Below are 56470 nucleotides of genomic sequence, written 5' to 3'. Positions count from 1 at the left end.
CCGCCGCCACCGTCGCCGGGGCGAGGGCGGTGGAAAATATAAAACTGCGCGCTTTATTAACCAGATAATCAATTAGCTCGCGCCGGCCGGCCACATAGCCGCCTTCGGCCGCCAGCGCCTTGCTCAGCGTGCCCATTTCAATATGCACCCGCCCCTTGAGCCCGAAGTGGGCGGCCGTCCCGCGGCCGCCCGGGCCGATGACACCGGTGGCATGGGCATCGTCCACCATGACGAGGGCGTCATATCGCTCGGCCAGTGGCACGATTTGGTCCAGGGGCGCAATATCGCCGTCCATACTGAACACGCCGTCGGTAACAATCAGGCGACGGCCGGTGCACGGCGTTGTCGCCAGGCATTCGGCCAGGTGGCCGGCATCGGCGTGGCGGTAAATCACCACCTTGGCCCGGGCCAGCCGGCAGCCGTCGATGATGCTGGCGTGATTGAGCTCATCGCTGAAAATAACGTCGCCCGGCCCGGCCAAAGCGCTGATGACGCCCACATTGGCCATATAGCCGGTATTGAACACCAGCGCCGCCTCCGTCCCTTTGAACGCCGCCAACTCCCGCTCCAGTTCGGCAAACAGGGGGTGGCTGCCGGTCGTCAGCCGGGCGCCGCCGGAACCGGCGCCATACCGCAAGGCGGCCGCGGCCGCCGCCTCGCGGACAGCAGGGTCATGGGTCAGTCCCAGGTAATTATTGGACGCCAGCATTAAATACCGCCGGCCGCCTTCCATCACATGGGTGGCATCGACCGGGTCGTAATCAGGAATCTGCCGGTACAAGCCATGCCGTTTTATTGCGGCCAGCGCCTCGGTCAGAAACTGCATTCGCTCGCCTCCTCCGGCACCGTCACCAACACGGGCTGACGCTCCAAATATTCAATCAGCGCCGTCAGATCACTGCCGGGCGTGACAAAAAAGACCCGCCCGCCCACCGGCGACCCATACGGTTTCAAGTAGGGAAAACGATAGTAGCCGTCTTTGCTCGCCACATAGCCGGCCGTGTACTCCGGGTCGTCGGACCAGCACAGTTCGGCGACCACGCCGGGAGCGGCAGCCACCTTGGCCGCCAGCACCAGCGCTTCCCGCACATGGGCGTTGTCCAGCCCCCGGCGGCTAAGAACAGCCGTCAGTCCGGCCGGGTCGACGGCATCCATGCGCGACACGCGGACACCGCGCATCGCCGTATTGTCCAGTCGGCGGCCAGACTCCGCGCAAACCAGCATGGCGCCACGCATACTGTCGGCCAGGCCCAGCAGGGCCGCCAGGCCCTGCCGGGCCGCCGCGGGAGCAACACCGGCTTTGATCAGCTGAGCAACCGCCGCCTCACGCCCGGCATGAACGTCGGGAACGGCTACCGTCGTGACCGGCAGCAGCGGCACGCGGCAGACATTTTCTTCATTTATTGCTTCGACGGTAATATTAATAAAGTCGGCCCGTCCCCGGCTGTGCGACAGCGCCCGCGTCACCATCGCCGCTGCCAGGGCGGCCAGGTCGCCGGCGCCGGCTATCCGTTCGGCCCCGGAAATATGGCGTCCGCCCGCCTCATGGGCGCCGCCCTGGGCGGCGCGCATCCTAACGCTGTACAGCATGGGCCAGCATCCTTTCGGTTTGGTTTTTTGCCCGTTTTAACAGCATGGTCAGCGGCCAGGCCGTCACGGCCGTATAAATCATACCTGGCACTGCCGCCGCCAGTATCGGGATAACCGCCTTGCCCAAGAAAATGCCAAGTGCCAGCCGGGCTACCGCCGAGCCGACCGGCCCGGCCAACGTGACCACCGGCCAGGCAGTGCCGAAGGTCGTCAGCATTAGCCCAACCGTCAGGCGGAAGACCATGGCGATAAAGACATTAAGCAGCGTCTGCGTGCCAAGGACCAAACCGGCGGCACTGGCCAGAATCCCGGCTATTATGTAGCGTTTAAAGCCGAAAACACTGCAGATGGCCACGGCTAGCGGCGCCGACAGCTGAAACTCGGTGCCGGGAACCAGGCCGGGAAGCTTGATCGCGCCGGTGACGGCGATGAACGCCGCCAAGAGGCCGGTTTGGGCAAGCGTCCGCGCGCCGCCCATGGTTAGACCTCCCGCGCCGACAGCGGCTGCCGGCCGAGGTCGCGGATCATCTGCAGGTCGTCGGCTGAGGCCCGCCCGCCGGTGGTAAGATAACCGCCGATCAGCATGCCGCTAATGCCGCTCATTAAACCAAGGGACTGCAAATCGCGCAGGTTTACCTCGCGGCCGCCGGCCGTGCGGATGCCGCATGTGGGCAAAATAAAGCGGAACAGGGCAAAAGTTTTGAGGATTTCCCGCGGCGGCAGGGGCGGCTGGTGCGCCAGGGCGGTGCCCGGAATGGGATTGAGGATGTTGATGGGGACGGCGTCAACGCCGTAGCCGCGCAGTTCAAAGGCCATCTCCAGCCGCTGCTCCATCGTTTCGCCTAGACCAATGATACCGCCGGAGCACACCTCCATCCCCGCTGCCTTGGCGACGGCAATGGTAGCCACCCGGTCGTCATAGCTGTGGGTGCTGCAGATCTGCGGGTAAAAACTCCGGCTGGTCTCGACATTATGATGGTAGCGGCTAACGCCGGCCGCTGCCAAAGCCTCAGCGTTTTCCCGCGACAGCGTGCCCAGCGAACAACACACCTTCAGCCGTGTTTCCCGTTTGATGCGGGCCAGAGCGCGGACAATTTTCGGAAATTCGTCGTCATCCTCCATCCCCCGCCCGCTGGTTACGATGGCGAACCGCAGCGCGCCATTCGCCTCGGCCTGTTTGGCCGCGGCCACCAGTTCGTCCTCGGGCAGTAGGGAGTATACTTGCACCTGCGCCCGGTGATGGGCCGATTGGGCGCAGAAAGCACAGTTTTCGGGACACATGCCGGAGCGGCCGTTAACAATGGCGCACAGGTCCACGCCGTCGCCCACATAATGCTGGCGGATTTTATCGGCCATCGCCAGCAGCACCGGCAGGTCGCTGTCCGGCGTCCGCGCCAGCGCCAGCGCCTCCGCCATGGTAAGCTGGCCGCCGTCTAGTACCTTGTGGGCTAAGTCCAAAATCAAGTCCATGGTCATGCCTCCTCACAGACGCTTAATGTTAACTGTTTTAAATTAACCAGTTAACCATCTAGTCAAAATATTTGTTAACGCTAAAACCATACAAGCGTTAACAATATTACTATACACCGCCTGGGAGAGTTTGTAAAGAAAAAAAGAGGGCGTTTACCCTCTTTTACCATTATCTTGCGCTCAACGTCAGGCCTACTTTTACCAGTCGACACAGGCGGGCGGCCGCCTGCTCGATAAGCTCCGCGCCATGGGCCATGCATTCGTCCAGCGCCATCGGCTGCGGCACCACGCTCATCAGCGCGTCCACACCCTGGGCCAGGACATCCTCGGCGCCGTCACCCAGGCCGCCGGACAGACAGACAACCGGCACGCCGTACTGCTTCGCCACTTTGGCCACACCGACCGGCGCCTTGCCGTAAGCGGTCTGGAAATCGGTGCGCCCTTCTCCGGTGATCACCAGGTCGGCGGTGGCAACAAGGGAAGCAAAGCCGGTCGTCTCCAGAACAATCTCCACCCCGGGGCGCAGCTGGGCGTTGGTGAAGAAGAGCAACCCGGCCCCCAGGCCGCCGGCCGCCCCCGCCCCCGGATAGTCGGCCACATCTTTACCGGTCGCGGCAGTAGCCACGGCGGCAAAATTTTTTAGCGCCGCGTCCAGCTCTTGAATCATTTCGGGTGTGGCACCTTTTTGCGGCCCGTAGACGGCCGAGGCGCCGCGCGGTCCGCACAGCGGGTTGTCGACATCGCAGGCCACGAGGATGGTCGTGGTGCGCAGCCGTTCGTCCAGGCCGCTCAGGTCGATTTTGGCCAATTTGGCCAGGGCGGCCCCACCGGGCGGCAGTTCCTGGCCACTCGCGTCCAAAAACCGTGCCCCCAGGGCTTTGGCCATACCCGTTCCGCCGTCATTGGTGGCGCTGCCGCCGATGCCGATAATAATTTTGCGGATGCCCCGGTCGAGAACGGTCTTAATAAGCTGGCCGGTGCCATAGGTGGTAGCAATGCGGGGATCGCGCTTTTCTTTCGGCACCAGGGTCAGGCCGGACGCCGCCGCCATTTCAATAACCGCCGTATCGCCATCGCCCAAAACGCCCCAATGGGCCATCACCGGCTCGCCGAGCGGCCCAACGACTTCGCGGGTCACGATTTGCCCGCCGGTCGCCGTCACCAGTGCTTCTACCGTACCTTCGCCACCGTCGGCAATTGGTACCTTGATGATTTCGGCATCGGGAAAAACGGCCCGCACCCCGTTCGCCACGGCGTTGGCCACGCCCAGCGCCGACACGCTGCCTTTAAACGAATCGGGAGCAATCACTACACGCATAAATTCACACCTTTCGCAAAATATCCTGGATTATGAATATTGGCCGTCCTCCAGAATATTCCTGCAAAACTGTATAAAACCGCAAGAGCTATGCCCCTCATACCTCATACCTCATACCTCATACCTCATACCTCATACCTCATACCAATTTCTATTTCCATGGCAACACCGGTATTTAAGCCGGCAACCGCTGCATATAAATTACCCATATCATACGCAGGAGGTCAGGCTATGAACTGGCATTATCTTGTCGACGAATATCTGCCCACGCTGATTGCCATCAGGCGCCAGCTCCACCGCTACCCGGAGCTGGCTTTTCAGGAAGTTCGCACGGCCGAGGTAATTGCTTCCACCCTGGTCTCGGCCGGCCTGGAAGTCAAAACCGGCGTTGCCCTGACCGGCGTCACCGGCCTGATCCGCGGCGTCGGCCCGCGGACGGTAGCCGTGCGAGCCGATATGGACGCTCTGCCCATCCAGGAGCAGAGCCAAGCCCCCTATGCCTCGACGGTACCTAATGTCATGCATGCCTGCGGCCATGACGGCCATATGGCCATCGCGCTGGGTGCGGCCTTGGTGCTGCAGCGCCTGCGCCACCACCTGCCCGGCTCGGTAAAGTTTATTTTCCAGCCGGCCGAAGAAGGCCCTGGCGGCGCCCAACCCATGATTGCCGCGGGCGTACTGACCGCGCCGGAAGTGGAAGCCGTCTTCGGCTTTCATCTGTATAACTCCCTGCCCGCCGGACAAATTGGCCTGAGTTACGGCCAGACGTGCGCCGCTACCGATGAAATTAAAATCACCATTGTCGGCCAAGGCGGCCATGGCGCTCACCCCCACCAGACGGTTGATGCCGTTGTCGTTGCCGCGCAGGTCGTTACCGCCCTCCAGACCGTTGTCAGCCGGCAAATCAGCCCCCTGGACGCCGCCGTGGTCACCATCGGCAGCATCCGCGGCGGTTACGCCAATAATGTCATCGCCGACCGGGTCGAACTCTGGGGTACGGTCAGGACGCTGTCTGAACAGCTACGGGCGGTGCTGCCGACCAAAATTGAACAGATTGTCAGCGGCGTTACCGCGGCGCACGGCGCCGCTTACGAGTTCGTTTGCAATCCGGGCTACCCGCCCCTTATCACCGATCACGCCCTGACCGCCCTAATCGAAGCAAGCGCGGCCCGCGTTGTCGGTCCCGGCAATGTCGTCCGCCTTGGCCCCAGCATGGGCGGCGAAGACTTCGCCTACTTCGCCCAGGCGGCGCCGGCCGCCTTTTTCCGCATCGGCTCCGGCGGCGAAGCCTTTCCCTATCCCGGCCACCATCCCCGCTTCGATTTTGACGAAACCGCCATCGGCATCGGTGTGCGAGTGCTGGTCCAGACTGTGCTGGATTATTTCCAGTCAACCGCCGCTAGCTAGCATTGGCGTACAAGAACAGCCTTTTTAATCAAGCCGTAAAGATATTTACGCCAATAAATTGGCACCACAAATAATGAAAATAAATAAATGGTTTAAACCTTTTATTGTCATAGCGACAAGTGCGGTGAACGCGCTGAAAATAAGTCAATTTTTAAAATAAGTCAAGCCTGACCCCAGTATTTTCTCGATTGCTTCGGCCACGCCGTCTTCGTCGTTGCCGCGGGTAACCGCCTGGGCCACGGCCTTGACGCGTTCGGAAGCGTTGCCCATGGCCACGCCGAAGCCGGCATATTCGAGCATGTCGAGGTCGTTGTGCGAGTCGCCGATGGCCATGACCTCGTCGCGGCTAATGCCCAGCATTTCCGCCAGAAACGCCAGCGCCGCCCCCTTGTTTACTGCCGGGTGAACCATTTCCAGATAATTGGGCTTGGACACCACCGCATACAGCCGGTCGCCAAACCGGGCTTGCACTTCTTCCTGGATGCGCAGGATATCCGCCGGTTCGGCCATCACCAGCAGCTTGGTCGGCGCACCCGGCAGGTCGTACAGCCTGTCCCCGACCGGCACGGCTTTAACCCCGGCTATTGTTTCATAATAAAGCGCCCGTTCGTTCAGTTCGGTCACATACAAGACGTCATCCAGATAGACCTGGATGTACCAGCCCCGCTGGCGGGAAAACGCCAACACCTCGTGGGCCACGTCTTCCGCCAGCGGGCGGTGCAGCAGCACTTCGCCCGACAAGGCGGCCTTGATGAGCGCCCCGTTGTAGGTGATAAGCGGCACATCGAGGCCAAGCTGGCGGGCATACGGCAAGGCCGAGCGATACATGCGCCCGGTCGCCACCGTCACGGTGATGCCCTGCGCCACCGCCTGGGCGATCGCTTCCCGCGCCCGCGCCGATACGGCCAGTGAATTGTCCAGCAATGTGTCATCCAAGTCAACGGCGATTAGTTTAATCGACATATCCTAAACTCCTCTGCCAAAAAATTAACCTTCTATCCTAAATAACAAAACCACAAAGGCCGCGAAGAACGCGAAGGGTCACGTCCGCGACAGTTGTCGCGGCGGACTCATATCGAATTGAAGACATGATATCTCTGTTGTTAAACATTCACATAGTAAACAACTTTGCGTAACTTTGTGTACTACCCTGAAAAACGTAAAACCGCAAAGGCCGCGAAGAACGCAAAGGGCTACGCGCGCGACAGTTGTCGCGCGAGATTAGTTCATAAACTTACTTTTCATGCCTTTGTGGTGCCAATTTATTGGCATGATTATCTTTGTGGTTCAATGTAACGAAATAGCAAAAAAGCACCCCGACTCGAGGTGCCTTGATGGTTTTTAGCGGTCGCGAATCATCTTCGTCACCGTGTAACTACACACCGTCATAAGCAAAATCCCGGTGAGGGACGCCACCATGCTGGAGATTTGCACGCCAGGCAGCGTTTTCGCCACCATCAGCGGCGTGAATAAATTGGTGATAAACGTCAAACTTCCCAGCGTGAGAGTATTAAACGGCAACGATGCCAACGACGCCAGCGGACGAATTGCCGCATTGGCAATCCCGACAATGGCCGCCCCCAGTAAGGTGCTGCCCAAGGTATCGACAAAAATACCCGGCAACTGGATGGTCACGAAAAAGAGCACCACCGCGTTGATGATAATGCGCAGCAAAAAGCCTGACACCGCGCACGCCTCCTTAGCCTTTTCCAAGTCCATCTACTATTATATTCCGCCCCAATACTCTTGACAACATTTTTTGTGGGGTCAGGCTTGACTTATTCAAAAATTGACTTATTTAACGCAAGCGTACCCGTAATACAAGTATCGCCCTGACCCGCTTGCTCAAGCAGCAGCAGCGCCTTTTTCAGCTCCAGGCCGCCGCCGAAGCCGGTCAGGTTGCCGTCGGCGCCGATGACGCGATGACAGGGAATAACGATTGGCGTGCGGTTGCGGTGCAGGGCGCCGCCTACCGCCCGCGCCGCCTTGGGGGCGCCAACGGCTTTGGCTACCTCACCGTAAGTCCGCACCTCGCCGAAGGCAATACCGGCCGTGTAACGTAGCACTGCCGCCTGAAAGGGCGTGTAGCCGCGCCAGTCAACAGGGACGGTGAACACCGCCGGATAGCCGCGGAAATAAACTTTAAGCTGACCGGCCAGTTCGGCCAGCAGCGGATGTGCCTCTCCTTCCGTGAGATCGGGTGTGGTCAAATCGGCCAGGGCGGCCGCCGCATCCGGCCGGGGAAAACTGAGCTCCCACAGGCCGCTGTCGCTCCAAACGGCTGCCATGTGGCCCCATTCAGTCGTAAAGAGGTTATAAACCTTCGTCATAATTCCCCGCCCCTTACAGGTTGCTGTTGGCCGTCTTCCAGCTCTCTTCCCGGATGAGTTCGAGCACCTGGCGCTTAATCTCCAGGAACACCGGACTGAGTTTAACGTCAAACTTGCGCGGCCGCGGCAGCGGCACTTCGATGCGTTCCTTGATTTTACCCGGGCGGGCCGTCATAACATAAATAGTATCACCCAAAAAGACCGCCTCGTCCACGTCGTGGGTAACGAACAGGATGGTCTTGTGCGACTCTTCCCACACGTCAACCAGCAGTTCCTGCATGACGGTGCGCGTTTGGGCGTCCAGCGCGCCAAACGGTTCATCCATTAGCAAGACCTCGGGATCATTGGCCAATGCCCGGGCGATGGCCACCCGCTGCTTCATGCCGCCGGACAGATTTTGCGGGTATGCGTTTTCAAAGCCTTTTAGGCCGATTTTCTCCAGGTAGTGGTAGGCAATGTCGCGCCGCTCGGCCTTGGGCCGACCGGCCACTTCCAAGCCGAATTCAATGTTTTGCCTGACCGTCAGCCAGGGAAAGAGCGTGTACGACTGGAACACCATGCCCCGGTCGGCGCCCGGCCCTTTGATTTCCCGGCCGTCTAAGAGCACCCGGCCGCTGGACGGTTCTTCCAATCCGGCGATAATTTTGAGGATGGTTGACTTGCCGCAGCCGGACGGGCCAAGGATGGTAATAAATTCATTGGGGCGAACGGCAAAACTGGTATTGGCCAGGGCGGTTACTTCGTTTTTGCCATCGCTGAACACTTTGGAAACATCGTCGATCAAGAGTTTCGCCGACATTAGGCGACACCTCCTTTGCGCAGCCAGGGGAACAGCCGGTAGTACAGCCACTTAAAGGCCAGGTCGATAATAATCCCGATGACACCGATAATGATAATGCCGACAATAATATGGGAAGTTTTCAAAAAGCGCTGGGACTGCATGATCATATGCCCCAGGCCCGAGCTGGCGGCGACGATTTCCGCCACGACCAGGTACGTCCAGGCCCACCCGAAAGTAATCCGCAGGGTGTCGACAATGCCCGGCATGCTGGCCGGCAAGATAACCCGCCAGAACACGCCCCGTTTGGATACGCCCAGGGTGTACGCCGTGTCGATCAGCGCCTGCGACACGTTTTTCGTCACGTCCATGACCATGAGGGTGAGCTGGAAAAAGGTACCGAAGAAAATGACCGCCACCTTCTCGCTTTCGCCGATGCCCAGCCACAGGATAAAGAGCGGGATAAAGGCCGAGGCCGGCATATAGCGCAGAAAACCGAGCAACGGTTCAACAAACGCCTCGAACACCTTGAGGCTGCCCATGAGGATGCCAAGGGGCACGCCAATAACGGCGGCCAGCAAAAAGCCGCCGGTTACCCGTGCCACACTGGCCAGGATGTCCTTAGTCAAATCAAATTCGGTGAACAGCACTACCGCGCTGGCGATAATCTGGCCGGGAGTCGGCAAAAACAGGGGCGGGACGAAACCGCCGTAGGTCAGGACCGACCAAGCGCCCAACAGCAGGACGAACGAAAGAACCGTGAGCGAAACATAGACCGATGCCGGAATATCCGCTTTAGGGACAAAGAGTTTCAGTTTCTGCAACAATACCACCACCCAAAATGTGACTTTCGCTGCCGAAAACGCCAGCAGCCCGCCGCGCGGGCTGCTGGCATACCTACCCTATTTTAACTTGCTCAGAAAACTTGCGTCAATCATATCCGCCGGGTTCGGCACCTTGCTTATTTTCTTTTTGTCAAAATAGAACTGACCGGCTTTCTTGGTTACGTCATAAATCGGACCGGGTTTATCCGGCGTGCCGAAGAAAGCGATGTTCTCATTCAGGCCGTAGAACTTGAGAGTCTCCATGTCGGCGCTGATTTCCTCCGGCTTCATCTTGAAACCGTTGGCGATAATCTTATAGGCCTCGTCCTTATTAGTCATCATGAAATCGGTCGCTTCCTTGAGGGCCGCTACGAACGCCTGAACTTGGTCCGGATGGGCCTTCACGAAGTCTTCCCGCAGAAAGACGACGTCAACGATGATGCCGGGCAGGTCTTTCGTGCTTGCCAGCACCTTGCCGTCCGCCTTGGCGCCTTTGGTCAGCCAGGGCTCCCAGGTTACCGCGGCGTCGACTTTGCCGGCCACAAAGGCGGCGCCGGCTTCGCCGGCCGTCATGTTGACGATTTTCACGTCTTTGTCGGACATGCCGGCTTTATCCAGAACATTGAGGAGGAAGAAGTGGCTGGTAGCCGCTTCCGGCAGGGCAATCTCCTTGCCCTTCAGGTCGGCGACGCTGCTAATACCTTTATTGTTTTTCACCAAAATACCGTCGGCGCCGTTGGAAGTGTCAAAAGCCCACAAGATTTTGATCGGCACGCCGTCGCCCGCCATGGTAACCGAAACGTCAAGAGCGGTGGCCATCCCGTGAATCTTATTGGCCATCAGCGCCTGTTTGCGTTCGCCCAGACCGTCGATGATCTGGATCTCCACATCCAGTCCCTTGTTTTTGAAGAAACCCTTTTCTTTGGCTACCAGCAGCGGACCGTAGCCGGTAAAGGTCGGCAGGGCGATTTTAATCGGCTCTTTGGCCGCCGGTTGTTGGGCGGCCGGTTTATTGGTCGAGCCGCAGCCGGCAACCAAAACCGCGACCATCACCGCCGCGAGCAAAAGCGCTACAACTTTTTTACGCATTTATCCTGTCCCTCCCTAAGATTCTTACTGCATTAATATTCTTGACCACTGCATAATATCCTGCAAAACAGAGGCTATTTAATAAATTATTTTTGGCTGCCGCTTTCTGTTACTGTCCGCATAATTGGCGGAGCGCCGCCAAAAGTTTATCGTTTTGCTCAGGACTGCCCACCGTGATGCGGACAAAACTCGGCCGCTGCCAGCCATGTCCCGGCCGTATAATTATTCCTTGTCGGGCCAGCGCCAGGCAAAGGGCCGCACTGTCCTGTCCGGTATCGGCGAACAGGAAATTGGTCTGGGAAGGACAAACCTGCCAGCCCATTGCCGTGAACGCGTCGGTCAGCCGCCGGCGCTGCTCGGCGTTGCGGGCGGCCACCAGGCGGTGAAAGTCGTCATCGGCCAGGGCCGCCAACGCCGCCATATGGGCCAGGAAGTTGACGTTAAAGGGATTGCGCACCCTGTTTACCGTGGCCACCAGCTCGGGCCGGGCGATACCATACCCGAGGCGAAGCGCCGCCATCCCGTAAATCTTGGAGAAAGTGCGGACAGCGACGACGTTGGCGTGGTCGGGCAAAAGGGAAATGCCGGACAAGTAGGCCGGATCGGTGACAAACTCGGCATAGGCCTCGTCAATAAGGACGACGACGTGCTCTGGCAGGCCGGCGACAAAGCGCCGCAGCTCGTCGCCGCCCGTCATCATGCCGGTAGGATTATTGGGATTGCACAGGTAGACCAGTTTGGTCCGCGGCGTCACCGCTTGGGCCATGGCCGCCAGATCAATCGCCAGGTCTTGCCGCACCGGGACAAACACGGGCGTGGCTCCGACCAGGCGAGTGGAAAAGGCGCAGGCGCCAAAGGTGGGCGCCGGGATTACCGCCTCGTCGCCGGGGGAAAGGTAGGCCTGGGCAATAAGGGTAATCGCCTCGTCGGCGCCGTTAGCAAGAAAGATCTGCTCGCTGCCGACGCCGTAGCGGGCGGCCAGTTTTTCCCTGAGTTCCTTGCCTTCCGGGTCGTGGTACCAGTGGACATACCGGGCGGCCTGCTGCAGGGCTTCGGCCACGCGCGGCGAAGGCCCGTACGGACTTTCATTAAACGACAGCTTGATAACTTCGTCCAACCCGAGCAGCCGGCGCAGTTCCCCCACCGTCCGGTCAGGCAGGTCCGGCGTAAAGGCCCTTAGCTGATGAACCGCCGGCCGCGGCTCGATATGAATAGCGGTCATGGCGTAACCTCCGTTATTACCAGATAATATCTTCCTTCACGGCCGCGACGTCCGCCGTTCCGGTGAGGACCATCGCGGCCCGCAGTTCGCCGGCCAGTTTATTGAGAACAGTGGCGACACCGTCCGCGCCGCCGCCTACGGCGCCAATGGCCAGCGGCCGGCCAATCAGCACGGCATCCGCCCCCAAAGCCAGCATCTTGAGAATATCGGCGCCGCTGCGGATGCCGCCGTCCACCAGGATGGTGATTTTCCCTTTCACCATTTCGGCAATATAGGGCAGCACCTGGGCCGTGCCGGGCGTATGGTCCAGGGCCCGGCCGCCGTGGTTGGACACGACGATGGCATCGACGCCGGCGGCGCAGCAGGCCTCGGCCTCGTCAGGGGTCATGATGCCCTTGACAATAAACGGAATAGTTGTATGCCGCTTAATATACGCCAGCTCGTCCTGCGTTTTCGGCCCCACTTTTTGGCCGGCGTTGGTCATATTAATCAAGGCGGCGGCGTCAATGTCGATGCCGAACGCCGGCGCCCCGGCCGCGGCCGCCCGGTTGGCCATTTCCACGATTTTGGCCGCGTCGCGGGGTTTAATAATGGGAATCGCCGGTCCATGCCCGGCGGCCATGGCCTTGATCCCGGCTTCAAACACCTCAGGCTTCGGCCCGTCACCGGTCATGCCGACGGTCCCGGCTTGGCGGCAGCCGGCCACAATGGCGGCGGCATAATCTTCTTCCGTCATGGCGCCGTTCATATTGAAGCCGATGCCCCCGATCGCCGCGGCAATGACGGGCATGGCCAGATCAATCCCCAGGATGCGGCAGGACAGCTTGGGCGAATGAACATTGTGGATGGTGCGCAAATTAAGGCGGAACCCAGCCAACGCCTCCACATTATTGCGAAAAGCGGCGCCGGTGCCCAGTCCGCCCATCCCCGGCACTTCACCGGCGCAGGCTATTCCGTTGCAGGTTGGGCAGACGCGGCAGGCGCCGCGGAATTTTTCCCGTGCTTGTGCTTTTAGTGTTTGCCAATCCATCGCGAAACCTCCAATCCCAAAATAACCTGTAGCAAGGACTTTAGAAATTTCGCGGTCTGCCTGTCAAAGTCCTGCCAGGTGTATGAAATTGGCCCAAACTGCTCATTCTAATGATGGAATAACTGCAGCAAGCATTGTAATAAACCAGGGAGGCAAGGGTTATGACAATCATGGACAAGATAAACTCCGTTACCCGCGCCGCCGCTCAGGTCATGTTGGACAAAGAGGCTGTCAACTACCTGGAAGCAGGCAGCATGTACGGCATCATCGCGCAAGGCCGATACAATATGGCCGTCCTTAGTGTACTGTATAACCACGCTCAGGATTCGGAACTGAAAGAGCTCATTAAAGAGGCGATCGAAGACCTGACCAAACTGACTATCGAGCGCTGCGAAGCGCTGATGAAGGCAGGCGATGCCGAGATTCCCGTTTTTGACTGGACGGAGCGCAAGCTGCACGACCATTTGGACATCCCGGCCGACGCCCGCTTAACCGACGCGGAGATCGCCGCCACGATCGGCACGCTGGCCAAAGGGGCTCAGATGGCCTGCTTGTCGGCCCTGCATCAATCCTATCAGCTGGAAATCGGCACCATGTTCCGCGAACGCCTTGACGCCGGTCTGGACTGGAACTACCGTCTGCTGCAGCTCATGCTGAAGCGCGGCTGGCTCCCTCATCTCGCCAAAGTCACACACTAACGCAAACCACCCCACCACTCCTCTCACTACCACCGGGACTCGTCTCCCGGTCTTTTTTTACAGCGCCGTGCGCCTGTTGCGGTTAAAAACTTATACTTTCTGATATATATAAAAAAGCGCCACGCCGGCGCTTTTTGACGCTAAAAAACTATTTTTTCTCGAACATATCCTTGCCGATACCGCAGGTGGGGCACACCCAGTCGTCGGGGATGTCCTCGAACTTTGTGCCGGGGGCAATGCCGTGGTCGAGGTCGCCGGCCGCCTCATCGTATACATAGCCGCACACTGTGCATTCCCATTTGTCCATGCCACTCACTCCTCACTAGGATATTATAGGTATATTTTACCTTTATTGGCCATTTTATGCAATAAAAAATTCAAAAATAATTATTAAAAAATAGCCATTATCTCAATTAACCTTTTTATTACCGCGGCTCATCCCGATAAGGCAGCACAGGCGAATATTCGGCCAAAAAAATCGCGGCGCCGACGGGTATAAAACGGGAAAATGGTAAAAAACTAACTTCACGGAGGTGAGCTGAATGAGCTTCAAAGATTTGTCCTCGGCTGAGAAAAAGAATAAAGAAAAACAGTGTTCAACTGAATTCTCCAAAGAATTGTCGCCGAAACAATGCGACACGAGCTCCTGTTCTTCCAAGGAATGACAAAAACACCCTGGACCCTTTTTATGGGTCCAGGGTGTTTTTTTTGCTGTTACCAACGCCGGCTGGATCCGCCGCCTCCGCCGGATCCGCCGCCGAAGCCGCCGCCTCCGTAGCCGCCACCGCCGCCTCCGCCGCGGCGGAAGAGCAGGGCCAGAATGAGGTAGGTGATTTGGCCGCCGAAAAATAGCCAGTCAATAATAAATAAAAGCAGCACCCCGGCAGCAAACAGGACTTTTACCCACCAGGGCAGCGTGTCCCACCAGGAGCTGTCGCCGGCGCGCTGCTTAGGTACCGGCTTGGCCTCGGTCTTCAGTTCCAGGTTGTATTCTTTCGCCACCTCGCTGACCAAGGCCAGGTAGCCGTTTAAAATACCTTTGTCATAGTCGCCCCGCTGAAAATAGGGGATCATGTATTCGTCCTGGATACGCCCGGTCTTCGCGTCAGGCAGCGCCCCCTCCAGGCCGTAGCCCACTTCGATGCGCGACTGCCGGTCGCCGACCGCCACCAGCATGACGACGCCGTTATTCAGCGTTTTATCGCCCACGCCCCACCGCCGCAAAATTTCCAGGGCATAGTCCTCAATCGACGCGCCCTGCAATGACTTGACGGTGACGACGACGACCTGGGCCTTCGTCTTGGCCGCCAGCTGGCTGCCCAGACTGTTAATGCGCGCTTTGGTATCACCAGACACGACGCCGGCATAATCCTGGATATAGATGCTGGCTGTCGGGGCGGGCGGGATTTGCGGCTGGGCCCAGGCTACGGCAGCAATCAGAAGGTAAATGCCCAGTACCAGCCAGGCCAGCCTTTTGGTCATTGTTCTATCCCTCGCTTTTTCCTACCGCTTCCCGTATGGCCTTAAAACTGCACTTTCGGAACTTGTTTGGCACCCTCTTCGGCCTTGAAATATTCCTTAGGCCCGAAGCCCAGCATGCCGGCAAAGATGCTGGTGGGGAAAGAGCGGATCTTGGTATTGTACGCCTGCACGGCGTCGTTGTAGTCTTTTCTGGCCACGGCGATGCGGTTTTCCGTGCCGGACAGCTCATCCATCAGCGCCCGGAAATTTTTGTCGGCCTTTAGGTTGGGGTAGTTTTCCACGACGACCAATAGCCGGCTCAAGGCGCTGTTTAATTCGGCGTTGGCCTGGGCTTTGGCCGCCGGTCCCTGGGCACCGGCCAGTTTCGCCCGCGCGTCGGCAACCGCCGCAATGGCCTGCTGCTCATGGGCCGCGTAACCCTTGACCGTGTTAACCAGGTTAGGAATCAGATCGGCCCGGCGCTGCAGCTGGTTTTCAATCTGGCTCCATTTGCCGTTAACGCTTTCGTTTAAACTGACCAGTCCGTTGTAACTGGATATACCCATAATCACCATTATTGCCACCAGGGCAATGACAATCAACGCGGTTTTTTTCATGTACGTTACCTCCTCCTTTAACGGTGCAGTATTGTTTTATTGTATCCACTATTATTTTACTACTAACCTGAACCTTTTGCCAACACAACCAAAAGGACGGTCGCCCGACCGTCCTCCTTGCCAAAAATGGGCAAGAGCCCGTAATGATCTACGCTACAGCCAATGCCGATCATTACATACCTATACGCAATCTTTCGACTACGCACAAGCATTACACAACCGACACTGACCTTTGCTCGACTACCAGGGATACCTGCCGAACCTACTGCAATCTCCCGACTGCAATAGACCCATCGTAGCGATCTTCCGGATAGACCCTCCGGAACCCCTGGCAGTCTTAGCTCGACCGCCACACATCCCTTTTGACCATACGACAACAGTTGGGCTGCCGCACAGCCTTACAAGACATATGGCGATCTGCCCGCCGACTGATGCCGAGCCTTGCGACCCGACACCAATCTTTGGCCGACCAATGCCGAACCCCGTATCGAGATCCGACACCGGTCTTGGCTCGACCATTACGAACCCTTGCAGTCATATTATGACCCGGATTACAACCGTCATTCATGGTAATTTATACCATTAATTGGTCCTAGAAAATGGCAATCGGAAAGCAGAAACCGCGGAGATAATCATGCCAATAAATTGGCACCACAAAGCATGAAAACCGTTATTCAACCGCGGAGAACGCAGAGGCGCGATATTCATCGTGCTAAAGTTAAAAAATATCCCCTCCGTGTCCTCTGTGGTTCCATTATATAAATTCAAGCGCGACAACTGTCGCGCACGTTGCCCTTTGCGTTCTTTGTGTCCTTAGCGGTTTTATTGCCTTAATTTTGCGAGGTCTTCCGGGGTATTGATGTTGTCAAGCGTTTTCAGCTCCGGGTCAAACCGGCGCAGTTCGGCGGCGCCAATCCGGCGCAGCGCAACGAGCGGGTAAAAGTCGAGCACCCGGTAATTGCCGGCCTGCAGCATCAGCTCGATATGCTTTAGGCAATTTTGGTGGTAGATGGCATGGAGCGGATGATAATAGCCGTCGATAAACGGCACGGCCGCGTCAAACCCTTGCGCCGCTCCGGCCATATACGCCACGGCCTGGCTTGAGAGAAAGGGCATGTCGCAGGCGACAAGAAAGTTATAAGCGGTGACCGACGCCTTCAGGCCGGCGTGCATCCCGGCCAGCGGCCCGCACTGCGGGTACTTGTCCGGCACGACGGTCACGTCCGGCATACGGATTTCCCGCGGCACATTGCTGACCACCAGCAAATAGTCGCACACCGGCGCCAGCCGGGCCAGCACGGTATGCAAAAGGTCACTGCCGCTAAACGGCAGGGTGGCCTTGTCCCGGCCCATACGGGTACTGAGGCCGCCGGCCAACACAATACCGGTCAGTTTCATTGGCATTACTCCCCGGGTTTTCTGCGAAAGAAATGATAGACGGCCTCGGCGGCCGGACGGGTCATGCCCGGTACGGCGGCCAGCTCATCCACTGCGGCGGCCTTGATCTTGGCCAGGCTGCCGAAGTGGTCCCAAAGGGCTTTGCGCCGCTTGGCGCCAATGCCGGGAATATGGTCCAGCACCGACACCATATTGCGTTTCGCCCTTAGTTTCCGGTGATAGGTAATGGCGAAGCGGTGCGCCTCGTCGCGGATGCGCTGCACCAAATATAAAGCCTGGGAATGGCGCGGCAGGATGACCGGGTCGCTCTCGCCCTCGCGGAAAATATGCTCGAATTCCTTGGCCAGACCCACGACCGGGATGTCATGCAGCCCCAGGCTGCGGATGACCTCCAGGGCGGCGTTGAGCTGACCCTTGCCGCCGTCGATAATGATCAGGTCAGGCAACGGCCCCTGGTCGGCGTCGCGGTACCGCCGCCCCACCACTTCCTGCATGGACTTAAAATCATCGGGCTTGCCTTCCACTGTCCGCAATTTGTAGCGGCGATATTCGTCCTTTTTCGGGCGGCCCCCCTCGAACACCACCATGGAAGCGACCGTTTCCGCCCCCTGGATGTGGGAAATGTCGAAACATTCGATGCGCTCCGGCGGCGACTCCAGGTCGAGGTGCTCGCCCAATTCCAGCACGGCGCCGGCGGTGGCGTCGGCGTCGGCCTGGATTTTGGCCGCCTGCTCCTCCAGCACGGCGGCGGCATTGCCGGCGGCCATCGTCACCAAGTCTTTCTTGGTACCCCGCTGCGGGGTCACCACGTCCACGCGGCTCCCTTTTATACTAGTTAACCAGTCAGCCAGCAAATCCTGCTCGTCCAGCGCCAGCGGCAGCAAAATTTCCCGGGGAATAAAGGTGGCCTGGCTATAATACTGCTTCATAAACGCCGTTAGCACCGCGGCGTCGTCTTCCTCTTCGCTGCCAGTGAGCAGGAAGTGGTCGCGGCCGACCATCTTGCCGCTGCGGATGAAAAAGACCTGCACGCAGGCGCCCGCCGCCGACCGGGCCAGGCCGATGACGTCCTGGTCGCCGCTACCGGTAACGATGTTCTGTTTTTCCCGCACCTTTTCCACCGCCGCCAGCTGGTCGCGCAGCTGGGCCGCCTGTTCAAATTCCAGGTTTTCCGCCGCTTCCTCCATCCGGCGCTTGAGCTCCTTGACCACATCATCGCTGCGCCCTTCGAGAAACAGGCACACGGCTTTAATCATCGCCTGGTACTGGTCTTCATCCACCCGGCCGCTGCAGGGCGCCAGGCAGCGCTTGATATGAAACTGCAGGCAGGGCCGGCGGGCATCCAGGCGGCGGCAGGTGCGCAGCGGAAACAGTTTGCGCAGCAGAGCCAGCGTCTCGTGAACCGCGCCCGCACTGGTATAGGGACCAAAATAGCTAGCCCCGTCCTTCTGCACCTTGCGGGTGGCGTACACCCGCGGATAGGCTTCGTTGACGGTCACTTTGATATAGGGATAGCTCTTGTCGTCTTTCAGGCTGATGTTGTACTTGGGACGGTGTTTTTTGATCAGGTTGCACTCGAGAATAAGGGCCTCGATCTCCGAAGCGGTTATGATATATTCAAGGTCGGCGATGCGGGCCACCATCGCCCGCACCTTCGGCGAGTGGTTGCGGCTGGCCTGAAAGTACGAGCGAACCCGGTTTTTCAGGTTGACCGCCTTGCCGACGTAAATAATGCGGCCACTCGCGTCCTTCATGAGGTAAACGCCCGGCTTGTCAGGCAGGTGGGCCAGTTTCTGCTCCAGCTCGGATGCTCCGTCACATGGCTGATGAGATTCCGTCATATCAATCATTCCCTCTAAACTCTGATCCCCTTGGCCAGCACCGGCCGCAAAAACTGCCCCGTATAAGACGCCGGCACTTCGGCCACTTCCTCCGGGGTGCCCTGGGCGACAATGGCGCCGCCGCGGACGCCGCCTTCGGGGCCGAGGTCGATAATATAGTCGGCCGTTTTAATGACATCGAGGTTATGTTCAATCACGACAACGGTGTCACCGGCGTCCACCAGCCGCTGCAGCACGTCGAGCAGGCGGTGAATGTCGGCGGTGTGCAGGCCGGTCGTCGGCTCATCCAGGATATACAACGTCTTACCGTTGCTGCGGCGGGCCAGCTCGGTCGCCAGTTTGACCCGCTGGGCCTCGCCGCCGGACAGGGTGGTCGCCGGCTGGCCCAGTTTAATGTACCCAAGACCGACGTCCTGCAAAATCTGCAGCTTGCGGTGAATTTTGGGGATGTTCTGGAAAAATTCCACCGCCTCGTCCACCACCATGTCGAGGACCTGGGCGATATTTTTCCCTTTATACTTCACTTCCAGCGTCTCCCGGTTATAGCGCGCCCCCTTGCACACCTCGCAGGGCACATACACGTCAGGCAAAAAGTGCATCTCGATCTTGATAATGCCGTCGCCGCGGCAGGCCTCACAGCGGCCGCCCTTGACGTTGAAACTGAACCGCCCTGGCTTGTAGCCGCGCATCTTGGCTTCCGGCGTCTGGCTGAACACCTCGCGGATGGCGTCAAACAGGCTGGTATAGGTCGCCGGGTTGGACCGGGGCGTGCGGCCGATCGGCGACTGGTCGATATCGATAATTTTATCGATAAATTCAAGGCCGCGGATGTCGTCGTGCTCACCCGGCCGCAGGCGGCTGCCGTTTAGCCGGCTGGCCAGCCCCTTGTACAAAATTTCGTTGACCAGCGTGCTCTTGCCGGAACCGGAAACGCCGGTCACGACCGTGAACAAGCCTAAAGGAAAGCGGACCGTGAGGTTTTTCAGGTTGTTTTCCCGCGCGCCCACGACCTCGATCCATTTGCCGTTGGGCTGGCGCCGCCGGGCCGGCACGGGAATGAACTTGCGGCCGCTTAAGTACGCGCCGGTAATTGATTCTTCGCAAGCCTTAATAACCTCCACCGGTCCCTGGGCCACGACCTTGCCGCCGCCGGCGCCCGCCCCCGGGCCGATGTCGATGATGTGGTCGGCGGCGTACATGGTATCCTCGTCATGCTCAACCACCAAGAGCGTATTGCCCATGTCGCGCAGCCGCTTGAGCGTGGCCAGCAGGCGGTTGTTGTCGCGCTGGTGCAGGCCGATACTGGGTTCGTCGAGAATATACAGCACCCCGACCAGGCCGGAGCCGATCTGGGTCGCCAGCCGGATGCGCTGGGCCTCGCCACCGGAAAGCGTCCCCGCCGCCCGGTCAAGGGTCAGATAGTCCAGCCCGACATTAAGGAGAAAACCCAGCCGGGCATTGATTTCCTTCAGGATTTGGCGGGCGATGGTGCGCTCACGCTCGGTCAGGTCGAGGGACTGGAGAAATTCCTGACATTCGGCCACCGTCAGCCGCGTCACTTCATAGATATTTTTGCCGCCCACCTTGACGGCCAGCGCCTCGGGCTTGAGGCGCGCCCCCTTGCACGCCGGGCAGGGCTTGGCGCTCATAAATTCCTCGATCTCCTCCCGCACGCTGTCCGACGTGGCCTCGCGGTACCGGCGGTTCAGCAGCGGAATGACGCCCTCGAACACAGCGTGATAGGTCTTTTCCTCGCCGTACATATTTTCATAGGTAAAGGTATAGCGCGTCTCGCCGCCGCCCCACAGAATGAGGCGTTTCATTTCCTCCGGCAGGCTGTCCCAGGTATCATAGAGAGAATAGCCATGGTGCTCCAGGACCGCCTCCAGCTGGCACATGAAATAGGAGTTGACGTTTTTGCTGAGGGCGGCGATCGCCCCGTCAATAAGGGCCTTGCTGCCGTCGGGGACGACCAGGGCCGGGTCGATTTCCATGTTGTTGCCCAGGCCGGTGCAGTCGGGGCAGGCGCCGTAAGGGCTGTTGAACGAGAACATGCGCGGCGCGATCTCCGGTAGGCTGATGCCGCAGTCCGGACAGGCGAAGTTTTGGCTGAAAACCAGCTCCTTAGCGCCGACCACGTCGACGGTCACCAGGCCGCCGCCCAAGTTCAGCGCCACCTCCAGCGAGTCGGCCAGGCGCTGGCTAATGCCGTCGCGGATAACGATGCGGTCGACAACGGCTTCGATAGTATGCTTTTTATTTTTTTCCAGCCGGATGTCGTCGGTCACGTCCATAACCTGGCCGTCGACGCGGACGCGGACAAAGCCATTTTTGCGGATATCCTCAAACACCTTTTGGTGTTCGCCTTTTTTGCCCCGCACCAAGGGGGACAGGATGATCAGCCTGGTGCCTTCGCCCAAAGCCAGCAGCTGGTCAACCATCTGTTCCACCGTCTGCTGGCTGATGGGCCTCCCGCATTTCGGGCAAAACGCCCGTCCCGCCCGGGCAAAGAGCAGGCGCAGGTAGTCGTAGATTTCCGTCACCGTGCCCACCGTCGAGCGGGGGTTGCGGCTGGTCGTCTTTTGGTCGATGGAAATGGCCGGCGACAAGCCCTCGATATAGTCCACGTCCGGCTTGTCCATCTGGCCGAGAAACTGCCGGGCGTAGGCCGACAGCGACTCGACATAGCGCCGCTGGCCCTCGGCGTAAATAGTGTCAAACGCCAGCGACGACTTGCCCGACCCGCTTAGACCGGTAATCACCACCAGCTTGTCGCGCGGAATTTCCAGGTCAATATTTTTCAGGTTGTGCTGTCTTGCTCCCTTGACAATAATACAGTCTTTCATTTCTCCTCCAGCAAAAGTTAAACCGCAAAGATAATCATGCCAATAAATCGGCATAACAAATCATAACAAATAATGAAAAGATTTTATAACCACGGAGATAATCATGCCAATAATTGGCACCACAAGCGATGAAAAGTAAGTTTTTGAACTAATCTCGCGCGACAACTGTCGCGCGCGTAGCCCTTTGCGTTCTTTGCGCCCTTGCGGTTTTACGCTTTTCAGGGTAGATTAAACCGCTTTCGCGGTTATTTCCTCCGCGTCCTCCGCGGCTGTCCCATTTTCCCTTTTCCTTTCTCCTCTTTCCCCTTTTTACTTTCTCCCTCAGCCAGGCGCTGCCTGAGTTCCATGAGCATGTCGCGCAACTCGGCCGCCCGCTCGAACTCGAGGTTTTTCGCCGCCTGCCGCATCTCCTTCTCCAGGTTGGCGGCGAGGTCCAGCATCTCGGTCCGGGTCATGCCGGCCAGGCGGTCGGCTTTATATTCTACCGGTGTTTCGGCTACTTTCGTCGTTTCAATAAGTTCCTTGACCCGTTTGCGCACCGTCTGGGGCGTGATGCCGTGCGCCTCGTTATAGGCCTGTTGGATGGCGCGGCGGCGGTTGGTCTCGTCAATGGCCCGCCGCATCGAATCGGTAATGGTATCGGCATACATGATGACCTTGCCGTGGACGTTGCGCGCCGCCCGGCCGATAGTCTGGATCAGCGAGGTCTCGGAGCGCAGAAAGCCCTCCTTGTCCGCATCGAGGATGGCGACCAGCGACACCTCGGGCAAGTCGAGCCCTTCCCGCAGCAAATTGATGCCGACCAGCACGTCAAACGCGCCGGCCCGCAGGTCGCGAATAATCTCGGCCCGCTCAATGGTGGCGATTTCCGAATGGAGGTAGCGCACCCGCACCCCCATCTCGCGCAAAAACTCAGTCAAGTCCTCGGCCATCTTCTTGGTCAGCGTCGTCACCAGCACCCGTTCGTTGGCGGCGGCGCGGGCCTTGATTTCGCCCAACAGGTCATCCATCTGCCCCTTGATCGGACGTACCTCCACTTCCGGGTCGACCAGGCCGGTCGGCCGGATAATCTGCTGCACCACCCGCGTACTTGTCTTTAGTTCGTAAGGGCCGGGCGTGGCCGACACATAAATAACCTGATTGATGCGCTGCACGAACTCGTCAAACGTCAGCGGCCGGTTGTCATAGGCCGACGGCAGGCGGAAACCGTGCTCGACCAGCATGTCCTTGCGCGACTTGTCGCCGTTGTACATGGCCCGCACCTGCGGCAGCGTCACATGCGATTCGTCAATCACCAGCAGGAAATCGTCGGGGAAATAGTCGAGCAGCGTATAGGGCGCCTCGCCCGGTTTACGGCCGGTAATATGGCGCGAATAGTTCTCGATGCCCGAGCAGTACCCCATCTCCAGCATCATTTCCATATCGTAGCGGGTACGCTGCTCCAGCCGCTGGGCTTCGAGCAGCTTGCCGGCGGCGCGCAGCTCGGCCAGCCGTTCCTCCAGTTCCCGCTCAATGTCGGCGATGGCCCGCAGCATGTTCTCCCGGGTGGTGACATAGTGGGACGCCGGATAGATGGCGATATGCTTGCGCTCGGCCAAAATCTCGCCCGTCAGGGTATCAATTTCCAGAATGCGCTCCACTTCGTCGCCGAACAGTTCGACCCGCACGGCCTGCTCGCCGTAGGCGGCCGGAAAAATCTCGATGACATCGCCGCGGACGCGGAATTTGCCACGGGTAAAGTTGACGTCGTTGCGCTCGTACTGAATCTCGACCAATTTGCGCAGGATTTCGTCGCGGGCGCGGACCTGGCCCTGCCGCAGCGACAGCACCAGGCCGCGGTATTCGTCCGGCGAGCCTAAGCCGTAAATGCACGACACGCTGGCGACAATGATGACGTCGCGCCGTTCAAACAGGGCGCTGGTCGCCGAGTGGCGCAGTTTATCGATCTCGTCGTTGATCGACGCGTCTTTTTCAATGTATGTGTCAGTCTGGGGAATGTAGGCCTCCGGCTGGTAGTAGTCGTAGTAGCTGACAAAATATTCGACGGCGTTATGGGGAAAAAACTCTTTGAACTCGCTGGCCAGCTGGGCGGCCAGCGTCTTGTTGTGGGCGATGACCAGCGTCGGTTTCTGCACTTTTTCGATGGTTTTGGCAATCGTGAACGTCTTGCCGGTACCGGTCGCGCCCAGCAGGACCTGGGCCCGTTCGCCCCGGCGGATGCCCTCGGCCAGCGCTTCGATGGCCTGGGGCTGGTCGCCGGTCGGCGCGAACGGCGCCACGACCTGAAAGGGGATGCCCCCTTCCTGATAAATTGTCCGCAGTTTCGGCACAGTTGCCATGCTATCACATCCACAATTGATAATAATTATCCGCTAGAAACTATTATAGCATAGCCGCGAAAAAATTTACAGGCATCCGCCGGTGCCGACATATCACCGGCCCAGCTTGCGTTTCAGCCATTCCCACAGGCCGTAGCGGCCGCCAGTCATAACCACATACTGTTGTTCATAGCCTTCGGGAACGAGGATGACGCCCAGGCGACGCTCGCCGGGGACAAAGCGGGTCAGGCGGCGCACCGTCCGGCCGTCGCGGTAAAACTCCAGCTCAAATTCAGCGGGCGCAGCATTAATTGCATAGGCCAGCTCATAGCCGCTGTTCACCGGCAGCCCGGCCAGGGACAGGAGAATATCGCCGGGGCGCAGACCGATTTTGCGGGCCGGCGTGTCCGGGACGGTATCAAGCACCATTACGCCGTACTGGGGCGGCACATAGCGCGGCCGGCCGCTCAGTTCGCGGCGGTTGTCAAGCTGAATTAGCAGCTCGTGGCCGGCCGGCGAGGCAATGGCGGCAACCGGTTGCAGCCAGGCGAACTTGGCCGATAGAATGGCCAGCGCCAGCAAGCTGACGCTGTAGAGCGCAAGGTGGAAAGCCGACTGGCGGCGCCGCTTGGCCGGCGGATTGGCTACGGCCACGTCGGCGTAGCCGAGGGCCGCCACCACCGGCATCATGGCATAAACCCAGCGGTGCCCCTCCGGCGCCTCCACGCCAAGGGGAAGGAGCGGCCACCAGTCCGGCATCTTAATAACTCCCCCCGGCAGGTCGCCGCCGGGTATGGCGACCGCGGCCAGCAGCACCAGCGGCAGCGGCCAGAAATTCTGCAGGTTGAACGCCCCCACCAGCTGCCCGTCGTCACGGCGGATGATGAGGGGAACGGCACTGTAGCGGCTGCTGATAAAAATAAGGACGCTTTCGGTAATATGCAAAACGGCCACCAAGGCCAGCACCTGCGGCACATTCACCTGGGGCCAGCCGAAGACAACGTTGGCCAGCGCCACCAGGCCGCCGGCATAGGCGAAGCACAAAAACCGCATGTTAATCATCGCCAGGGCAATGGCCAGCGGCCAAATATAACTCAGCCCCAACCGGTTGAGCGTCACCCCGACCAGGGTAAGCAAAAAACTGCCCAGCACTCCGCCGACGGCGCCGTACACGGCCGCCAGCACAATCTGCTGCCGCAGCGGGTAGCCGTAGACGCCGAACAGCCGCAGTTGGGTGCGCTGCAGCTGCCAGTATTGGAAGCCTACCATCGCTAAAACCAGCCAAAACATGGGTTCAAACAAAACGCTGATCGTCCCGCGCACAATCAAAAGTACAATGTCCTGCCACGGAAACACGGCCAAGCCCCCTCTCAGGTTACACTACCATTATTATAAAACACCAGCCCCGGGAATGATACTGACCGGCAGCAACAATAGCAAAAAGCGGCGGAACCAATACCCGCCGCTGCCTGTTTACAGCTTGCTCTTCAAAATCTCAATCGCTTTTTCCAGTTGAATGTCCTTTTGGCCCGGCTGCCGCGGCTCCGGCAATTCCACCTTCACGTCCGGTTCAATGCCCACGCCGTTGATCGACCGCCCACTTGGCGTCAGATATTTGGCGATGGTCAGCTTGATGGCGGTGCCGTTATCCAGCCGCATAATGGTCTGGACCGAGCCTTTGCCATAGGTTTTCGTGCCGACCAGGGTACCGGCCCCGGTGTCCTGAATGGCGCCGGCCACGATTTCGGACGCGCTGGCGCTGCCGCCGTTAACCAGAACGACGACCGGATACTTCACGGCCTCAAGGGTGGACGAGTGGGTTTCCTGCCGCCCGTCGCGCGTCACCACCGAAACTACCGGACCCTTGGGCACAAACTTGTTGGCCACCTTGACGCTTTCTTCCAATAATCCTCCCGGGTTGTCGCGCAGGTCCAAAATAACGGCTTTCATGCCTTCCTTTTCTAGTTCCTGGTACTTACGGTTTAAATCGGCGCCCGTATTTTCGTTAAACATCGAAATCCGGATGTAACCAATCTTGTCTGGCAGCATCTTGCCCGCCACGGTGCGGATCTGGATGTTCGAGCGGGTCAGGGTGTAGTCTTTCACTTCTTGGGTAGCCGGCCGCCGGATGGTCAGGGTCACTTGGCTGCCTTCCGGGCCGCGGATTTTGTTGACCGCTTCGTCGAGTGCCAGATCCTTGGTTTCCTGGCCATCAATTTTGAGGATTTGGTCGCCACTCTTGATCCCGGCCTTGTCGCCCGGCGTGCCCTCGATCGGCGACACCACCGTCAGCACCTTGTCCTTCACCCCGATCACAATGCCGACGCCGCCGAAAGACCCTTCGGTTTCAATCATAAACTCCTTGTACATCTTGGCGTCCAGGTAAACGGAGTGCGGGTCGCCCAGCGAATTAACCATGCCCTTGATGGCCCCGGACATGAGGGTGTCCATCGGCACTTCTTCAATATAGCGCGACCTGACGATTTGCAAGGCCCGGAAGAATTTCAGCGTACTGACCACGTCGGCTGAGCCTGCGTTGAGCAGGTAGAGAAAGCCGCCCGCGGTTAAAACAAAGGTGGCCACCACGAGCAGGATGGCCCCAACAAGTAACTTGCGCCGATTCGGCAAAACACACACCACCTATTTGATTGCTCGCAAGCCCAATTACCTTTAACTATATGCAGTCACAAGGCAAGATATGCAATAGTGAGTATTGGAACCACAAAGGCCGCAAAGAACGCGAAGGGCTACGCGCGCGACAGTTGTCGCGCAAAATTAATTCAAAAACTTACTCCTCATGCTTTGTCATGCCTGTTTTTTATTCGCATGATTATCTCCGTGGTTATACTTCAATGCTTTCATGGCAAATAGCCCAGCGGATTGACCGGTGAACCGTTTTGGCGCACTTCGAAATGCAAATGCGGCCCGGTGGAGTAACCGGTCGAGCCCACGCGGGCTATAGTCTGCCCTTTGCGTACCCGCTGGCCCTCGCCGACCAAGAGTTCCGAGTTGTGACCATAAAGGGTGGAAATACCGCCGCCATGATCGATAATGACCGTTTTGCCATACCCGCCCATCCAGTCGGCATATACGACGACGCCGCCGTCAGCCGCCGCTACCGGGTCGCCGTAATCGGCGCCGATGTCGATGCCGCTGTGGAACCGCGCGGTGCCGAAAATCGGATGGGTGCGCCAGCCGAACGGCGAAGTGATCGGCCCGGCCGCCGGCCAGAGCATCGCGCCCGTGCTCTCGGCGGCGCGGCCGCCGGTCTGGTTGCGGCGCAGCATTTCTTCGATGCGTTTCGACGTTTCTAGCAGTTCCTGGTAAGCACGTTCCGCCGTGTCGCGCTCATAGACGGCGGCGTTCAGCACATTCTCCCGTTCGGCCTTACGGGCTTCGATCGCTTGCTTTTTGGCGGCCGCCGCTTTTTTCAGTTCCAAAATCGCCGCCCGGTCGCGTTCCAGTTCGGCTTTTTTCTGCAGCACCAGTTCCCGCTCGGCCTTGACTTGGGCAATGAGGGCCACGTCCTGGCTGAGCACCCGTTTGAGGAGGTCCATGCGGGTGGTAAAGTCCGCAAAATCGTTGGCGCCGAGCAGGACGTCCAGATAGCTGATCTGGCCGTTTTTATAGATGTCACGGATGCGTTTGTTAAGGATTTGGCTGCGCTCGGCCAACCTTTTTTCCGCCTTGGCCAAAATCGCCTGGTTGAGTTCGATCTGCTTCTCGGTCGCGTCCAGTTGGGCCTGAATGGCGTTATACTCGCTCAGGGCCGTGTCCAGTTCGCTCTGGATCAGCCGGAGCTGCTCGGATACGCTGTCCACCTGACGCTGGGCCCGGGCGGCTTTGTTCTGCTGCACCTGCATCTGACGCTGCAGGTCCTGCAGCTCGAGCTCCATTTCATTGGCCAGCGCCGGCCCGACCGCGGTCAGCAGCATGACGACCGCCACGACGACGGCCAGGCCGCGTCTGATTTTGTCCATTGTTCTCCCTCCCATAACCACGCTTACACCTTCATAAACCGCTTGAGCGAGATGGTGCTGCCCAAAGCCCCGATCGTCGTCCCTAGCACCAGCAGAACGATGCTGAGGTTGGTCAGGAACGGCCGTTTGGGAATAAGGGGCAGGAAGGCCAGCGACTCATAGACCTGCTCAGTGAGCACGGCATAGGTCTCATTAAGCAGCACCACGGCGATGAGCGCCCCGCCGAAGCCCAAGATCATGCCTTCGATAAGAAAGGGCCAGCGGATAAACCAGTCGGTGGCGCCCACATATTTCATGATCCCGATTTCCTTGCGGCGGGCAAAGACGGTGATGCGAATGGTGTTGGCGATGATAAACAGTGCGGCCAGCGCCAGGAAAATAATAATTACCACCCCGAAAATCCGCACCATGCGGGTCAGGTGAAAGAGACGGTCCACCACTTCCTGGCCAAAGCGGGCATTTTCCACGCCTTTAATCTTTTCTGCCGCCTGGGCCACCGGTTTGACGTTTTCGGGCTTGTCCACCTTGATTTCATACGAGTTGGGCAGCGGGTTGGTATCACCCAGGGCGGTCAGCAGCCCTTGCTGCTCGCCCAGCCGCTGCTTAAAGCGGGCCAGGGCTTCGTCCTTGCTGACAAAGGTAACCTGGATCACGCCCGGCAGCTTGGTAATCTGCTCGCCGATCGCCCGCATTTCCTGTGCGGTGAGGTTGTCCTGCAGGTACACCGAAATCTGCACCTGCGATTCCAAGGCCGACGCCATATGATTAAGGTTAAGCACCATCACTAAAAACAGGCCGAGGATAAGTAGCGACAACGCCACGGTGCTGACCGAGGCCACGCTCATAAGGCTGTTATGGCGGAGGGAGGAAAAGGCCTCGCGGATAAAATACTCCAACGTCCTAATCTTCATAGCCGTAAACCCCCCTTGCCTGGTCCCGGACGATGCGGCCTTTTTCGATCGCGATAACCCGCTTGCGCATGGCGTCCACCATGGGCTGGTCATGGGTGACCATGACGATGGTCGTGCCGTCCTTGTTGATGCGGTCGAAAATCTTCATGATTTCCCACGACGTGTCCGGGTCGAGGTTGCCGGTCGGCTCGTCGGCGATGACCACCAACGGGTTGTTGACAATGGCGCGGGCGATGGCCACGCGCTGCTGCTCGCCGCCGCTGAGATGGGCGGGATAGGCCCTGGCTTTGGCCCGCAGGCCTACCAGGTCGAGCACGGCATATACCCGTTTTTGAATTTCCCGGCGCGGCGCCTCGATGACCTCCATGGCGAACGCGACGTTCTCATAGACCGTCTTGTTGGGCAGCAGGCGAAAATCCTGAAAAACGATGCCCAGGCTGCGCCGCAGGTACGGTACCTCGGACGGCCGCATTTGGCCCACGTTCCAGCCGTTGACCACCAGGTGGCCGCTGGTCGGCAATTCTTCGCGAAACAACAGTTTTATAAAGGTAGATTTGCCGGCGCCGCTCGGCCCGACGATAAACACGAATTCGCCTTTGTCAATATGCACGGAAATGTTGGAGAGGGCGACAGAACCGTTGCTGTAGATTTTGGTAACGTCGGTCATCTGGATCAAGCGTAACCACTCCCCTCTTATCAGCTAAAGGCAATCTCATACCTCATACCTCATACCTCATACCTCATACCTCATACCTCATACCTCATACCTCATACCTCATACTCCACTTTCCCCGACAAAACGCTAAAATTTGCCGCAGTAGAATTCAATTCGACGTTTTGTCAAAAAAACCTTCTTATTTTGTCTTTTGCAAACATTGGCAGCGCGTTTAATGCAGCGCTTCGACAAGCTGCCAGGTCATGAGCCCCAGGACGGTAAGCAGGCCGAAATACCACCACGCCACCGTCAGCCGTTGCCGCACCGTGAGGGCATAATACTCGGGACTTACGTCCCCTTTGTCGTCCAGCCACAACCGGACCAGGGAAAACAGAAAGACGACAAAGATAAAAAAATTACCGGTTAAGACCGCCAGCACCCCGAGGGCGGCGCTCCCCGCCCACCACATATACGGCGAGATGGCGGCGGCGATGCGCCCGCCATCCAGCGGCGCGCAGGGGATGAGGTTAAACAGGTTGAGCAGACTGGCCGTGTAGGCCAGGACCAGCATGAAGGTACTGTCGGTCCACAGATAAAAGATCAGGCACACCAGGGCGCTCAGCGTTCCCAGCGCCGGGCCGCCGATGGCGATATTGGCCTCCATCTTGGCGCTCTGCGGCGGCTTGTTGAGGCTTATCACCGCGCCGACGAACGGCACGAACATGGGGCCGCCTGTCCGTAGGCCCACGACCCGCGAGGCGATGATATGGCCTAATTCATGGACAAGCAGCAGAACGACAAACCCCACCGCAAATTTCAGGCCGAAAGCGTAGGCGTACACGGCCAGCGACACCAGGATGGAAACGGCAATGGCCGCCGCCGGCCCCAGGCTCGTCACGGCCGCCAGGCCGGCCGCGCAAACAAATATTCGCCGGATGACTTTTTTCCCGAGCGCAATGACGTGCCATAATTTTATGTCAATCCCCTCCTTCCAACTAAAGCGCTGGCGCGCCTTTTTAACAGAACCGCAAAGGCCGCTAAGACCACAAAGGGTATACCGGGCGCGACGCATGTCGCGCCAAAAAAGAAAAATCCTTTGCGCACCTTCGCGCTCTTTGCGAACTACCCTGAAAAGCGTAAAACCGCAAAGGCCGCGAAGAACGCAAAGGGCTACGCGCGCGACAGTTGTCGCGCGAGATTAGTTCATAAACTTACTTTTCATGCTTTGTGGTGCCAATTTATTGGCATGTTCATCTTTGCGCTTAAAATCACGTTTAAATTTTTTATTAATGGGAAAGAATATAGGTGAATGGACTTTTTCCGGAGGAACCAGCATGAACACCATTGACATCATTGGGCAAATTGCCGACCTGAAAACCGTCGATTACCGCAATACCCTGGCCATCTCGGTCCTTATCGAGCTTTTGGTGGAAAAAGGCCTGTTTACCCGCCAGGAGTTCGCGGCCAAAGCCGCCGAACTGGAACAGACCTCGCTGGCCGAAATTATCCTCAAGCGGCGGCTGCGCTAAGGCAAAAATCCCGGTGAGCAAGAGCTCACCGGGATTTTTACGTGTTAAAACTCAGGCTCAATCAAGCCATAGTTGCCGTCTTTGCGGCGGTAGATGACATTGACTTGTTCCGTTTCGGCGTTCATAAACACATAGAAGTCGTGGTTGATAAGGTTCATCTGCATGATGGCCTCTTCCACATCCATGGGCTTGACCGGGAACCGCTTGGTTTTGACGATCCGGAAATCTTCGCTTTCCCCGCCATTACCGGCGACCAGGTCGGTCTTGAAGGTGCCGGCCCGCAGTTTGCGGGCAATCTTGGTCTTATATTTTTCAATCTGTTTTTCCAGTTTTTCGATTACCAGGTCGATTGAGGCGTACATATCGGCAGTGGCTTCCTCACCCCGCAGCAGCATGCCGTTGACCGGCACCGTCACCTCCACAATATGACGGCCTTTTTCCACGGTGAGGATTACAGTAATTTCGCCGAGAGCTTCAAAATACTTCGTGATTTTGCCAACCCGTTTCGTTACATAGTCCTTTAGCGCAGGTGTAACGTCGATATTCTTGCCCCGAACGATAATTGCCATAGTACCCCATCCCCTTTCGAGAGTTCTATTTAGTATTATTCCCCATGAATTAAAAAATTCCTGTCAAAAAATTCATTAAAAATTGTAAATAGTTGTCGAATTTTGCGTCTTTTTAATAAAACCGCCAAGATTATCATGCCAACAGTTGGCACCACAAAAGTATGCAATTAACCACGGAGATATACATGCCAATAAATTGGCACCACAAATAATGAAAACCGATAATTAACCAAGGAGAACGCGTAGCCCTTTGCGTTCTTTGCGTCCTTTGTGGTTAAAATAATCTACCCCCAAACATAAAACCCGGCAGTTACGCCGGGTTAGTTAACTTTTTATAGTTTTACCACGTTAGCAGCCTGCGGTCCGCGCGTGCCTTCCACGATGTCGAACTCCACCGTTTGCCCTTCGGTCAGCGATTTGAAGCCTTGTTCCTGAATGGCCGAGAAGTGGACGAAAACGTCACCGCCGTCTTCCCGCTCAATGAACCCGTAGCCTTTCTCCGCGCTGAACCATTTAACTTTGCCGATCATGAAAATTCCTCCTAAAACAAGTTGCTCAGGCCACTAACAATGACCATAACCCAACTATAGCACACCTGGCAGGACCTGTCAATGAAAGGCGGTTATAGAATCTTGGAAAGAAAGCTGCGAGTCCGCTCCTCTTTGGCGTTGGTAAAGAGTTCTTCCGGGGCGCCTTCTTCGATAATGCGGCCTTCGTCCATGAAAATGACCCGGTCGCCCACCTCGCGGGCAAAGCCCATCTCATGGGTCACTACCACCATGGTCATCCCTTCGTTGGCCAGCGTCTTCATAACATCCAGCACCTCTTTAATCATTTCCGGGTCGAGGGCAGAGGTAGGCTCGTCGAACAGCATGACCTTGGGCCGCATCGCCAGGGCGCGGGCAATGGCCACCCGCTGCTGCTGACCGCCGGACAGCTGTTCGGGGTAGGCGTGGGCTTTGTCCGCCAGCCCGACTTTGGCTAAGAGGTCCAGCGCGATTTTTTCCGCCTCCGCCTTAGCCATTTTCCGCACGACGGTGGGCGCGAGCGTAATGTTGTCCAGCACCGTCATATGGGGAAAGAGGTTAAAGCGCTGGAACACCATCCCTACTTCTTCCCGCACCTTATTGATATTAACCTCGCCGGTGAGGGGGATGCCGTCGACGATGATTTCGCCTTCGGTGGGCTGCTCGAGATAGTTGATGCAGCGCAGCAGCGTGCTCTTGCCGGAGCCGCTGGGGCCGATGATTACGACCACCTCCTGCTCATTGACATGGAGGTTAACCCCCTTGAGCACATGGAGGGCGCCGAACTTTTTATGAACGTTCTTAATGCTTATCATCGATTTTGTACCTCCGCTCCAGATAATCTACCAGGCGGGAAATGGTCAGTGTCATGACGAGGTAGATGAAAGCGACGGTCAGCCAGATTTCAAACGAGCCGTACGTCCGGGCGATGATTAACTGGCCGCGGCGGGTAAGTTCCTCAAAGCCGATGACCGATACCAGCGACGAGTCTTTGAGCATAGCAATAAACTCGTTACCAAGCGGGGGGATGATCCGCTTAAATGCCTGGGGCAAAATGATGTAGCGCATGGTCTGGGCCCAGCTCATGCCCAGCGAGCGGCCTGCTTCCATTTGCCCTTTATCGATCGACTGGATGCCGGCCCGGAAAATTTCCGCCACATAGGCGCCGCTGTTGATGCCGCAGGCGGTAATGGCGGCGATGAACGGGTCAATCCGCTTGCCGATGACAATGGGAATGGCAAAGTAAATGATAAAAATCTGTACCAACAGCGGTGTGCCGCGCAAAAAATCCACATAGACGGTAGCGGCCGCCCGCAGCAGCCAGACTTTCGACAGGCGGGCCATACCGACAAACATGCCGATTAACAGGCCGATGCCGACGCTGATGGCCGTGATCTGGACGGTAATGCCGGCGCCCGCCAAGAGCAGCGGGAACGAGCGGACAACTAAATCAAAGTCAAAATTCATTTTCCCCTCACCCTTATATTAAATAGGCTATTTATGCAGATGAATGCATATTCTTGCACATAAAGATTATATGCCCCGCCCCCTGTCCTGTCAATGAAATTTTCTGGAGGGGAAAAACATAAAAACCGCAAAGATAATCATGCCAATAAATTGGCACCACAAGCGATGAAAAGTAAGTTTTTGAACTAATCTCGCGCGACAACTGTCGCGCACGTAGCCCTTTGCGTTCTTCGCGGCCTTTGCGGTTTTACGCTTTTCAGGGTAGAGCGCAAAAGACGCAAAGGGTATAACGGGCGCGACGCATGTCGCGCCAAAAAAATACTTTGCAGAGCTTTGCGTTCTTCGTGTATTTCGCGGTTAAATTTTTAATATAGAAATAACGAACGCGGCCCATGACAGGCCGCGCCCTGGCGTACGTCTAACGACGCTAAATTATTTTTTCGTTTGGCCAAACCACTTCTGGTAAATCTTGTCGTATTCGCCGTTTTTCTTGAGTTCGTCAAGGGCCTGGTTGATTTTGTTGGCCAATTCAGTGTTTTTCTTGGCCGTGGCGATGCCATATTCTTCGGCCTGGAGAATGTCGCCCACCGTCTTGGCGTCTTTGGCGCCGCCCTGGGCGAGATAGTAGTCGTTCACCGGCTTGTCGTTGACAACGGCGTCAACCCCGCCGGCCTTGAGCTCCATGTACGCTTCGGAAGCGCTGTTGAACTCGCGCACTTTGGCGTCCTTAATCTTCTTGGCTTCTTCCGCACCGGTCGTACCGATCTGCACGGCAATCCGCTTGCCTTCCAGGTCTTTGAACGACTTGATGGTGTTGTTGTCCGCCTTGACCACGATGGTCAGGCCGGATTTATAGTACGGTTTGGAGAAGTTGACCTTTTTCGCCCGCTCGTCGGTAATCGTCATGGCCGACGCAATGACGTCAATCTGCCCGGCTTCCAGGGCCGGAATAAGGGCGTCGAAACCCATGCTGGCAATCTGCACTTCATAGCCCAGCTGCTTGCCGATAGCCTTCATCAGGTCGACGTCGAAGCCGGTATATTCCTTGGTCTTTTCATCTTGAAACTCAAACGGCGGGAAAGTAGTCTCGGCGCCGACTTTGAGCACCTTCGGCGCGGCGGCCTGGTTTTGCCCCTGCTGTTTTTGCTGGCCACAGCCGGCCAGGCCAAGCGTCAGCGCGAAAAGGGCCAGGACAATGAATGTAATGATTTTTTTGGACACGTGGCTAAGCCCCCTTGTTTTGGAATTTGCACCATATACAATTATACCCGGTTTGGCCTAAAGGACAAGAATATTTTTTCACAATTTCCCGACACCATCTCCGAATAATAAAACCGCAAAGATAATCATGCCAATAATTGGCACCACAAGCGATGAAAAGTAAGTTTTTGAACTAATCTCGCGCGACAACTGTCGCGCGCGTAGCCCTTTGCGTTCTTCGCGGCCTTTGCGGTTTTACGTTTTTCAGTTGCGTTCTTCGTGTACTTCGCGGTTAAAAAATATACTTCCCAATATAGCGGAAAACGCGCGGCTGCCCGCGCGTTTTTTGCTTACCCTATGGCTTTTTGCCAAACCATTTCACATAAATTTTCTCATACTCGCCGCTCTTGATCACTTCGTCCAACGCTTTGTCAATTTTTTGCGCCAGCTCGGTGTTCTTCTTGGCGGTGGCAATGCCGTAATCCTCCGATTTCAGCAGGTCGCCCACCGTCTTGGCGTCTTTGGCGCCACCCTGGGACAGGTAGTAGTCGTTCACCGGCTTGTCATTGATTACGGCGTCGACGCCGCCGGCTTTCAGTTCCATGAAGGCCTCAGGCGCATTATTGAACTCGCGGATGACGGCGTCCTTAATTTTCTTGGCTTCCATCGCGCCGGTGGTGCCGATCTGGACGGCGATCTTCTTGCCTTCCAGGTCTTTGAACGACTTGATGGTGTTGTTGTCCGCCTTGACGAGGATGGTCAGACCGGACTTGTAATACGGTTTGGAGAAATTGACTTTTTTCGCCCGCTCCTCGGTAATCGTCATGCCGGCGATGGCGATATCGATCTGGCCGGCCTCCAGCGCGGGAATAAGGCCGTCAAAGCCCATGCTCTGGATCTGCACTTCCGCCCCCATCTGCTTGGCAATGGCCTTGATGAGGTCGATGTCAAAACCAACATATTCTTTTGTTTTCTCGTCCTGGAACTCAAAAGGAGCAAACGCGGCATCAGTGCCGACTTTGAGAACCTTCGGCTTGGCCGGTTGGGCCGCCTGTTGGCTGCCGCAGCCCGCCAGCCCCAGGGACAGCACAAAAATTCCCAATACAATGAGCGCAACCAGTTTCTTGGACATGTAATTTACCTCCCCCGATTAACCATTTCGTTTATGTTTATAATTATACAGTTACTCTGCATAAATAGTCAAGGAGAAAATTTATAAACCTACAAAGCGCGACTGCTGTTACACTCGTAACCCTTTGCGTCCTTCGCGGCCTTTGTGGTTAAAATCCCCCTCATGCCTCATACCTCATGCCTCATACTTCATACTTCATACCTCATACTTCATTAAAAAACAAAAAGCCCGGATCGAAATCCGGGCGCTCTTTCCGTCAGCACCTATTGTCTTCTGGAATTAAAGCAGTCACGGCAATAAACGGGGCGGTCATTACGCGGTTTGAACGGGACTTGCGTTGTCACGCCGCACTGGGCGCACACGACTTCGTGCATTTCCCGCTGCGGTGCAGCCTCGCCGCCTTCGCGCTGACGCCGTTTGGCCTCGCGGCAGCTGCGGCACCGGGCCGGTTCGTTTTCGAACCCTTTCTCCGCATAAAATTCTTGTTCGCCTGCAGTGAAAACGAACTCAGCACCGCAGTCTTTGCACTTGAGTGTTTTGTCCTGGAAAGCCATTAAAGAAATCCCCTCACCTGATTAGATTTAACCCTTGCTTAGCCGACCTGGTCTTTGCCCCCACACCCGCCTGCTGGAAGGTTCGCTACTAGACACTCCGTCCCCTCACTACTACTCCTCTCGGCCGGCAACCAACTGATGACAGCACCCCGTATTATCTACCGTACCATCGGCCACACGGCCGGCAGGACTTACATCTAAGTCGCACCATGATCAGGACGCTTTAACGCCCCTTACGTGGATCGTTTCGCCTGCGACTGGCATCGATTTTCAACCACAGACCTAAGCAAAAGTCTCTACCTTAGATTATAGTTTTGGTGCCAGAAAAATGCAAGAAAAATGTTTCAATGGCACCCGTTACGTCTGACGGTCCATTTGCCTGCCGACGGCCGCCGTGGCGGTGAAACGCTCATAGGCCTTTGTTGCCGCCTGCGCGGTTTTGGCCCTGTTCAAAAAAAGCTGCAGGTGACGGGTGATGCACTGGTTTTCCGCCTGGATTGCCGCGAACAGCTGCCTTCCGGCGGCAGAGCGGGTAAATTCCTTGTCGCCCGCCGCCTCAATTAGCTCCTGCAGCCGCTGGCGCTGCCCGAGCAGTTCGGTAAACAGGTCAAAGTCCTTGCGCGCCAGGCACTTGCCCATTTCCCGGGTGAGAAACAGATAATCCTGCCAGAGCTGGCGCCCGCTCCGCACTACTTCATCCATGGCTAGCGCCCGGCCGCCTGGCCGGCGGCGGCCTGACCGGCCCGGGCCCGCTTCATGGCTTCCACCCAGGTGTCGCGAAATTCCTGCAGCATGCCGCGGGCTTCACTCAGTTCTTCTTTATCCTTTTTAATATTGCCCTGAATCAGGCGGTAGAGAATATAGTCATACAGCTGATACCACGTCTTGGCAATTTCATAGCGCATGTCCAGCGTCGCCATGAGCTCGCGCACAATGTCCTGGGCCCGCAGATTGCTGGCATGGGCCTTAGGGAAATCACGCTGCTCGATCGCCTGAATGCTTTCATCGACGAACTTGATGGCGCCGTTGTACAGCATCAGGGTCAGCTGCTCCGGCGGCGCCGTCATGATCTGCTGCGTTTTATAGGTGTTGACCATGTTCATTGCGTTCATCTATATTTTCCTCCTCACTGGCTGCTGAATTGCTGCAGAAGCCAGCCGGTTTGCTGGTTCATGCGGCTCAGGGCCACTTCCATGGCGTCAAATTGCTTGTAGTAACGATCCTCGATGTCCTTAAGCCGGCGGTCCATAGCTTCCATCTGCTTTTCATAGTCTTTGATGCGCTTGGCCAGTACGCTGGTCGTGTCGTCGTCGACCGAGGCCGAAGTGCCGGCTTCGCCTTTGATTTTATCCAGTGCGGTCTTGAGCGTATCGTAGAGCCGGACGGCCACGCCGTCTTGCTCCCGGGCGTCCCCGTTGCTGCTGAAAAGCTTGCTCACAATATCCGGGTCCTCTTCCAGCGCCGCCTTGAGCTTGGTCTCGTCCAGGTACAGCTTGCCGCCTTCCGAATAGTCGCCGGTCGTGATGCCGATGCTGGACAAGCTGGTATATTTGCCGGTCACCCCCTGGACGGGTGTCGCGATATCATAGCGCATTTTGTAGATGACATCCTGGAGAAGCGGGTCGCGGCGCAGCATGCCGCTCTTGGCCAACTTCTCCCAGTCCGTGACCTGGCTCTCGCTCATCTCCTTGCGCTGCTCGTCGGTAAGCGGCAGGTAATCGGGATAGCGCTCCTCTTTCAGTTCGGCGTTAATTTTGTCCAGCGTAGCGTTATACGCCTCGATAAAAGCCTTGACGTTGGCAATCGCTTTGTCGTTGTCGGGCGATACCGCCACCGCGGCCGTTCCCGCCGCCTTCAGGTTGTAGGTAACGCCGGAAATGGTGAAAGTATTGCTTGCCTGCGTGAGGTTTACGCCGTCAAGGGTAAAGATGGCGTCCTGGCCGTGGGCCGTCGGCAAATTGGCCGGCAGCTTCAACTTGTCAATAAACAGCTGCAAAGCGGCGCTGTCGCTGCCGGTCAGATCAAGCGTACCGCTTGTCGCCTGCAGCGTGAATTTCCCGGTTCCGTCATCGAAACTGGCCGCCGCGTCCACCCCGGCGGCATTGATTTTATTGATCACCTGCTGCAGGGTATCGCCGCTATTAAGCGTAATGTTGGCGGTTTTCGCGCCATTAGTAAGCTTAAGGTTGAACGTCGCCGGCAGACCGGTAATCTTACTGGCCAGCACGTCGGTCGACAAAAAGCCGGTACTCTCCGTACTGGTAACCCCGGCGGTCGTCACGCCGGAAACGGTGGCGATTTTCAGTTTGTTTTGCAGAAAATCAACGCCCTTGGCGCTGCTGCCGGTAAAATCAATCCCGGTCGCGGCGCCGGTGCCGGTGGTATATAAGAAAAACCGGTCGAGCGTCGCGTCGTAATTGGCCTTAATATTGACGCCGGCGCTGTTGATGGCACTGACAAACTCATAGATGCTTTTGGTGGGATCGACGGTAATCGTCTTGCTGGTCGTCCCGTTGGTTATCTTAATATCAAACGACCCGCCGGTCAGACCGAACTGGGTAGCCAAAGTATCCTTGCCGGCGCCGGTCGTGATAGGCCCATTGCTGCCCAAGGTCACCCCGCCGGCCAGCTGGGTCACGGTAATGGTGTGGTTGACATTGGCGGCATCGGCGTTGGCCGTGGCCGTCACTACCGCCTCGTTGCCGGACGCCACCTTCTTCGGCGCCAAAGTATTCTGCAGCTTGTAATTAAAGACCGTCGTCTCGCGAAAACTTTTGAGCGTGCTGTACATGGTCGCGTAGTCGGCCTTTTTCCACTCCAGCTGCGTCTTCTTCTGGTATAGTTTATCATACGATGCGCGGCGCGCCTTCATCAGGTCTTTGACCATCTGGTCGACATCTATGCCCGACCCGCTCAGGCCGTAGGTCCGCAGTCCCATCGCTATCGCCTCCTGCTATTATTTAATGGGCCGGTCAGGCCCGCTTATCCAGCAAAAAGCCGACATAGTCCCGGATTTTGGCAATGGTGTCCAACAGTTCGTGCGGCGGAAACTCCTTCAGCACCTTTTGTTCTTTCATATCCACCACCTGGACCATCAGCCGCTGCGTCTTTTCGTGCAGCGCAAACTGAATATTGGTATTGAGCATCTGCATGAACTTGTTCATTTCCTGGGTGATTTCGCTTAATTCGTCGCGGCTAAGCTGCTTTTTCTCCTGGTCGGTTTCCGCCGGCCGCGCCTGACTTCCGGCCTGATCCGCCTTGGGCGCTGCTTCGGCTTTGGGCGCGTTCTCCCCCGGCGCCACGCGCTGGGACGTCAGAACTGCCACTTTATCTATCGGCTTGACGGTTACTTCCATGGACAACACCTCGGCTTGGGGTTAGTTTTCATATGTATTATCGAAAAGTTGGCGGCAAAACTTTAGGGGAAAATGCGCCACTTTTTGCTTTGCGCCTTGACTTGCGCCGTCACGAGAGCATATCCTTAAGCAGCAGTATATTGAGCGCCGTCACCACCGCGGCGACGGTCAACAGCACGATTTTCTGCCAGGTTGAATTGGCGTATTTGCCCATTACCTTCGGCGAAGATGTAAGGTAGACCTGCAAAAACACCGTCAGCGGCAGCTGCATGCTGAGCGCCACTTGCGAGTAAATCAGCCCTTCGAACGGCCGCTCGACGGCCAATAGCGCCGCCAGCGCCCCGCCGTAGGTGATCAGGATGCCGATAAGCGAATGCCGGTCGCGGCTGTCATATGCCTTGCCAAACAGGCCGGCAAAAATGCTGGCCCCCGCCATGCCGGCGGTCGTGGTGGAAGATAGGCCCGAAAATAGCAGTGCCACGGCAAATACGGTCGCCGCCGCGCTGCCCATAAGCGGCCTGAGCAGTTCCTGGGCCTGAACCAGGTCATCGACCGCCGCACCATGGACAAAAAACACGGCGGCGCTGATCAAAATCATCGCACTGTTGATCGCCCATCCGATCCCCATGGACAGCAGCGTATCCAAAAACTCATATTTGAGCTGGCGGCGGATGACCGCCTCGTCCTCAAGGTTCCACTGGCGGCTCTGGATGACCTCGGAATGCAAAAATAAATTGTGCGGCATGACCACCGCGCCCAGCACGCCCATGACAACCGGCAGCGCCCCGGCAGGCAGCGCCGGCGTCACCCAGCCGGCCGCTGCCTGCGTCCAGTCAATGTCCACCAGACTGAGCTCGAACAAAAACGATAAACCAATGAGCGACACAAAACCGATAATAATCTTCTCCAGCCGGTGGTACGAATTGGATAACAACAGCCAACCGCACAGGCCGGCCACCAGCGGCGCCCCCACCTTAAGCGGCAGGCCAACCAGCATATTGAGCGCGATCGCCCCGCCCAAAATCTCGGCCATGGCCGTGGCCACCGCCGCCAACACCGCCGTTGCCAGCGCCGCCCGGGCTACCAGCGGCCGCAGGTGCAGCGCCGCCGCCTCAGCCAAACACAGCCCGGTCACAATCCCCAGGTGCGCCGCATTGTGCTGCAGAATAATCAGCATTATCGTCGACAGCGTTACCATCCACAGCAGTTTATAGCCAAAACCAGCGCCGGCCGCCAGATTGGTCGCCCAGTTGCCCGGGTCGATAAACCCCACCGTTACCAAAATCCCCGGCCCCACATACCGCAAAAAGGCGGGAATGGTTCTTTTGCCAATGTCGTTTTCCATATCGCGCCTCAAAATGTTACATCCTCCCACAGGCTATAATTTTTAGGGCGTGTTTGCTGTTCGATGCATGGTCTTAATATCTTTAGCCCTTACTAATGGCTCTTTATAAATATCAATTCTATTTCTCCCTGCTTTTCTTCCTGCAAGCCGCTGCGCTAATTCTGTACGGCAGTGCACTTCTTGCGAACGTTCAAGCCTGATCCCGGTTTCCGAAAAATTAAGAAAAATAATGCGCCGGTTTATTGACAGGATAATTTTTACAATGCTATGATTATAATTAATACTATACCGGTATAGTATATATTTATATTAAGGAGGCCCCATGCAGCTTAACCAGGCAACCGATTACGCTTTCCGCATTGTGCTCCATCTTGCGTGCCTGCCGTCCGGCCAGGTAGTAAACGGACAAATGCTGGCAGAACAAGAAAATATTCCGCAGCGGTTTTTGCTCAAAATTATGCGGTCCCTTACCCAGGCCGGTCTGATTAAGTCTTACCGCGGCACAGACGGCGGGTTTGCCTTGGCTAGACCGCCGGAGGAAATCACAATCTGGGACGTCATTTGCGCCATGGAGGGCGAGGTCACCATTCACCGCTGCCTCGCCGACCGGACGGCGTGCAACAAGCACTGCGCTCACGAATGTCCCGTCCATGCCGTGCTAGGGCAAATTCAGGCTGAGCTTGCCGCCGCGCTGCGGCAGGCAGATTTTGCTACCCTGGCCTCCCGACGCAGAACTCAGGAGGAAACGGAGGGAAAAAGATGAGTGAACTTTTTTTGGCCCGCTGGCAGTTCGGCATTACTGCGACCTACCATTTTCTGTTCGTGCCGTTAACGCTGGGACTGTCTATTCTCGTTGCTGTCATGGAAATGGTTTATGTGCGTACCGGCAATGAACTGTACAAAAAGCTGGCGCAATTCTGGGGCAAACTGTTTATTATTAATTTCACCATGGGGGTTGTCACCGGTATTGTCCAGGAATTTCACTTTGGCATGAACTGGTCGGAATATTCCCGGTTTATGGGGGATATTTTCGGTGCTCCCCTGGCGCTGGAAGCCCTGACGGCGTTCTTTCTGGAGTCAACTTTTTTAGGGCTATGGATTTTCGGCTGGGATAAGTTGCCGAAAGCCGTACATGCCGCGTGTATCGCCATTGTCGCTTTTTCCAGCAACTTATCAGCCTTCTGGATCCTGGTAGCCAACTCGTTTATGCAGTCGCCCGTAGGCTATACCATCCAAAACGGTCGCGCGGAAATGACCGATTTTTTTGCCCTCATTACCAACCCGTACGTTGCTCACCAGTATCCTCATACTTTTCTGGCCGGGCTGGTCACGGCTGGGGTGTTCGTAATGGCGATCAGCGCCTGGCACTTCTTACGCCAGACCAATCGCGAGTTTTTTCGCGCATCGTTCTCCATGGGGCTGGTATGCACCCTTATCGGCGTCCTGCTGCTTATCGGCAGCGGGCATATGCAGGCCCAGTACCTGGCGAAGGTGCAGCCCATGAAGCTGGCAGCCGCCGAGGCGCTTTGGGAGACGGCGGATCCCGCGCCGTTCACCCTGTTTGCCGCCATTGACGAAAGCAATAAGGCCAATACGGCCGAACTGAAAATTCCCGGCTTGCTGAGCTTCCTGGTCCATAATTCGACCGGCGGTGAGGTAAAAGGCCTGAAGGAGCTGCAGGCTGAGTATGTCCAAAAGTATGGTCCCGGTGATTATATACCTCCCGTTACCCCCGTATTCTGGAGTTTCCGCATCATGGTCGCCGCCGGCGGCTGGCTGGCGGTGCTGGCCGTGGTGAGCGCTTATTTGTGGCGGACCAACCGGCTGGAAAGCAGCCCCAGGGTTCTCAAAGCCATTGTCTGGAGTCTGCCCATTCCCTACATTGCTAATTCCGCCGGCTGGTTTGTCGCCGAGGCCGGTCGTCAGCCATGGATCGTGTACGGTCTCCAGCGGGTTGACCAGGCGGTATCCCCAACCGTTACGGCAGGGGAAATATGGATTACCCTGATAGGGTTTACGGCAGTTTACGGCGTATTGGCCGCCGCTGCAGGTTATCTCATGCGCAAGTTTGCCGTGCAGGGCATGGCGGACCAGGCGCCGGCGGCAGCGCCAAATGCGACAGGGGGGGCGACGTTATGGAACTGAGCGTCCTGTGGTTTATTTTGGTTGCCGTATTGTTTGCCGGCTTTTTCCTGCTCGAAGGGTTTGACTATGGGGTGGGTATTCTGCTTCCATTTCTTGGCAAAAACGACCTGAAGCGCCGGTTGGTTATCAATACCATTGCACCCGTGTGGGACGGCAATGAGGTGTGGATGATCACCGCCGGCGGGGCGCTGTTTGCTGCCTTTCCCCACGTTTATGCCACCCTGTTCAGCGGTTTTTACATGGCCCTCTTCCTCATGCTGCTGGCGTTAATCGTACGGGGGGTGGCGTTTGAATTCCGCAGTAGGGATGACGGCCGCATGTGGCGCCGCGTGTGGGACTTTGGCATCACTTGCGGCAGTGCCGTGCCCGCTTTGCTTTGGGGTGTGGCCGTCGCCAACCTGATCAAAGGCGTTCCCATTAACGCCAAAATGCTCTACGCAGGTACATTTTTTGACCTCCTCAGCCCTTATACACTGGTTGCCGGTGTAGCGTTTTTGCTGGTGTTTACCTTCCACGGCGCTCTCTTCCTTACGTTGAAGCTGGAGGGCGAGTTTATGCTGCGGGCGCGTCAGGCGGCTCTCGTCTTAGGCGTGCCTACCGCCGCTTCTTGCCTTGCTTTGGCAGGGCTGACTTATACCAATACCGACCTGTTTAACAGCACCCTTGCCGGTACAGCCTTCGGCGGGGCTGTCGGCGCATTCGCCCTGGCATATCTGTTTGTCCGAAACCAAAAATGCGGTTGGGCGTTTGGAATGAGCAGCCTGACCATCCTGCTGATAACGGCGGCCTTTTTTGCCGGCCTGTTTCCCCGGCTCATCGTCTCAAGTCTCAATCCTGCCTGGAGTCTGACTATTTACAACGCCGCGTCCACTCCGTATACGCTGAAAATTATGACCATCGCCGCCCTGACGCTCGTCCCCGTTGTCCTGGCGTACCAGGCCTGGACGTACTGGGTATTCCGCAAGCGGGTGTCGCCACAGGACCTTGAATATTAAAGCGGGGTAGCAACTATGGTCAGCAGGCCGCTACTGGGCGAGGCGAAAAAACAGAAAGGGCTGTTGGCCGCCGTTATCGGCCTGGGGCTGGGCGGCGGCCTGCTGGCAATCTGGCAGGCCGCTCTGTTGGCCCAGGTCGTTCATGCCGTTTTTTTGGCGGGGCGTGGGCTGGCGGACATAGAAGGTAGTCTGGCCGTCCTGCTCGCCATCATGGTGGCGCGGGCTGTCCTGCTGGGGTTGGGCGAGACGGCCGCCCACCGGCTGGCAGCGCGGATTAAGGCCGATCTGCGCCAGCGCCTGCTCCACCATCTTCTGGCGCTGGGACCTGTCCGAACGGCGAAGAAAAGTACGGGCGAACTGCTTACATTACTCACTACGGGAATAGAAGACCTTGAGCCTTATTTTGCCCGGTACCTGCCCCAACTGGCAACGGCCGTGCTTGTGCCCCTCGCCGTCCTGTTAACCGTTGCTGCGGAAGATGTCGCGACAGGGCTGCTCCTTTTCGTCACCGCTCCCCTTATTCCCCTTTTTATGATCCTCATCGGCCGGCAGGCCGAGGGGCTAAGTAGGCGCCAGTGGGCCAGGCTTGCCGTGCTCGGCGCTCATTTCTTCGACGTCCTCCAAGGCCTGACCACCCTGAAAATTTTCGGCCGCAGCAAGGATCAGATCGCCGTTATCGCCAGGATGAGCGACGAATTGCGCATAGCGACAATGGCGGTACTGCGCGTAGCCCTTTTGTCCGCCCTTGTTCTGGAACTTGTTACCACGCTGAGTACGGCGGTCGTTGCCGTCACTGTCGGCCTTAAGCTGCTCTACGGGCAGTTGTCCTTCGCTCAGGCCTTCTTTATCCTGCTGCTCGCTCCTGAATTCTATTTGCCGCTCCGGATGCTGGGCGGCCATTTTCACGCCGGTATGGCCGGCAGCGCTGCCGCCGCATCCCTTTTTCAGGAGCTGGAGGCGCCGCTTCCCCGGGAGCAGGTCGGCGGTGAGCCTTTATCCCGGCAAAAAGAGGTGGCCGTGACATTTGATAATGTGTACTATTCTTTTGACGGCGGTGCCCGTCCGGCCTTATGCGGCGTAAGCTTCCCCCTGGAGCCGGGGAAAAAGACAGCCCTGGTCGGACCAAGCGGCGCCGGCAAGACGACGGTGGCCAACCTCCTAATGAAGCTTATTGAACCTGGCCGCGGCGAAATCCGGGTGAACGGCTTGCCCCTCAGCCGTATCCGACGGGCAGACTGGTTAAGTCATGTGGCGTATGTACCCCAGCAGCCCCATATCTTTTCCGGTACAGTGGCCGATAACATCCGCCTGGGCTGTCCGGACGCATCCGGCGCAGCGGTGGAGGAGGCGGCCAGGCAGGCCGGAGCGCACCAGTTTATTAGCAAGCTGCCCCATGGTTACGCCACACTGGTAGGAGAAGGCGGCCGCCCTTTGAGCGGCGGAGAGGCGCAGCGGCTGGCCATTGCCCGCGCCCTGCTGAAAGACGCGCCGGTGGTCATTCTCGATGAACCGACGGCCAACCTTGACCCATACAACGAGGCGGTCATCCAAGCGGCGCTGGAGGAACTGACGCGTGGCCGGACGGTGCTGGTTATTGCGCACCGGTTGACAACGGTGCGCAGCGCCGACCGCATCATTGTCCTGGACCGGGGAATAATCAGCGAGACAGGCACTCACGCCGAATTAATGGCCAGGGGTGGGCTGTACTACCGGCTGGTGTCGGCTTGGCGAGAGGAGGGTTAAATGATGGGTACGGCAGTCAGACTGTTAAAAATCATCATGAGACCGGCGGCAGCTACCATGGCGCTGGCCCTTGTCTTTGCCGTCCTGACGGTGGCCAGCGGCACAGGCTTACTGGCTGCCGCCGCTTTTCTCATTGCCAGTGCCGCCCTTCACCCGCCTTTGTCGGCATTGTCACTGGCCATTGTCGCTGTGCGCTTTTTTGGCCTCTCCCGGGCGGTATTTCGTTATGCGGAGCGGTATTTCGCCCATGATGCCACCCTGCGGTGCTTGAGCCGGATCCGGGTGTGGTTTTTTGCGGCACTTGAGCCGTTGGCTCCCGCCCGGCTGGAAGGTGAAAAGAGTGGCGACCTCATAGGCCGGATGGTAGCCGATGTGGATGTGCTGCAGCATTTTTATATCCGCGTCGTATTGCCGCCTTTAGTGGCGGTGTTGGTGTTGGCCGGCATGTGGCTGTTTTTGGCACCCTTTAACGTCCAGTTTGCTTATATCCTTACCGCCGCCTTTTTAGCCGCCGGACTGTTGCTGCCGTTAGTCATCGGCCGGATCAGTCGTTTTCGCTCCGGTCAGCTGCTTGAGACCAGTGCCCGTTTGAAGGCGGCGCTGGTTGACATGCTGGAGGGGATGACGGAACTGGCCGCTTTTAACCAGATTGAGGCTTATGAGCGGCAGACAGCAAACTTAACCGCCGCTCTGGCTGAAAAGCAGAAAGCGGCCGCCAAGCTCGCGGCGCTGGCCGCTGCCGCCGCCAGTCTGATCATGCATGGCGCCGTATGGGCAACCATCGTCTTGGCGGTTGTTTTGGCGGAAAAGGGGTATTTGGCGAAAGTGTACATCGCTATGCTGGCCCTGGCGGTCCAGGGCAGTTTCGAGGCGGTCATGCCGCTGCCGCTGGCTGCCCATTATCTCGAACACAGCCTGGCCGCCGCCCGCCGCCTGTTCGCCGTCATTGACAAAGGGCCGCCGACAGTTGACGCCGGCACGGTTTGCGCCCGCTCGGCAAACTGCGATATTGTTGTGACAGACCTGTCTTTCCGCTACAGTCCCCAGGCCGCTGATGTTTTGCGCGACATCTCCTTTACCGTACCGGCCGGCGGGCGCATCGCCATTGTCGGTCCGAGCGGCGCCGGCAAAAGCACCGTTGTTTCCCTGCTGCTACGCTTTTGGGATTATGACCGAGGGTCCATCCGCCTGGGCGGCCGGGAACTTAAAACCTATCCGCCAGCGGTACTAAGGGATATGATCGGTGTCGTGCCCCAACGCCCCTATCTGTTTAATGCCAGTATTGAGGACAACATCCGGCTGGCGAAACCGGACGCTACCAGGGAGGAAATTGTCGCGGCCGTACGCCAGGCTGCCTTTGACGGACCGGTAGACACTCTCCCCGACGGGTTGGCCACTATGGTGGGACAAAACGGGCGGGCGTTGTCAGGCGGCCAGCGCCAGCGCGTGGCTATTGCCCGCGTTTTCCTGAAGGGCGCCCCGCTTCTCCTTCTGGATGAACCTACTGCCGGCTTGGACGCCGCTACCGAGCGGGAGGTTCTGGCCGCCCTTGACAAGTTCATGGCCGGACGCACCACTATCTTGATTACTCACCGCTTAATCGGTCTGGAGAATATGGACGAAATACTTGTCCTGTACAGGGGGCGGATTGTGGAGCGCGGCCGCCAGCCAGAGCTGCTTGCCCGCCAGGGGCTGTTCTACCAGATGTGGCGGCTGCAGAACGACCGGCTGATGTGAAACGCAGGCAGCGGTACCAAAAAGTTGCCAGTGCGACGGTTATTGTGACAATATGGCAACATTTACCGTACGCAGGAATTAATTTCTGGCGGCGCGAATTAATTGCGCGAGTAATCTTAGAATTTTAAAGGGGGCTTGTCATGAAGCATATTGCCGTTCTCACCGGCGGCGGCGACTGCCCAGGCCTCAACGCCGTCATCCGCGCCGTAGTACGCACGGCTTCCGGCTACGGGCTTAAAATCACCGGCGTGCGCGACGGCTTCAAAGGCCTGATCCACGGCCACTTGACGCCGCTTGACCTGGCCAGCGCCAGCGGCCTATTACACCGCGGCGGCACCATTTTGGGCACCACCAACCGCGACAACCCCTTCCACTATGCGGTAAAGGAAGGCGGCGAGCTGCGCTACACTGACATGTCCGGCCAGGTCATGGCTAACCTAAAACGCTGGGCCATCGACGGCCTGATCGTCATCGGCGGCGACGGCAGCCTGAGCATCGCCCGCGACTTTCACCGCCTGGGCCTGCCGGTCGTCGGCGTGCCCAAAACAATCGACAATGACCTGTCGGCTACCGATGTTACCTTCGGCTTTGACTCGGCCGTCACCACTGCTGTTGACGCGCTGGACAGACTGCACACTACCGCCGAGTCCCACCATCGCGTCATGCTGCTCGAAGTCATGGGCCGCTACGCCGGCTGGATCGCCCTGCATGCCGGCATTGCCGGCGGCGCCGACGTCATCGTTATCCCCGAAATCCCCTACACCACCACTAAAATTATTGACGCCATCAACCGCCGCCTCACGAGCGGCAAACGCTTCAGCATCATCGTCGTCGCCGAAGGCGCTAAACCAGTCGGCGGCGACTACACTGTCCAGCGCCTCGTCCCCGGCAGCCATGAACAAATCCGCCTTGGCGGCGTCAGCCACCGCATCGCCGCCGAAATCGAAGAACAGACTGGCCTCGAAACGCGCGTCACCATCCTGGGCCATCTCCAGCGCGGCGGCTCGCCCACTCCGCGTGACCGTCTGCTGGCCTCCCGTTTCGGCGTCCATGCCGTAAAAATGCTGATGAGCGGCGAGTTTGGCCGCATGGCCGCCCTCCACGGCGGCGATATCGTCTCCGTTCCCCTTGACGAAGCCACCGGCAAGCTCAAAACCGTGCCCCCCGACTGCCATCTGCTCGCCGAAGCCCGCTGCCTCGGCATCTCGTTCGGCGACTAACCTTTTGCCGTATAAATAAAGCCCATGCCGCGAATTGTCGCTTGGCATGGGCTTTATTTTCACACCGCCAAATCCACCTGTTGAATCACACCGGCCTACGCATCAGCGTCCTGATTTTAACTTCGTGCTCGCCGGCAATCTCAAACACAGATTTTAAGTCGTCACTTATTTTGCGCTCAAGTTCGGATATATCTTGCTTAAGCTCGGTACGAACAGCATCTATTTCATCAATAAGATGCATACGCACTTCAGCCAAATCCTCCTTGGTTGCTGCCCGGGCACTCAGCAGAGCCAAGCTTTCTTCAGTGCGTCTTGCAAACTCCTTGCTGGCAGTACTTACTTTTAAGCCACTTATTTCAGCACCAAAAACCTCAGTTCTATGCAAAATACTTTTAACGATTTGATTGGTTTCATCAAGCTGACCTTCTACCTTGGTTAGCCTGGCATCTGTGCTGCTTACATGCTCTTCTACCTTGGTCAGTCTGGCATCCGTGCTGCTTACATGTTCTTCCACCTTGGTCAGCCGGTTATCGATATGTTTCAGCTGTGTCTTTATGTCACCCACTTCCGCCAATAACCGTTTTTGCCCCTCAAACAGCTGTTTTTGACCTTCAAATAGCTGTTCTTGACCTTCCAACAGTTTCTTTAAAAATTCCTCCATTCCACTCCCCACCTACGCAAAAATCCTGTTTCTAATATAACATCTTTTGCTAAGACAAGCCACTTGCTTTTGCATCTATTTAACTCGCACGAAAATCCCAGACCCTTGATTTATCTAGCCTATAAAATCGGCTCCGGAAACGTCAACTGCTTGGTAAACTACCTGCTGCTCATTGATGAAAACAACTGGTATGTGACTGCTTGACTAATATGAAACTGTGTACTTTTTCATTAATACTCGCCAGCTCGAGTCCGCTCTGTCAAGCACGATGTGATAATTTAGGGCCGTCACCTATATTTAACAATTAAACTCATGATCGCGTTTAATCGGCAACCCATTCAAGTTCAAGAACCGTCCCTCATTGGCCCATTGGCTTTGGCCTCCCGAGCCTCATGCCAAGCCTCGCGCGCTAGTTCCAGCACGCGCTTTTCCATCTTGGCCCGCGGGTCGCTAATCAGCCGGCCAAAGTAACTAAGCGCCTTGTCGTAATCTCCGGTGCGCCGGGCCAATTCCCCTACCAGGTACATCAGGGTAATTTCCGACATATTGCCGGCAGGCAGACGTTCCCGGAACAAAGCCTGCTCGTAGTGCTCCAATGCTTTCTTGAGCGCGGCCTGCTCACTTGCCGTCTCCCCGGCTTCCCGGTACAGCCAGGCCAGTTTAAGGCACAACCCGCCTTGGCGAGAATGCTCGGCGTCGATCAGGCCGGCATAGAATATCGCCAGCTTGAAGGTGGCTATTGCCTGCTCGCGCGTCCGCTCCCCGGCAAAATTTACTTTAACCTCACGCCCGCGCAAAAAAGCACGCACCTTTTCCTGTCCGGCCGGTGGCAGGCTGGCAAACCAGCTTTCCGGCGCGGCATAGCCGCAGTGCGGGCACACCCAGATGTCGTAGTAATAAGGGTTGATATCCTTATAATAAGTGCAAAAATCGCTGTCCTGCCGCAGCACCACCAACCGGCTGCGCACTCTGGTGACCGTGAAGGTTTTTTCACATACCGGACAGGGTTTTTCCGTATCATACAAGAGCGACGCCGCCATGCACCATCCTCCTCTCCCGACCGCACCGCCAAAATAAGTCAATTTTCAAAATAAGTCAAGCCTGACCCTAATCAAGGCTGTTGCTGCGCGCACAAAATAGGCTTTTACCGTTTCCCAGTCGCAACTTGCCAGCATCATTGGCATGACCTCTTTTTCGGCGTCATCGAAATAGGTCAGGCTCTTAAGCAGTCGCTCAGCGCCCCCGGGTCAAAGTCAGACGGGCAAAACCAGGCAAAATCCTCCGACATCCGGTGACCGAGCAGCAGCGCCAGCGCCGTGCCCCCCGCAAGATAACTGCCTGGTAGTGGCAACGCCGCGGCTAGGCGCTTTAATAAATCCCGTCGATCTGCGTCGAGTACCTGCCAAAACACGCCATCTCCTCCTCCGCCAGGCCGAAAAACGCCTGCCAGCAGCGCGCCGTCTTTTTCGTCAGCCGTCGGCTGGTCCGTACCACCTGGCAAATCTCCGCCGCCGTAAACGTGCGCCACAGCCAGGCCAAATCTTCCATGTCGCCCATATTAAGCACCCGCTCGACAATAAAATCCCGGTGCAAATGGCAGTTGACACTAGCAAAATCAACATCCCAAAACAGCCGTTTCATCCTTTCCGGCAGCCTTGCTTGAGCCACAGCCGCGTTCCCTCCTGCCGCCAAATCTTCCTTATTAAATTAATTATGCCACATTCACCGTCTGGCCAATCAGCGGCAAATAAGCCATAAAATAAGTCAAGCCTGACCCAGATGCACAATCGATAAACCAGTAACCATCCTTGTTATATATTCAGCTGCCAGCCGGCGATGACAATACTGGGCGGAAGCTTCCGCACACAACAAGCAACTATCATTAAAAATTGCTGCATCAAGCTTGGCCAAGGGCTGCCGCTCGACCAGCAAAGCCAAATATTGCTTTTCATATTCACGCCAATTAATTTTTTTGTTTTTGTAGTCATCCATAATCGTTTTGGTAGGGGCAAACTCAGGTAAATAAATGTATTCAATATCGGCAATTTCCTTTAAAAAATATTCAAGATCAGGCATTTTCGTAAAGCCAGCTAACTGCGAGTTATTATTCAACCGAATATCAATAAGCCTTTTGACACCATTATCCATCAATAACCCGAAAAACTGGCGCGCACTCTTCTGGCTAAACCCTATGGTATATAAAGTCCCTTCCGCCATCGCCGCCCTCCTTATCTCCTGACAAAGCAATATTGGTCCTATATTTTTATTATCCCTACCCATATTATACCATAAACTGGCTGCACTAGCCGACAAGGTTACACCAAGCGGTAGCGGCGCCAAAATATTATCCGGTGCCTTCCGCGGCGCACCGAAGATTACTATTTAACCGCGCAAATGCCAGTTGTATAATTAAGTTATAGGCCTAGTTGAGTACCGCCACCCAAGACCGTAGTTAATCAGGCTTATGCCGCAAAGCAGGAGGTAAGTATGGAAGAATTATTAAAACAGCTGCTTGCTGGGCAACAACAGCTTGTCGAACGTTTCAACCAAACCGAAGCAAACATGGCTACAATGCAGCAAACGATTGCGACAATCCAGGAAACAATAACGCTAATGCAAGCCCGCATGGCCACCAAGGACGATATCGCCAACATGGCTACCAAGGACGACATCGCCAACATGGCCACCAAGGACGACATCGCCAACATGGCCACCAAAGACGATATCGCAAAGCTTGATGTCAAAATCGACAACCTCAATACCAAGGTAGAAAGCCTAGACGTGAGGGTCGATAACCTTGATGCAAGGGTCGAAAAACTTGATGCCAAAATCGATGCCGTCAAAAACGAACTAAAAGCCGATATCGCCCAATTAGACGCCAAACTCGAACATTATGCCAATATCCAGCAACAAGACGTCTACCACTTGCTGCGGCTGATGAACAACAAACTTGACGACTTATACGAAAATATAAAATCGGTCGCCGAAATTACCGGCGACCACGAAATGCGCATCCGTACCCTTTCCCGCCGGCCAGTATAAAAGGCCGGCTAATTTATTTATTCTTTGGTTCGCCTACCTCATACTTCATACCTCATACTTCATACCTCATACCTATATTATACCATAATCTAGCTGTATTAACCGGCAAAGCCGCACCAAGCGCTTCAGGCACTTACCCCGTGTTGCCGTCGTCCCCCCTTTGTCCAACGCCCCCGGTGTCCAGCAATTAAGCCCATGACCGCGTTTAATCTGCAGCCATGGGCTTTTAATTTTGTGGAAATATTTAACATTGTCATGAGAACCGTCCCTCTGACAATCTACTATGATCTGTTCAATTCAGTTCTTTACCGTTCATCCAAAGCTCATTCTCACTCAAATCAATTTCATCATTCCAGCTTACGCCGTAGCCACCGCCATCTACTTGAACCGCACGAAAAATCCCTTTATCCTTTAAAGCAGAAAACCTTGGTTCATCAAGCTTAGACTTCATATCATAAATTTTTACTACACCATTATTAAATGCAACCTTCAAAACAAACTCTTCACAAGGCTGAACCCATTTGATGCGAGGTACCATAATACTCCCCCCTAGTCAAGGCCATCAAGCTTTTGAAACTCTTGAGTCTGCCACATCTTTAACAGTGCTTCATGGTTTTTCGTCGCCCACTCTACAACCAAACTTTGGGCTCTGCCAGGCAAGTCACCTTCAATAACCGACAAGCTACTCACTCTCCTAATTTCATTATACCAAAAAACTAAAAACAAATATACTGATTAACTGCTAGCGATAGTGTCAAGACATTGTAGGATTTTTTTACAAGACATACCATCACGGGTGAGTTAACATAATATTAGGCATAGGCAAGCGAAAGCTCCCGCAAGGACTTATACAAGAAGTTTTTCGGCCCCTTTAATACAGGAATATTGTCATGTGTTTCGCAGGTTGCCTTTGTTTTCTTTTGCCGTTCAACTTCTACAGTTTCTGCCGGGCTTGTTGTCATTATCTCAATTCTACAATTTGTGCGTTGTTGTCTTAGATATTCCTCGGCTACTGACTGACCATTTGCCTGACATACGCGTATGTATGCCATATGCTTGGCGCCTTCTCGGCTCCACCCCATCGGCCGGCTGCTCATGCGCGCCGATAATACATGGCTGATATGCGCTTCAGGCACTTACCCCGTATTGCCGTCGTCCCCCCGTTGTCTCGCCCTCCGTTGTCTTGACTTTTTACTTTTTTCGGCTAAAATAAAATTAGATTTTAAAAAAGTCGGAGCTGGTAAGTGATGTATATAACCCGTGCTATGGAAGAAACGGTACTTGCCATACAAAACAGCTTCCCCATCCTATTGATCACAGGACCCAGGCAAGTCGGAAAAACCACTATGTTGAAAAAACTAAGTGACAGCAAAAGAAAATATGTAACCCTCGACGACCCGCTGATCAGGGAACTGGCAATAACGGATCCTGCTTTATTTTTGCAAAGGTTTGAACCGCCGGTAATTATTGACGAAATTCAATATGCCCCCCAACTTCTAACGTATATAAAAATGTACGTTGACCAAAACGGAAGAAATGGTGATTTTTGGCTCACAGGATCGCAAATATTCCATTTAATGAAAAACGTAAGCGAATCCCTTGCCGGACGCGTAGGAATTTTAAATATGCTTGGACTTTCAAACAGCGAAATAACCAACCGACCGTCTTCGCCCTTTAAAACCCAACCAAATGAACTAATAAAAAAATCAAAATTGGCCAAACCCCAAAAGCTTGGCCAAATTTTCGAAAGGATTTTCAAAGGAGGCATGCCGGCCCTTTACGCCAACAAAACCGCCGGCGTCGAAATATTTTTTTCTTCATATGTACAGACCTATCTGCAGCGGGATATAAGAGACTTGACGCAAGTAGGAGATGATCAGGCTTTTTTTAGGTTTTTGTCTTGCGTTGCCGCCAGAACAAGTCAAATCGTAAATTATGCCGACATGGCAAAAGATGTCGGCATCAGTCCGCCCACGGCCAAACACTGGCTATCCATTCTAGTAACCTCGGGCGTAGTTTTTTTATTGGAGCCATATTTCAATAACGCCCTTAAACGACTAATCAAGTCGCCAAAAATGTATTTTCTGGATACCGGGCTATGTGCCTATTTGACCAGGTGGACTTCGCCCGAGGCCCTAGAAGCCGGGGCAATGTCCGGTGCGTTTTTTGAAACCTGGGTTGTCGGCGAAATCGTAAAAAGTTATTTAAATGCCGGAAGAAGACCGCCGTTATACTACTATCGGGATAAAGATCAACGGGAAATTGATCTTATAATCAACGAAAACGATACTCTCTACCCCATAGAAATAAAAAAGAGCGCCGGGCCGAGCAAAAACGCGGTTAAAAACTTTGAAATCCTGCACAAGTATGGGCTCAAAGTCGGCCCCGGAAGCGTCATATGCCTGTCAAACGATCTGCTGCCCATTGATGAAAATAACTGGTATGTGCCGGCTTGGCTAATATGAAACTGTGTACTTTTCGTTTAATGCCCGCCAGCTCAGGTCCGCTCCGCCAAGCACGATGTGACAATTTAGGACCGTCCCCATTGTCCAACAATTAAGCCCATGACCGCGTTTAATCGGCAGCCACGGGCTTTTAATTTTTTATGGAAATATTTAACATTGTCACGAGAACCGTCCCTCTGGCAACTAGCTATTAAATAATGCCGCCTTCCAGGCCTGATAAGCTGGCACTAGCCGGTCATTGAGCGCTGCCTGAATAGCTGGCGCCTGGCCGCTCGCGGCGATTTTGTCAAATTCATCATACGCCGCCGCGAAGGCGCGGGTCGCCTCGACAATGCGTTGACGGTCGCTGTCTGACGTGACATAGTACTCCCAGTTATCCGCCAACGCGGCTACCGCCAACAAAAAGTCGCGAAACAGCGGCCAGAAGTCTTCCACCCGCAGTTCCGTCAGCTGCTTGTCCATGTGCGCCAATGCCTCGTCGACAGTGGCGATGAGTTCGAGCGCTTTTTGTGTGACTTCGCCGCGCTTTATGTCGGCATCGTGCATAACGGCATCAACGCCCCTACTTTCCGTTTACCACTGTCCACTTTCCGCTTTGCGCAAATAAGTCAATTTTTTAAACAAGTCAAGCCTGACCCCCGCGACCGTGACCCCCGCGATCACCAAAAGGGTCATTTTTCATTGCCCTTGACAAACGTCACAGATAACAAATAAACGAGGGCGGCATTTCAGAGATGAGTTAGCTCACATTTGTGAGCAACTAACACCATGAGCCACACCCTCGTCTATATTTAACTATATCACTTTTTGAGAAGGTGGCTACCTTCTTCTATGGTAGACCCCGCCATTACCGGAAACAGTAGACCTCACAGGTTACGATAACCGTCCCTGTGGCAACTGTACTCTGATTTTCCATAAAGCCATCGGATGATTCTTAATCCTGTTTACAATATCAGCATTGTCAAATAATAATTCCGGAAAATACTCTTTATCCTTGAAT

At 56.3% G+C, this 56470-nt stretch carries 58 protein-coding genes and 1 pseudogene (1 of these 59 cut by a window edge); 11 read left to right on the top strand and 48 right to left on the bottom strand.

The genetic code is table 11. From position 1 onward, the window contains the following. The 5 genes from bioF to BLQ99_RS10845 all read right to left on the bottom strand — a co-directional run. Nucleotides 1-826: the 5' portion of an 8-amino-7-oxononanoate synthase gene (gene bioF / locus BLQ99_RS10865; RefSeq protein ID WP_093690899.1), read on the bottom strand. The gene continues 347 nt to the left of window position 1, outside the view; the window shows 826 of its 1173 coding nt (coding positions 1-826); the start codon lies at nt 824-826; its stop codon lies off the left edge, out of view. Further along, the gene (locus BLQ99_RS10860) at nt 814-1590 is read right to left on the bottom strand and encodes a 6-carboxyhexanoate--CoA ligase (protein WP_093690897.1); all 777 of its coding nucleotides are present in this window, start codon (nt 1588-1590) and stop codon (nt 814-816) included. The genes bioF and BLQ99_RS10860 overlap by 13 nt, the downstream gene beginning before the upstream one ends. After that, nucleotides 1574-2068 carry a hypothetical protein gene (locus BLQ99_RS10855; RefSeq protein WP_093690895.1) on the bottom strand — a complete coding sequence of 165 codons (495 nt, stop codon included), beginning with the start codon at nt 2066-2068 and terminating at the stop codon, nt 1574-1576. Before BLQ99_RS10855 ends, BLQ99_RS10860 begins: the two co-directional genes overlap by 17 nt. Nucleotides 2069-2070: 2 nt before the next feature. Beyond that, on the bottom strand, nt 2071-3060 hold the full coding sequence (bioB, locus tag BLQ99_RS10850; protein ID WP_093690893.1) for a biotin synthase BioB: 990 nt from the start codon (nt 3058-3060) through the stop codon (nt 2071-2073). Between the two features lie 169 nt (nt 3061-3229). Then, complete coding sequence (locus tag BLQ99_RS10845) at nt 3230-4378, bottom strand: glycerate kinase (RefSeq protein ID WP_093690891.1); 1149 nt, start codon at nt 4376-4378, stop codon at nt 3230-3232. Nucleotides 4379-4609: 231 nt separating this feature from the next. Between BLQ99_RS10845 and BLQ99_RS10840 the strand changes: the two genes are divergently transcribed. Then, nucleotides 4610-5785, top strand: a complete 1176-nt coding sequence (locus BLQ99_RS10840; RefSeq protein ID WP_093690889.1) for a M20 metallopeptidase family protein — start codon at nt 4610-4612, stop codon at nt 5783-5785. Between the two features lie 144 nt (nt 5786-5929). On the opposite strand, the gene BLQ99_RS10835 is transcribed toward BLQ99_RS10840, so the two are convergent. The 8 genes from BLQ99_RS10835 to BLQ99_RS10800 form a co-directional block, all read right to left on the bottom strand. Then, a complete protein-coding gene (locus tag BLQ99_RS10835) occupies nt 5930-6748 on the bottom strand; it encodes a Cof-type HAD-IIB family hydrolase (protein WP_093690887.1) in 819 nt (272 codons plus the stop codon). A gap of 378 nt (nt 6749-7126) precedes the next feature. After that, a complete protein-coding gene (locus BLQ99_RS10830) occupies nt 7127-7471 on the bottom strand; it encodes a phage holin family protein (RefSeq protein ID WP_093690885.1) in 345 nt (114 codons plus the stop codon). A gap of 92 nt (nt 7472-7563) precedes the next feature. Continuing rightward, on the bottom strand, nt 7564-8115 hold the full coding sequence (locus tag BLQ99_RS10825; protein WP_093690883.1) for a methylated-DNA--[protein]-cysteine S-methyltransferase: 552 nt from the start codon (nt 8113-8115) through the stop codon (nt 7564-7566). Nucleotides 8116-8128: 13 nt separating this feature from the next. Beyond that, a complete protein-coding gene (locus BLQ99_RS10820; protein WP_093690881.1) occupies nt 8129-8914 on the bottom strand; it encodes an ABC transporter ATP-binding protein in 786 nt (261 codons plus the stop codon). After that, the gene (locus tag BLQ99_RS10815; RefSeq protein WP_245690435.1) at nt 8914-9726 is read right to left on the bottom strand and encodes an ABC transporter permease; all 813 of its coding nucleotides are present in this window, start codon (nt 9724-9726) and stop codon (nt 8914-8916) included. The genes BLQ99_RS10820 and BLQ99_RS10815 overlap by 1 nt, the downstream gene beginning before the upstream one ends. 69 nt (nt 9727-9795) lie before the next feature. Continuing rightward, on the bottom strand, nt 9796-10806 hold the full coding sequence (locus tag BLQ99_RS10810) for an ABC transporter substrate-binding protein (protein WP_093690877.1): 1011 nt from the start codon (nt 10804-10806) through the stop codon (nt 9796-9798). A gap of 109 nt (nt 10807-10915) precedes the next feature. Beyond that, nucleotides 10916-12028 carry a histidinol-phosphate transaminase gene (gene hisC / locus BLQ99_RS10805; RefSeq protein ID WP_093690875.1) on the bottom strand — a complete coding sequence of 371 codons (1113 nt, stop codon included), beginning with the start codon at nt 12026-12028 and terminating at the stop codon, nt 10916-10918. A gap of 16 nt (nt 12029-12044) precedes the next feature. Further along, the gene (locus BLQ99_RS10800; protein ID WP_093690873.1) at nt 12045-13058 is read right to left on the bottom strand and encodes an alpha-hydroxy-acid oxidizing protein; all 1014 of its coding nucleotides are present in this window, start codon (nt 13056-13058) and stop codon (nt 12045-12047) included. Between the two features lie 161 nt (nt 13059-13219). Between BLQ99_RS10800 and BLQ99_RS10795 the strand changes: the two genes are divergently transcribed. Beyond that, nucleotides 13220-13756 (top strand): DUF3231 family protein, encoded by a 537-nt coding sequence (locus tag BLQ99_RS10795; protein ID WP_093690871.1) that lies wholly within the window; start codon nt 13220-13222, stop codon nt 13754-13756. 148 nt (nt 13757-13904) lie between these two features. Here the strand turns inward: BLQ99_RS10795 and rd are convergent, their stop codons facing one another. The 13 genes from rd to BLQ99_RS10725 form a co-directional block, all read right to left on the bottom strand. Continuing rightward, the gene (gene rd / locus BLQ99_RS10790; RefSeq protein WP_093690869.1) at nt 13905-14063 is read right to left on the bottom strand and encodes a rubredoxin; all 159 of its coding nucleotides are present in this window, start codon (nt 14061-14063) and stop codon (nt 13905-13907) included. A gap of 407 nt (nt 14064-14470) precedes the next feature. After that, nucleotides 14471-15238 carry a TPM domain-containing protein gene (locus BLQ99_RS10785; protein ID WP_093690867.1) on the bottom strand — a complete coding sequence of 256 codons (768 nt, stop codon included), beginning with the start codon at nt 15236-15238 and terminating at the stop codon, nt 14471-14473. Nucleotides 15239-15279: 41 nt separating this feature from the next. Next, the gene (locus tag BLQ99_RS10780) at nt 15280-15834 is read right to left on the bottom strand and encodes a LemA family protein (protein WP_093690865.1); all 555 of its coding nucleotides are present in this window, start codon (nt 15832-15834) and stop codon (nt 15280-15282) included. Nucleotides 15835-16656: 822 nt separating this feature from the next. Continuing rightward, nucleotides 16657-17232 (bottom strand): molybdenum cofactor guanylyltransferase, encoded by a 576-nt coding sequence (gene mobA / locus BLQ99_RS10770; RefSeq protein ID WP_171904662.1) that lies wholly within the window; start codon nt 17230-17232, stop codon nt 16657-16659. 5 nt (nt 17233-17237) lie between these two features. After that, complete coding sequence (gene uvrC / locus BLQ99_RS10765) at nt 17238-19073, bottom strand: excinuclease ABC subunit UvrC (RefSeq protein ID WP_093690911.1); 1836 nt, start codon at nt 19071-19073, stop codon at nt 17238-17240. A 14-nt stretch (nt 19074-19087) separates the two neighbouring features. After that, a complete protein-coding gene (gene uvrA, locus BLQ99_RS10760; protein ID WP_093690861.1) occupies nt 19088-21919 on the bottom strand; it encodes an excinuclease ABC subunit UvrA in 2832 nt (943 codons plus the stop codon). Nucleotides 21920-22164: 245 nt separating this feature from the next. Continuing rightward, nucleotides 22165-24258 (bottom strand): excinuclease ABC subunit UvrB, encoded by a 2094-nt coding sequence (gene uvrB, locus BLQ99_RS10755; RefSeq protein WP_093690859.1) that lies wholly within the window; start codon nt 24256-24258, stop codon nt 22165-22167. 93 nt (nt 24259-24351) lie between these two features. Then, nucleotides 24352-25593, bottom strand: coding sequence for a PDZ domain-containing protein (locus BLQ99_RS10750; protein ID WP_093690857.1), 1242 nt, complete (start codon nt 25591-25593; stop codon nt 24352-24354). A gap of 117 nt (nt 25594-25710) precedes the next feature. Continuing rightward, complete coding sequence (locus BLQ99_RS10745) at nt 25711-26865, bottom strand: S41 family peptidase (protein ID WP_093690855.1); 1155 nt, start codon at nt 26863-26865, stop codon at nt 25711-25713. A gap of 230 nt (nt 26866-27095) precedes the next feature. Continuing rightward, nucleotides 27096-28217, bottom strand: coding sequence for a murein hydrolase activator EnvC family protein (locus tag BLQ99_RS10740; RefSeq protein WP_093690853.1), 1122 nt, complete (start codon nt 28215-28217; stop codon nt 27096-27098). A 23-nt stretch (nt 28218-28240) separates the two neighbouring features. Further along, complete coding sequence (ftsX, locus tag BLQ99_RS10735) at nt 28241-29128, bottom strand: permease-like cell division protein FtsX (RefSeq protein ID WP_093690851.1); 888 nt, start codon at nt 29126-29128, stop codon at nt 28241-28243. Beyond that, nucleotides 29118-29804, bottom strand: coding sequence for a cell division ATP-binding protein FtsE (ftsE, locus tag BLQ99_RS10730; RefSeq protein ID WP_093690849.1), 687 nt, complete (start codon nt 29802-29804; stop codon nt 29118-29120). The genes ftsX and ftsE overlap by 11 nt, the downstream gene beginning before the upstream one ends. A gap of 211 nt (nt 29805-30015) precedes the next feature. After that, nucleotides 30016-30855: a site-2 protease family protein gene (locus BLQ99_RS10725; protein ID WP_245690433.1), complete on the bottom strand. Its 840-nt coding sequence runs from the start codon at nt 30853-30855 to the stop codon at nt 30016-30018. Between the two features lie 262 nt (nt 30856-31117). Between BLQ99_RS10725 and BLQ99_RS10720 the strand changes: the two genes are divergently transcribed. Next, a complete protein-coding gene (locus tag BLQ99_RS10720; protein WP_093690847.1) occupies nt 31118-31312 on the top strand; it encodes a hypothetical protein in 195 nt (64 codons plus the stop codon). Between the two features lie 44 nt (nt 31313-31356). Here BLQ99_RS10720 and hpf read toward each other — a convergent pair whose 3' ends face one another. The 12 genes from hpf to BLQ99_RS10660 all read right to left on the bottom strand — a co-directional run bounded on the left by hpf (nt 31357) and on the right by BLQ99_RS10660 (nt 41474). Beyond that, a complete protein-coding gene (hpf, locus tag BLQ99_RS10715; protein WP_093690845.1) occupies nt 31357-31881 on the bottom strand; it encodes a ribosome hibernation-promoting factor, HPF/YfiA family in 525 nt (174 codons plus the stop codon). 332 nt (nt 31882-32213) lie between these two features. After that, on the bottom strand, nt 32214-32411 hold the full coding sequence (locus BLQ99_RS10710) for a cold shock domain-containing protein (protein ID WP_093690843.1): 198 nt from the start codon (nt 32409-32411) through the stop codon (nt 32214-32216). A 92-nt stretch (nt 32412-32503) separates the two neighbouring features. Then, nucleotides 32504-33223, bottom strand: a complete 720-nt coding sequence (locus tag BLQ99_RS10705; protein WP_093690841.1) for an amino acid ABC transporter ATP-binding protein — start codon at nt 33221-33223, stop codon at nt 32504-32506. Next, nucleotides 33210-33875, bottom strand: coding sequence for an amino acid ABC transporter permease (locus tag BLQ99_RS10700; protein WP_093690839.1), 666 nt, complete (start codon nt 33873-33875; stop codon nt 33210-33212). Before BLQ99_RS10700 ends, BLQ99_RS10705 begins: the two co-directional genes overlap by 14 nt. A gap of 432 nt (nt 33876-34307) precedes the next feature. Beyond that, nucleotides 34308-35096 carry a basic amino acid ABC transporter substrate-binding protein gene (locus tag BLQ99_RS10695; RefSeq protein ID WP_093690837.1) on the bottom strand — a complete coding sequence of 263 codons (789 nt, stop codon included), beginning with the start codon at nt 35094-35096 and terminating at the stop codon, nt 34308-34310. A 334-nt stretch (nt 35097-35430) separates the two neighbouring features. Then, on the bottom strand, nt 35431-36207 hold the full coding sequence (locus BLQ99_RS10690; RefSeq protein WP_093690835.1) for a basic amino acid ABC transporter substrate-binding protein: 777 nt from the start codon (nt 36205-36207) through the stop codon (nt 35431-35433). Nucleotides 36208-36470: 263 nt separating this feature from the next. Then, nucleotides 36471-36761 (bottom strand): zinc-ribbon domain containing protein, encoded by a 291-nt coding sequence (locus BLQ99_RS10685; protein WP_093690833.1) that lies wholly within the window; start codon nt 36759-36761, stop codon nt 36471-36473. Nucleotides 36762-37118: 357 nt separating this feature from the next. Further along, nucleotides 37119-37463 (bottom strand): hypothetical protein, encoded by a 345-nt coding sequence (locus BLQ99_RS10680; RefSeq protein WP_093690831.1) that lies wholly within the window; start codon nt 37461-37463, stop codon nt 37119-37121. A gap of 2 nt (nt 37464-37465) precedes the next feature. Further along, on the bottom strand, nt 37466-37873 hold the full coding sequence (gene fliS, locus BLQ99_RS10675) for a flagellar export chaperone FliS (protein WP_093690829.1): 408 nt from the start codon (nt 37871-37873) through the stop codon (nt 37466-37468). Nucleotides 37874-37887: 14 nt separating this feature from the next. Beyond that, nucleotides 37888-39699, bottom strand: coding sequence for a flagellar filament capping protein FliD (gene fliD, locus BLQ99_RS10670; RefSeq protein WP_093690827.1), 1812 nt, complete (start codon nt 39697-39699; stop codon nt 37888-37890). A 34-nt stretch (nt 39700-39733) separates the two neighbouring features. Beyond that, nucleotides 39734-40117 (bottom strand): flagellar protein FlaG, encoded by a 384-nt coding sequence (locus tag BLQ99_RS10665; protein WP_093690825.1) that lies wholly within the window; start codon nt 40115-40117, stop codon nt 39734-39736. 109 nt (nt 40118-40226) lie between these two features. After that, nucleotides 40227-41474 carry an Nramp family divalent metal transporter gene (locus BLQ99_RS10660; protein ID WP_245690431.1) on the bottom strand — a complete coding sequence of 416 codons (1248 nt, stop codon included), beginning with the start codon at nt 41472-41474 and terminating at the stop codon, nt 40227-40229. A 310-nt stretch (nt 41475-41784) separates the two neighbouring features. Here BLQ99_RS10660 and BLQ99_RS10655 point away from each other — a divergent pair, with 310 nt between their 5' ends. From BLQ99_RS10655 to BLQ99_RS10630, 6 genes are all read left to right on the top strand, one after another. Beyond that, nucleotides 41785-42225, top strand: coding sequence for an RrF2 family transcriptional regulator (locus BLQ99_RS10655; protein ID WP_093690823.1), 441 nt, complete (start codon nt 41785-41787; stop codon nt 42223-42225). Continuing rightward, nucleotides 42222-43607 carry a cytochrome ubiquinol oxidase subunit I gene (locus tag BLQ99_RS10650; RefSeq protein ID WP_093690821.1) on the top strand — a complete coding sequence of 462 codons (1386 nt, stop codon included), beginning with the start codon at nt 42222-42224 and terminating at the stop codon, nt 43605-43607. The genes BLQ99_RS10655 and BLQ99_RS10650 overlap by 4 nt, the downstream gene beginning before the upstream one ends. Next, the gene (gene cydB / locus BLQ99_RS10645) at nt 43598-44602 is read left to right on the top strand and encodes a cytochrome d ubiquinol oxidase subunit II (protein WP_093690819.1); all 1005 of its coding nucleotides are present in this window, start codon (nt 43598-43600) and stop codon (nt 44600-44602) included. The genes BLQ99_RS10650 and cydB overlap by 10 nt, the downstream gene beginning before the upstream one ends. Before the next feature lie 15 nt (nt 44603-44617). Beyond that, nucleotides 44618-46345: a thiol reductant ABC exporter subunit CydD gene (gene cydD / locus BLQ99_RS10640; protein WP_093690817.1), complete on the top strand. Its 1728-nt coding sequence runs from the start codon at nt 44618-44620 to the stop codon at nt 46343-46345. Further along, nucleotides 46346-48082, top strand: a complete 1737-nt coding sequence (cydC, locus tag BLQ99_RS10635) for a thiol reductant ABC exporter subunit CydC (protein WP_245690429.1) — start codon at nt 46346-46348, stop codon at nt 48080-48082. It abuts the gene before it with no gap. A gap of 140 nt (nt 48083-48222) precedes the next feature. Further along, a complete protein-coding gene (locus BLQ99_RS10630) occupies nt 48223-49302 on the top strand; it encodes a 6-phosphofructokinase (RefSeq protein ID WP_093690815.1) in 1080 nt (359 codons plus the stop codon). Nucleotides 49303-49387: 85 nt separating this feature from the next. Here the strand turns inward: BLQ99_RS10630 and BLQ99_RS10625 are convergent, their stop codons facing one another. From BLQ99_RS10625 to BLQ99_RS10605, 5 genes are all read right to left on the bottom strand, one after another. Further along, complete coding sequence (locus BLQ99_RS10625) at nt 49388-49963, bottom strand: coiled-coil domain-containing protein (RefSeq protein WP_093690813.1); 576 nt, start codon at nt 49961-49963, stop codon at nt 49388-49390. Nucleotides 49964-50307: 344 nt separating this feature from the next. Next, the gene (locus BLQ99_RS10620) at nt 50308-51003 is read right to left on the bottom strand and encodes a DUF2225 domain-containing protein (protein WP_093690811.1); all 696 of its coding nucleotides are present in this window, start codon (nt 51001-51003) and stop codon (nt 50308-50310) included. 173 nt (nt 51004-51176) lie between these two features. Beyond that, nucleotides 51177-51374, bottom strand: a complete 198-nt coding sequence (locus BLQ99_RS15080) for a nucleotidyl transferase AbiEii/AbiGii toxin family protein (RefSeq protein WP_093690809.1) — start codon at nt 51372-51374, stop codon at nt 51177-51179. Then, on the bottom strand, nt 51332-51631 hold the full coding sequence (locus tag BLQ99_RS10610) for a DUF6922 domain-containing protein (RefSeq protein WP_093690807.1): 300 nt from the start codon (nt 51629-51631) through the stop codon (nt 51332-51334). The genes BLQ99_RS15080 and BLQ99_RS10610 overlap by 43 nt, the downstream gene beginning before the upstream one ends. A gap of 96 nt (nt 51632-51727) precedes the next feature. Further along, the gene (locus BLQ99_RS10605; protein WP_093690805.1) at nt 51728-52180 is read right to left on the bottom strand and encodes a DUF488 domain-containing protein; all 453 of its coding nucleotides are present in this window, start codon (nt 52178-52180) and stop codon (nt 51728-51730) included. A 270-nt stretch (nt 52181-52450) separates the two neighbouring features. Between BLQ99_RS10605 and BLQ99_RS15075 the strand changes: the two genes are divergently transcribed. Continuing rightward, nucleotides 52451-53005, top strand: a complete 555-nt coding sequence (locus BLQ99_RS15075; protein WP_216093663.1) for a coiled-coil domain-containing protein — start codon at nt 52451-52453, stop codon at nt 53003-53005. 292 nt (nt 53006-53297) lie between these two features. On the opposite strand, the gene BLQ99_RS10595 is transcribed toward BLQ99_RS15075, so the two are convergent. The 4 genes and pseudogenes from BLQ99_RS10595 to BLQ99_RS15435 all read right to left on the bottom strand — a co-directional run. Continuing rightward, nucleotides 53298-53543 (bottom strand): DUF2442 domain-containing protein, encoded by a 246-nt coding sequence (locus BLQ99_RS10595; RefSeq protein ID WP_093690803.1) that lies wholly within the window; start codon nt 53541-53543, stop codon nt 53298-53300. Between the two features lie 11 nt (nt 53544-53554). Then, the gene (locus BLQ99_RS14805) at nt 53555-53686 is read right to left on the bottom strand and encodes a DUF4160 domain-containing protein (RefSeq protein ID WP_171904661.1); all 132 of its coding nucleotides are present in this window, start codon (nt 53684-53686) and stop codon (nt 53555-53557) included. 131 nt (nt 53687-53817) lie between these two features. Next, nucleotides 53818-54057 (bottom strand): hypothetical protein, encoded by a 240-nt coding sequence (locus BLQ99_RS10590; protein ID WP_425440876.1) that lies wholly within the window; start codon nt 54055-54057, stop codon nt 53818-53820. Next, nucleotides 54054-54138, bottom strand: a pseudogene (locus BLQ99_RS15435) (hypothetical protein); the annotation flags it as partial. The gene BLQ99_RS10590 and the pseudogene BLQ99_RS15435, both read right to left, overlap by 4 nt. A gap of 132 nt (nt 54139-54270) precedes the next feature. Here BLQ99_RS15435 and BLQ99_RS10585 point away from each other — a divergent pair. Continuing rightward, nucleotides 54271-55470 carry an ATP-binding protein gene (locus BLQ99_RS10585; protein WP_245690427.1) on the top strand — a complete coding sequence of 400 codons (1200 nt, stop codon included), beginning with the start codon at nt 54271-54273 and terminating at the stop codon, nt 55468-55470. A 183-nt stretch (nt 55471-55653) separates the two neighbouring features. Here BLQ99_RS10585 and BLQ99_RS10580 read toward each other — a convergent pair whose 3' ends face one another. After that, nucleotides 55654-56016 carry a DUF8042 domain-containing protein gene (locus BLQ99_RS10580; protein WP_093690799.1) on the bottom strand — a complete coding sequence of 121 codons (363 nt, stop codon included), beginning with the start codon at nt 56014-56016 and terminating at the stop codon, nt 55654-55656. Between the last annotated feature and the right edge of the window lie 454 nt (nt 56017-56470).

It is taken from the genome of Sporolituus thermophilus DSM 23256, from assembly GCF_900102435.1.
In the GTDB taxonomy this organism is placed as follows: Bacteria; Bacillota; Negativicutes; order Sporomusales; family Thermosinaceae; genus Thermosinus; species Thermosinus thermophilus.
The sequence above is the reverse complement of the archived record's forward strand: the minus strand, read 5'-3'. Positions and strand labels throughout refer to the sequence as shown.

Excerpts from the sequence above, each read along its gene's own strand:
- BLQ99_RS10860 (WP_093690897.1), bottom strand. The coding sequence starts at position 1,590 with ATGCTGTACAGCGTTAGGATGCGCGCCGCCCAGGGCGGCGCCCATGAG.
- BLQ99_RS10855 (WP_093690895.1), bottom strand. The coding sequence starts at position 2,068 with ATGGGCGGCGCGCGGACGCTTGCCCAAACCGGCCTCTTGGCGGCGTTC.
- bioB (WP_093690893.1), bottom strand. The coding sequence starts at position 3,060 with ATGGACTTGATTTTGGACTTAGCCCACAAGGTACTAGACGGCGGCCAG.
- BLQ99_RS10845 (WP_093690891.1), bottom strand. The coding sequence starts at position 4,378 with ATGCGTGTAGTGATTGCTCCCGATTCGTTTAAAGGCAGCGTGTCGGCG.
- BLQ99_RS10840 (WP_093690889.1), top strand. The coding sequence starts at position 4,610 with ATGAACTGGCATTATCTTGTCGACGAATATCTGCCCACGCTGATTGCC.
- BLQ99_RS10835 (WP_093690887.1), bottom strand. The coding sequence starts at position 6,748 with ATGTCGATTAAACTAATCGCCGTTGACTTGGATGACACATTGCTGGAC.
- BLQ99_RS10825 (WP_093690883.1), bottom strand. The coding sequence starts at position 8,115 with ATGACGAAGGTTTATAACCTCTTTACGACTGAATGGGGCCACATGGCA.
- BLQ99_RS10820 (WP_093690881.1), bottom strand. The coding sequence starts at position 8,914 with ATGTCGGCGAAACTCTTGATCGACGATGTTTCCAAAGTGTTCAGCGAT.
- BLQ99_RS10810 (WP_093690877.1), bottom strand. The coding sequence starts at position 10,806 with ATGCGTAAAAAAGTTGTAGCGCTTTTGCTCGCGGCGGTGATGGTCGCG.
- hisC (WP_093690875.1), bottom strand. The coding sequence starts at position 12,028 with ATGACCGCTATTCATATCGAGCCGCGGCCGGCGGTTCATCAGCTAAGG.
- BLQ99_RS10800 (WP_093690873.1), bottom strand. The coding sequence starts at position 13,058 with ATGGATTGGCAAACACTAAAAGCACAAGCACGGGAAAAATTCCGCGGC.
- BLQ99_RS10795 (WP_093690871.1), top strand. The coding sequence starts at position 13,220 with ATGACAATCATGGACAAGATAAACTCCGTTACCCGCGCCGCCGCTCAG.
- rd (WP_093690869.1), bottom strand. The coding sequence starts at position 14,063 with ATGGACAAATGGGAATGCACAGTGTGCGGCTATGTATACGATGAGGCG.
- BLQ99_RS10785 (WP_093690867.1), bottom strand. The coding sequence starts at position 15,238 with ATGACCAAAAGGCTGGCCTGGCTGGTACTGGGCATTTACCTTCTGATT.
- BLQ99_RS10780 (WP_093690865.1), bottom strand. The coding sequence starts at position 15,834 with ATGAAAAAAACCGCGTTGATTGTCATTGCCCTGGTGGCAATAATGGTG.
- mobA (WP_171904662.1), bottom strand. The coding sequence starts at position 17,232 with ATGAAACTGACCGGTATTGTGTTGGCCGGCGGCCTCAGTACCCGTATG.
- uvrC (WP_093690911.1), bottom strand. The coding sequence starts at position 19,073 with ATGACGGAATCTCATCAGCCATGTGACGGAGCATCCGAGCTGGAGCAG.
- uvrA (WP_093690861.1), bottom strand. The coding sequence starts at position 21,919 with ATGAAAGACTGTATTATTGTCAAGGGAGCAAGACAGCACAACCTGAAA.
- uvrB (WP_093690859.1), bottom strand. The coding sequence starts at position 24,258 with ATGGCAACTGTGCCGAAACTGCGGACAATTTATCAGGAAGGGGGCATC.
- BLQ99_RS10740 (WP_093690853.1), bottom strand. The coding sequence starts at position 28,217 with ATGGACAAAATCAGACGCGGCCTGGCCGTCGTCGTGGCGGTCGTCATG.
- ftsX (WP_093690851.1), bottom strand. The coding sequence starts at position 29,128 with ATGAAGATTAGGACGTTGGAGTATTTTATCCGCGAGGCCTTTTCCTCC.
- BLQ99_RS10725 (WP_245690433.1), bottom strand. The coding sequence starts at position 30,855 with ATGCGTCGCGCCCGGTATACCCTTTGTGGTCTTAGCGGCCTTTGCGGT.
- BLQ99_RS10720 (WP_093690847.1), top strand. The coding sequence starts at position 31,118 with ATGAACACCATTGACATCATTGGGCAAATTGCCGACCTGAAAACCGTC.
- hpf (WP_093690845.1), bottom strand. The coding sequence starts at position 31,881 with ATGGCAATTATCGTTCGGGGCAAGAATATCGACGTTACACCTGCGCTA.
- BLQ99_RS10710 (WP_093690843.1), bottom strand. The coding sequence starts at position 32,411 with ATGATCGGCAAAGTTAAATGGTTCAGCGCGGAGAAAGGCTACGGGTTC.
- BLQ99_RS10705 (WP_093690841.1), bottom strand. The coding sequence starts at position 33,223 with ATGATAAGCATTAAGAACGTTCATAAAAAGTTCGGCGCCCTCCATGTG.
- BLQ99_RS10700 (WP_093690839.1), bottom strand. The coding sequence starts at position 33,875 with ATGAATTTTGACTTTGATTTAGTTGTCCGCTCGTTCCCGCTGCTCTTG.
- BLQ99_RS10690 (WP_093690835.1), bottom strand. The coding sequence starts at position 36,207 with ATGTCCAAGAAACTGGTTGCGCTCATTGTATTGGGAATTTTTGTGCTG.
- BLQ99_RS10685 (WP_093690833.1), bottom strand. The coding sequence starts at position 36,761 with ATGGCTTTCCAGGACAAAACACTCAAGTGCAAAGACTGCGGTGCTGAG.
- BLQ99_RS10680 (WP_093690831.1), bottom strand. The coding sequence starts at position 37,463 with ATGGATGAAGTAGTGCGGAGCGGGCGCCAGCTCTGGCAGGATTATCTG.
- fliS (WP_093690829.1), bottom strand. The coding sequence starts at position 37,873 with ATGAACGCAATGAACATGGTCAACACCTATAAAACGCAGCAGATCATG.
- fliD (WP_093690827.1), bottom strand. The coding sequence starts at position 39,699 with ATGGGACTGCGGACCTACGGCCTGAGCGGGTCGGGCATAGATGTCGAC.
- BLQ99_RS10665 (WP_093690825.1), bottom strand. The coding sequence starts at position 40,117 with ATGGAAGTAACCGTCAAGCCGATAGATAAAGTGGCAGTTCTGACGTCC.
- BLQ99_RS10655 (WP_093690823.1), top strand. The coding sequence starts at position 41,785 with ATGCAGCTTAACCAGGCAACCGATTACGCTTTCCGCATTGTGCTCCAT.
- BLQ99_RS10650 (WP_093690821.1), top strand. The coding sequence starts at position 42,222 with ATGAGTGAACTTTTTTTGGCCCGCTGGCAGTTCGGCATTACTGCGACC.
- cydB (WP_093690819.1), top strand. The coding sequence starts at position 43,598 with ATGGAACTGAGCGTCCTGTGGTTTATTTTGGTTGCCGTATTGTTTGCC.
- cydD (WP_093690817.1), top strand. The coding sequence starts at position 44,618 with ATGGTCAGCAGGCCGCTACTGGGCGAGGCGAAAAAACAGAAAGGGCTG.
- cydC (WP_245690429.1), top strand. The coding sequence starts at position 46,346 with ATGATGGGTACGGCAGTCAGACTGTTAAAAATCATCATGAGACCGGCG.
- BLQ99_RS10630 (WP_093690815.1), top strand. The coding sequence starts at position 48,223 with ATGAAGCATATTGCCGTTCTCACCGGCGGCGGCGACTGCCCAGGCCTC.
- BLQ99_RS10625 (WP_093690813.1), bottom strand. The coding sequence starts at position 49,963 with ATGGAGGAATTTTTAAAGAAACTGTTGGAAGGTCAAGAACAGCTATTT.
- BLQ99_RS10620 (WP_093690811.1), bottom strand. The coding sequence starts at position 51,003 with ATGGCGGCGTCGCTCTTGTATGATACGGAAAAACCCTGTCCGGTATGT.
- BLQ99_RS10605 (WP_093690805.1), bottom strand. The coding sequence starts at position 52,180 with ATGGCGGAAGGGACTTTATATACCATAGGGTTTAGCCAGAAGAGTGCG.
- BLQ99_RS15075 (WP_216093663.1), top strand. The coding sequence starts at position 52,451 with ATGGAAGAATTATTAAAACAGCTGCTTGCTGGGCAACAACAGCTTGTC.
- BLQ99_RS10595 (WP_093690803.1), bottom strand. The coding sequence starts at position 53,543 with ATGGTACCTCGCATCAAATGGGTTCAGCCTTGTGAAGAGTTTGTTTTG.
- BLQ99_RS10590 (WP_425440876.1), bottom strand. The coding sequence starts at position 54,057 with ATGGCATACATACGCGTATGTCAGGCAAATGGTCAGTCAGTAGCCGAG.
- BLQ99_RS10585 (WP_245690427.1), top strand. The coding sequence starts at position 54,271 with ATGGAAGAAACGGTACTTGCCATACAAAACAGCTTCCCCATCCTATTG.
- BLQ99_RS10580 (WP_093690799.1), bottom strand. The coding sequence starts at position 56,016 with ATGCACGATGCCGACATAAAGCGCGGCGAAGTCACACAAAAAGCGCTC.